Annotated in this window: 46 protein-coding genes (1 of these 46 running past the window's edge); 6 read left to right on the top strand and 40 right to left on the bottom strand. The window is 46.3% G+C overall.

What is annotated here, in order from left to right; translation table 11 throughout:
* From NYR53_RS13835 to NYR53_RS13795, 9 genes are all read right to left on the bottom strand, one after another.
* Nucleotides 1-2,719: the 5' portion of an AAA family ATPase gene (locus NYR53_RS13835; protein WP_261305709.1), read on the bottom strand. The gene continues 767 nt to the left of window position 1, outside the view; 2,719 of the gene's 3,486 nt are visible here — the first part of the coding sequence; the start codon lies at nt 2,717-2,719; its stop codon lies off the left edge, out of view.
* Between the two features lie 455 nt (nt 2,720-3,174).
* The gene (locus NYR53_RS13830) at nt 3,175-4,353 is read right to left on the bottom strand and encodes an exonuclease SbcCD subunit D (protein WP_261305708.1); all 1,179 of its coding nucleotides are present in this window, start codon (nt 4,351-4,353) and stop codon (nt 3,175-3,177) included.
* A gap of 70 nt (nt 4,354-4,423) precedes the next feature.
* Nucleotides 4,424-8,377, bottom strand: coding sequence for a helicase-exonuclease AddAB subunit AddA (gene addA / locus NYR53_RS13825; protein ID WP_261305707.1), 3,954 nt, complete (start codon nt 8,375-8,377; stop codon nt 4,424-4,426).
* A gap of 22 nt (nt 8,378-8,399) precedes the next feature.
* Nucleotides 8,400-11,930, bottom strand: a complete 3,531-nt coding sequence (gene addB, locus NYR53_RS13820) for a helicase-exonuclease AddAB subunit AddB (RefSeq protein ID WP_261305706.1) — start codon at nt 11,928-11,930, stop codon at nt 8,400-8,402.
* 152 nt (nt 11,931-12,082) lie between these two features.
* Complete coding sequence (locus NYR53_RS13815) at nt 12,083-12,565, bottom strand: SRPBCC family protein (RefSeq protein WP_261305705.1); 483 nt, start codon at nt 12,563-12,565, stop codon at nt 12,083-12,085.
* 257 nt (nt 12,566-12,822) lie between these two features.
* Complete coding sequence (locus NYR53_RS13810; RefSeq protein WP_261305704.1) at nt 12,823-13,932, bottom strand: citrate synthase/methylcitrate synthase; 1,110 nt, start codon at nt 13,930-13,932, stop codon at nt 12,823-12,825.
* Between the two features lie 162 nt (nt 13,933-14,094).
* Nucleotides 14,095-14,862 (bottom strand): glucose 1-dehydrogenase, encoded by a 768-nt coding sequence (locus NYR53_RS13805; RefSeq protein WP_261305703.1) that lies wholly within the window; start codon nt 14,860-14,862, stop codon nt 14,095-14,097.
* Nucleotides 14,863-15,105: 243 nt separating this feature from the next.
* Nucleotides 15,106-15,990 carry a TolB family protein gene (locus tag NYR53_RS13800; protein WP_261305702.1) on the bottom strand — a complete coding sequence of 295 codons (885 nt, stop codon included), beginning with the start codon at nt 15,988-15,990 and terminating at the stop codon, nt 15,106-15,108.
* A gap of 336 nt (nt 15,991-16,326) precedes the next feature.
* Nucleotides 16,327-17,697, bottom strand: coding sequence for a class I SAM-dependent rRNA methyltransferase (locus NYR53_RS13795; protein ID WP_261306362.1), 1,371 nt, complete (start codon nt 17,695-17,697; stop codon nt 16,327-16,329).
* 125 nt (nt 17,698-17,822) lie between these two features.
* On the opposite strand from NYR53_RS13795, the gene NYR53_RS13790 reads away from it, so the two are divergent.
* Nucleotides 17,823-18,854 carry a Na/Pi cotransporter family protein gene (locus NYR53_RS13790; protein WP_261305701.1) on the top strand — a complete coding sequence of 344 codons (1,032 nt, stop codon included), beginning with the start codon at nt 17,823-17,825 and terminating at the stop codon, nt 18,852-18,854.
* On the opposite strand, the gene deoC is transcribed toward NYR53_RS13790, so the two are convergent.
* The 5 genes from deoC to prmA all read right to left on the bottom strand — a co-directional run bounded on the left by deoC (nt 18,817) and on the right by prmA (nt 23,509).
* On the bottom strand, nt 18,817-19,500 hold the full coding sequence (deoC, locus tag NYR53_RS13785; protein WP_261305700.1) for a deoxyribose-phosphate aldolase: 684 nt from the start codon (nt 19,498-19,500) through the stop codon (nt 18,817-18,819). The two genes, NYR53_RS13790 and deoC, sit on opposite strands and share 38 nt — an antisense overlap.
* Before the next feature lie 132 nt (nt 19,501-19,632).
* Nucleotides 19,633-20,973 carry a tRNA (N(6)-L-threonylcarbamoyladenosine(37)-C(2))-methylthiotransferase MtaB gene (gene mtaB / locus NYR53_RS13780; protein WP_261305699.1) on the bottom strand — a complete coding sequence of 447 codons (1,341 nt, stop codon included), beginning with the start codon at nt 20,971-20,973 and terminating at the stop codon, nt 19,633-19,635.
* A gap of 5 nt (nt 20,974-20,978) precedes the next feature.
* Nucleotides 20,979-21,746 carry a 16S rRNA (uracil(1498)-N(3))-methyltransferase gene (locus tag NYR53_RS13775; protein ID WP_261305698.1) on the bottom strand — a complete coding sequence of 256 codons (768 nt, stop codon included), beginning with the start codon at nt 21,744-21,746 and terminating at the stop codon, nt 20,979-20,981.
* Between the two features lie 108 nt (nt 21,747-21,854).
* The gene (locus NYR53_RS13770; RefSeq protein WP_261305697.1) at nt 21,855-22,526 is read right to left on the bottom strand and encodes a site-2 protease family protein; all 672 of its coding nucleotides are present in this window, start codon (nt 22,524-22,526) and stop codon (nt 21,855-21,857) included.
* 8 nt (nt 22,527-22,534) lie between these two features.
* Nucleotides 22,535-23,509, bottom strand: coding sequence for a 50S ribosomal protein L11 methyltransferase (gene prmA / locus NYR53_RS13765; RefSeq protein WP_261305696.1), 975 nt, complete (start codon nt 23,507-23,509; stop codon nt 22,535-22,537).
* Between the two features lie 236 nt (nt 23,510-23,745).
* Between prmA and NYR53_RS13760 the strand changes: the two genes are divergently transcribed.
* Nucleotides 23,746-24,552: a glycerophosphodiester phosphodiesterase gene (locus NYR53_RS13760; RefSeq protein WP_261305695.1), complete on the top strand. Its 807-nt coding sequence runs from the start codon at nt 23,746-23,748 to the stop codon at nt 24,550-24,552.
* 69 nt (nt 24,553-24,621) lie between these two features.
* On the opposite strand, the gene NYR53_RS13755 is transcribed toward NYR53_RS13760, so the two are convergent.
* From NYR53_RS13755 to gpr, 20 genes are all read right to left on the bottom strand, one after another.
* Nucleotides 24,622-24,993 (bottom strand): hypothetical protein, encoded by a 372-nt coding sequence (locus tag NYR53_RS13755; RefSeq protein WP_261305694.1) that lies wholly within the window; start codon nt 24,991-24,993, stop codon nt 24,622-24,624.
* Complete coding sequence (locus NYR53_RS13750) at nt 24,993-25,142, bottom strand: YfhD family protein (protein WP_261305693.1); 150 nt, start codon at nt 25,140-25,142, stop codon at nt 24,993-24,995. Before NYR53_RS13750 ends, NYR53_RS13755 begins: the two co-directional genes overlap by 1 nt.
* An 84-nt stretch (nt 25,143-25,226) precedes the next feature.
* Nucleotides 25,227-26,000, bottom strand: coding sequence for a hypothetical protein (locus NYR53_RS13745; RefSeq protein WP_261305692.1), 774 nt, complete (start codon nt 25,998-26,000; stop codon nt 25,227-25,229).
* A 10-nt stretch (nt 26,001-26,010) separates the two neighbouring features.
* Complete coding sequence (locus NYR53_RS13740; protein ID WP_261305691.1) at nt 26,011-27,225, bottom strand: ABC transporter permease; 1,215 nt, start codon at nt 27,223-27,225, stop codon at nt 26,011-26,013.
* Nucleotides 27,222-27,899 (bottom strand): ABC transporter ATP-binding protein, encoded by a 678-nt coding sequence (locus NYR53_RS13735; RefSeq protein WP_261305690.1) that lies wholly within the window; start codon nt 27,897-27,899, stop codon nt 27,222-27,224. The genes NYR53_RS13740 and NYR53_RS13735 overlap by 4 nt, the downstream gene beginning before the upstream one ends.
* Before the next feature lie 85 nt (nt 27,900-27,984).
* On the bottom strand, nt 27,985-29,721 hold the full coding sequence (locus NYR53_RS13730) for an alkaline phosphatase (protein ID WP_261305689.1): 1,737 nt from the start codon (nt 29,719-29,721) through the stop codon (nt 27,985-27,987).
* 219 nt (nt 29,722-29,940) lie between these two features.
* A complete protein-coding gene (dnaJ, locus tag NYR53_RS13725) occupies nt 29,941-31,056 on the bottom strand; it encodes a molecular chaperone DnaJ (protein WP_261305688.1) in 1,116 nt (371 codons plus the stop codon).
* A 150-nt stretch (nt 31,057-31,206) separates the two neighbouring features.
* Complete coding sequence (gene dnaK, locus NYR53_RS13720; RefSeq protein ID WP_261305687.1) at nt 31,207-33,045, bottom strand: molecular chaperone DnaK; 1,839 nt, start codon at nt 33,043-33,045, stop codon at nt 31,207-31,209.
* A 67-nt stretch (nt 33,046-33,112) separates the two neighbouring features.
* The gene (gene grpE / locus NYR53_RS13715) at nt 33,113-33,697 is read right to left on the bottom strand and encodes a nucleotide exchange factor GrpE (RefSeq protein WP_261305686.1); all 585 of its coding nucleotides are present in this window, start codon (nt 33,695-33,697) and stop codon (nt 33,113-33,115) included.
* A gap of 60 nt (nt 33,698-33,757) precedes the next feature.
* Entirely contained in the window at nt 33,758-35,299 is a 1,542-nt protein-coding gene (locus tag NYR53_RS13710) for a TCP-1/cpn60 chaperonin family protein (protein ID WP_261305685.1), read from the bottom strand.
* Nucleotides 35,296-36,324, bottom strand: a complete 1,029-nt coding sequence (gene hrcA, locus NYR53_RS13705; protein WP_029193542.1) for a heat-inducible transcriptional repressor HrcA — start codon at nt 36,322-36,324, stop codon at nt 35,296-35,298. Before hrcA ends, NYR53_RS13710 begins: the two co-directional genes overlap by 4 nt.
* A gap of 111 nt (nt 36,325-36,435) precedes the next feature.
* Complete coding sequence (locus NYR53_RS13700; RefSeq protein ID WP_261306361.1) at nt 36,436-36,915, bottom strand: N-acetyltransferase; 480 nt, start codon at nt 36,913-36,915, stop codon at nt 36,436-36,438.
* 163 nt (nt 36,916-37,078) lie between these two features.
* On the bottom strand, nt 37,079-38,230 hold the full coding sequence (hemW, locus tag NYR53_RS13695) for a radical SAM family heme chaperone HemW (protein WP_261305684.1): 1,152 nt from the start codon (nt 38,228-38,230) through the stop codon (nt 37,079-37,081).
* A gap of 189 nt (nt 38,231-38,419) precedes the next feature.
* Nucleotides 38,420-40,234, bottom strand: a complete 1,815-nt coding sequence (gene lepA / locus NYR53_RS13690) for a translation elongation factor 4 (RefSeq protein ID WP_261305683.1) — start codon at nt 40,232-40,234, stop codon at nt 38,420-38,422.
* A gap of 74 nt (nt 40,235-40,308) precedes the next feature.
* Nucleotides 40,309-40,704, bottom strand: a complete 396-nt coding sequence (locus NYR53_RS13685) for a DUF3679 domain-containing protein (protein ID WP_261305682.1) — start codon at nt 40,702-40,704, stop codon at nt 40,309-40,311.
* Nucleotides 40,705-40,824: 120 nt separating this feature from the next.
* The gene (spoIIP, locus tag NYR53_RS13680; protein WP_261305681.1) at nt 40,825-42,054 is read right to left on the bottom strand and encodes a stage II sporulation protein P; all 1,230 of its coding nucleotides are present in this window, start codon (nt 42,052-42,054) and stop codon (nt 40,825-40,827) included.
* 329 nt (nt 42,055-42,383) lie between these two features.
* Nucleotides 42,384-42,539, bottom strand: coding sequence for a hypothetical protein (locus NYR53_RS13675; RefSeq protein ID WP_261305680.1), 156 nt, complete (start codon nt 42,537-42,539; stop codon nt 42,384-42,386).
* On the bottom strand, nt 42,523-43,500 hold the full coding sequence (locus NYR53_RS13670) for a TIR domain-containing protein (protein ID WP_261305679.1): 978 nt from the start codon (nt 43,498-43,500) through the stop codon (nt 42,523-42,525). The genes NYR53_RS13675 and NYR53_RS13670 overlap by 17 nt, the downstream gene beginning before the upstream one ends.
* Nucleotides 43,497-43,970: a nucleotide-binding protein gene (locus NYR53_RS13665; RefSeq protein ID WP_052228179.1), complete on the bottom strand. Its 474-nt coding sequence runs from the start codon at nt 43,968-43,970 to the stop codon at nt 43,497-43,499. Before NYR53_RS13665 ends, NYR53_RS13670 begins: the two co-directional genes overlap by 4 nt.
* Before the next feature lie 135 nt (nt 43,971-44,105).
* Complete coding sequence (gene gpr, locus NYR53_RS13660) at nt 44,106-45,104, bottom strand: GPR endopeptidase (protein WP_261305678.1); 999 nt, start codon at nt 45,102-45,104, stop codon at nt 44,106-44,108.
* Nucleotides 45,105-45,393: 289 nt separating this feature from the next.
* Here gpr and rpsT point away from each other — a divergent pair, with 289 nt between their 5' ends.
* Nucleotides 45,394-45,645, top strand: a complete 252-nt coding sequence (gene rpsT, locus NYR53_RS13655; RefSeq protein WP_261305677.1) for a 30S ribosomal protein S20 — start codon at nt 45,394-45,396, stop codon at nt 45,643-45,645.
* Between the two features lie 89 nt (nt 45,646-45,734).
* Here rpsT and holA read toward each other — a convergent pair whose 3' ends face one another.
* The 3 genes from holA to NYR53_RS13640 form a co-directional block, all read right to left on the bottom strand.
* Nucleotides 45,735-46,754 (bottom strand): DNA polymerase III subunit delta, encoded by a 1,020-nt coding sequence (holA, locus tag NYR53_RS13650; RefSeq protein ID WP_261305676.1) that lies wholly within the window; start codon nt 46,752-46,754, stop codon nt 45,735-45,737.
* A gap of 214 nt (nt 46,755-46,968) precedes the next feature.
* The gene (locus tag NYR53_RS13645) at nt 46,969-48,186 is read right to left on the bottom strand and encodes a zf-HC2 domain-containing protein (protein ID WP_261305675.1); all 1,218 of its coding nucleotides are present in this window, start codon (nt 48,184-48,186) and stop codon (nt 46,969-46,971) included.
* Nucleotides 48,183-48,731 (bottom strand): RNA polymerase sigma factor, encoded by a 549-nt coding sequence (locus NYR53_RS13640; RefSeq protein WP_261305674.1) that lies wholly within the window; start codon nt 48,729-48,731, stop codon nt 48,183-48,185. Before NYR53_RS13640 ends, NYR53_RS13645 begins: the two co-directional genes overlap by 4 nt.
* Before the next feature lie 348 nt (nt 48,732-49,079).
* Between NYR53_RS13640 and NYR53_RS13635 the strand changes: the two genes are divergently transcribed.
* From NYR53_RS13635 to NYR53_RS13625, 3 genes are read left to right on the top strand one after another with little or no spacing between them, the layout of a single operon-like run.
* Nucleotides 49,080-50,648 carry a spore germination protein gene (locus NYR53_RS13635; protein WP_261305673.1) on the top strand — a complete coding sequence of 523 codons (1,569 nt, stop codon included), beginning with the start codon at nt 49,080-49,082 and terminating at the stop codon, nt 50,646-50,648.
* The gene (locus tag NYR53_RS13630; RefSeq protein ID WP_261305672.1) at nt 50,645-51,754 is read left to right on the top strand and encodes a GerAB/ArcD/ProY family transporter; all 1,110 of its coding nucleotides are present in this window, start codon (nt 50,645-50,647) and stop codon (nt 51,752-51,754) included. The genes NYR53_RS13635 and NYR53_RS13630 overlap by 4 nt, the downstream gene beginning before the upstream one ends.
* Nucleotides 51,744-52,922, top strand: coding sequence for a Ger(x)C family spore germination protein (locus tag NYR53_RS13625; RefSeq protein ID WP_261305671.1), 1,179 nt, complete (start codon nt 51,744-51,746; stop codon nt 52,920-52,922). Before NYR53_RS13630 ends, NYR53_RS13625 begins: the two co-directional genes overlap by 11 nt.
* A 211-nt stretch (nt 52,923-53,133) precedes the next feature.
* On the opposite strand, the gene NYR53_RS13620 is transcribed toward NYR53_RS13625, so the two are convergent.
* The 3 genes from NYR53_RS13620 to NYR53_RS13610 form a co-directional block, all read right to left on the bottom strand.
* Entirely contained in the window at nt 53,134-55,692 is a 2,559-nt protein-coding gene (locus NYR53_RS13620; protein WP_261305670.1) for a DNA internalization-related competence protein ComEC/Rec2, read from the bottom strand.
* Between the two features lie 524 nt (nt 55,693-56,216).
* Nucleotides 56,217-56,729: a deoxycytidylate deaminase gene (locus NYR53_RS13615; RefSeq protein ID WP_056838607.1), complete on the bottom strand. Its 513-nt coding sequence runs from the start codon at nt 56,727-56,729 to the stop codon at nt 56,217-56,219.
* Nucleotides 56,730-56,836: 107 nt separating this feature from the next.
* Nucleotides 56,837-57,529: a ComEA family DNA-binding protein gene (locus NYR53_RS13610; RefSeq protein ID WP_261305669.1), complete on the bottom strand. Its 693-nt coding sequence runs from the start codon at nt 57,527-57,529 to the stop codon at nt 56,837-56,839.
* Between the last annotated feature and the right edge of the window lie 142 nt (nt 57,530-57,671).

Here is a 57,671-nt window from a genome sequence, read left to right as displayed (position 1 = left end):
CCCACTGGCGGCGCTGCTCAGGCGCTAGCGCCGCGGCTTCTGCGGCTTCGCGCGACGCGAAGCCGTTATCCGTGAGCGCGCCGTGCAGCGCGCGCTCGGTCTGCGCCAGCTGCCGCGCGGCGGCGGCAGCGGCTTCGGCGGCGGCGCTGTATCGCTGCGCCGCCAGGAGCTGCTCGCGCTGCGCAGCAGCGTGCGCGAGCTTGGTCACCTGCGCGAGCTGCCGCAGCTGCTCTAGCGCGGAGGTCGCCTCCGCGATGAGCTGCGGCACAGCCGCGCCGGGCGCGCGCAAAGCGAGCTGCCGCGACTTGTCGGCGGCGAGCTGCGCCAAGCCCTGCAGACGTTCATGCAGCTGCAGGGCAGTACGATCCTGCTCCTGTGCGGCGCGCTGGAGCTCGTCGATCTTCCCGTTTAGCTCGTCAAGAAACGGAATACTCTTCTCAATTCGGCCGCGGAGCTCCTCGGCTAATCGCTCATTGGCAAGCAGCTGTTCAAGCTGCTTGTCCACATCTATCCAGGAAAGTTCCGCATAGCGCTCCTGCCAACCTTTTAGCTGCTCACCTAGCGTTGATGTTATTGAAATTAGCCTGCTATCCGCTTCCGATAACAAGCTCGCAGCTGCTTGCATTTGAGCACCTGCTTGTACGAATTGCTGCGCATGCTGTGCATGCTCTTTCTGCAGACTTTGGAAAGAATGTTCAAGTTCTTCTGACTGGGAAATACAGGAAGTTTGTCTCGCCTCCATAACTTTCCATTCCTCTAGCAAAGCCTTAAAACTTATATCTTCATTAAGCTCCCCAAGATTGGCAGTAGCTCCTTCTTCTTTCCCAGCAGCTGCCTCGTCCCATGCCATAGTAGAGAGTTCACTGGTTAATTCAGCGTGTTCTTGACCAGATGCAGCTAGAACTGCTGCCAAATCAACTGCCTGCCGATGGACAGAAGCCAATCTTCGCAACAGCTGCTGCCCCGTGAATTGATGCTCTTTTGCAAGCTGAAGCAGCTCTTCCACTTGTCGAAGCTGTTCTTCATATGCCTGATCATAGGCTGTTTCAGCAGGTTCTTCGCTATGCAGCTTTAACGGATGCTCTGTCGCACCGCATACTGGACAGTGATCCCCATCCGCAAGCTCACTAGCAAGAATCGCCGCCAAAGCATGACGCTCTTGCATTTTCCAACTTAACTTCTGTCTCTCTTTGTAAGCTTGTAAAGCAGGAACGAACTTGGTAAATGCTGCAATTTGTAAGTTAACATCTACACCAGTTTCCTGCAGCTCCTTCAGCCACCCTGACAATTTAACCTGATAAGCTTGTTGCTTGGCTGCCAATTGCAATTGACTTTGTTCCACTACCGAGTAAGCGACAGCCTTATCTTCTCTCGCTTTCTTAGCATCAAACTCTTGAGTTTGGAGTAGTTCAATTGCCTTTTTCTCTTGAACCGCGGATTGTAATAGTTGTCGAGATACCGAATTGGTTTCCACCAACTTCAGTTGATCTTTAAGCTCGGTTTGTTTAAGGATTGCTTTTTGTTTTGTTTCTATGTTTTTACTCAATTCAGCCTGCAAATGCGTAAAAGCTACCTTAACTTCTGCTTCTTGCATCTGAGCCGCTTGGATTTGGCTTTGAACTTGTTCAAGCTCCTGCTGAATGACAAGTGCTTGCTGCAGCTGGTCCAACCGCAATAAAAGCGGCCCTTCCTGTGAAGCCAGCTCTTGCTGTGCATGTTCAAATTTGTGAACAGCTTGCTGATAGTTTGTTTCCGCTGTTAGTTGGGAAGCTGCTGCAATTTCAAGCTGTGTTTCCCCTGTTAACACATCCTTGACTGCCAAAGCATGCTGCTCCAGATAGGGCCTCACCTTTTCAGCCTGTTCAGCTTTTTGAAGAAGCTGCTCCTTTTCGAGGATGAACGCCTCTTGTTCCTGCTGCTTCTGCGTTTCTAGTTCCAGTGCTCTTTTCTCAATCTGCCACTGAAATACCTGCTTATGTTCGTCATAAGACTTCTCCTGCTGTTCCAAATGAAGACGACTTCGAACCGCTTCTTGTTCTGCTTCCAGAAGTCTGGCATTGGCTTCTTCTAGCGCTCTCTCTGAAGCATCCCCAAGCCCCTGCTGCTCTGCAGCAAGCTGCTTAACAGTGCTGTCCGTTTCTTTCACTTTGGAACTAACCTTCGCGCTCAAATGGTCCCCATACTGTTCAAGATGGAATAGCCTCTGCAGCATTTGTCTGCGATCCTTGCCGGTCAACGTCAGAAATTCTGCGAATTTCCCTTGCGGGAGCACGACAGCTCTCGTAAAGTCCTGCATAGACAGACCCAAAATATGCTGTACCTGCTGATTCACTTCACCCGCTTTATCTGCAAGTACGATGGTCTCGGTCCCTTTAATATGTAGAAGCCGACTAATTGTCCCGTTTATGGACAACTCCGCTCCGCGCTTGAATTGCCGTTCGACACGATAACGCTCAGTGCCGGCCGCATTTGTCAGCTCAAACGTAAAAGAAACGAACAGCGTCTGCTCCGCATGATTCATAATCGCTTGCGTGCCTCCGCTTGCTCTTTCCACTTTGCCATATAACGATAGCGTGATCGCATCAAGAATCGATGATTTCCCACTGCCCGTCGGGCCAAATATGCCAAACACGCCCGCATCCACTAATTGGCTGAAATCGATCGTCTGCATTTCCCGATAACTCTGAAGCCCGGACATTTGCAACTGAATTGGACGCATGCCAAATCCTCCTTTCATAAAAACACTAGAATAACTTGCTATATGTTCCTTTTGTTTATTTCTTCGTTATCCGAAAACTAACTTAGATTTCTCTTAGTTATCCACAAACACTTCTCGGGTATAAAACACTGATTTCCATCTAACCAATCGGCAGCAGCTTGTTCATCTGAAAACATTCTATTTGTCCTAGGCTTCTTCATTCACTCCGCGCTAAAAATACTGCAAAAGCTGCAGCTAATTTTCACGCAGAAGCCAGTTTCGAGGAACTTAAATGCAAAAACTACATCAAATTCTTCTAAATGGGAGGTATTTGCGAGTATTTAACAGTATTTGCTGCACTTTTGCATCAAAATGCACATTTATGACCATATCACATGAAATACATGCACAAAATGCATCTACTCTCCCAGCTCATTAAAAAAAGAGCTTGTGAGTAAGCTATAACTCCCCCAAACCTACTCCCCAGCGGCATCCGCCAAATCCTTCTCCTGCAGCAGCTCCAAAAACAGCCGAACCAATTCAGGCTCAGGCTGTGCACCGCCAGTTTGACGCGAATAAAAGCGTGTAAAGTGCTCTTCCATTGTTAGATCTGCTTTCGATACAACAGCTCGGACTGCCTCCATCTCCGGGTAAATGGGCCGAATATGGATGAAGCCTTCGTATGCTTTACGCAGCGATTGAATCTGTTCAATGGACATAGCTTCTGTCATCGTGACTTCCAAATCGATCCAGGCATTGGCATCGCGTTGTTCATCCAGCCATTGGTGCACCTGACCAATTCCTTCTTTGGCTCTCCAACTAACAAGTGGGCGGCCCGAAGTCAGAAAGATCTCCTTCGGCTCGGCCGCTTGTCCCGGAGCTAGATCGAGCACTGTGACCGACTTCGCTTGACCAGCTTCCGAGAAGCTGTAAGCGATTGGAGAACCACAATAACGGATAGGAGACGCTGCTTTCACATTTTGCGGTCTATGCAAATGACCAAGCGCAACATATTGCGCTCCTGCCGTCAGAGCATTGGTATCTACCGTGTAGGCGCCCCCTACTTGAATAGGGCGTTCCGATTCCGTTTCATGACCGCCAAGAACGTATAAATGGCTCATGATCAGATTTACCGTCCCGGCTTCAAAAGAAGCCGCTTGTTTTCGAATAAGCGCACCCACACGTTCGGAATATTTACTACGCAGTATTTCCTCCTCAGCAACATCCGAGAGCAGCTCCTTGAGTCGCGATTCCGACGGGTACGGCAGCGCAATCAGACGTGCCAACTCACCTGTTCTTGCAATACCAATCGACTGGATGTCAGGGACCGGTAAACCAATAATCGTGATCCCTTGTTTAGCCGCAAGCGGACCAGATGCTGCAAGCCGATCCGGATGATCATGGTTGCCGGAGATAATGGCCACTTGGCGCTTCCCGCCGTCAGCCAACCTGGCTATACCTTCATAGAAAAGCTGCTCCGCAGCAGCGGGAGGATTTACGCTGTCATAGATATCTCCTGCGATGAGAACCAAATCGATGGCTTGATCTTGCACAATCTGCACAAGCTCATCCATGAATGCGGTCTGTTCCTCTAACCGGCTGCGTCCTTCGAGTGTTCGACCAAAGTGCCAGTCAGCCGTGTGTAAAATTCGCATAACTCATCTCCTTCCTAAACATGCCATATACCCCATATCTATCTATCTATCTATCTATCCGTATACCCTTTTACATCTCCAACAATTTCGCCCCATCAAAGAAATACAAGAACTTCCCATTTACAGGACGCTTCCAAATATGTTCCACAGCCCGGGTATACAGGGATATTTGCTTCTCATAACGCACCATTAGTTCTGTATCGCTACTTCCCTTTACCGCATCCGTTTTATAGTCAACCAACACGAGTCCCAGCTCGTCTTCGAATAAACAGTCGATAACCCCTTGAATTAACACCGTCTCACCTATCGTGGATCGGTCTGTTCCCATGTAGACCTCGTCCGCAGGCAGTCCGTAGCTAAATGGCACCTCACGCTGCACGTTCGCAGCTTGTACCATCCGTTTACCAACTTCTGTTTCGAAAAACTTCAATACAACCGGAATATCTACAACATCACACTGCTCCTGCGTTAGCGTTTGTTTGTTCAGCATTTCCGCAAGAGTTGCCTTTATACTCGATTCCGTCGGCGATTCCTGCAAAGAAAGATTTTGCATGACAGCATGGACAACGGTCCCCTTCTCAGCGGCAGTTAGCTTTTTCTCTTCCATGAATCTAGGCCTGCGCCATACCGCAATCTTAGGCTTCACCGTAGATTCATCCAAAACAGCAGTCTCAGCCCCAGATGGAAATTCCATATCTCCCGCAAGGCGATTCATTTCAGACAAACGCTTCATTTCCGACACAGTGGTCTTAGCAAAATGCTTAGGCGCATCCGGATATTCATATGTCCAAGAAAGCCGATCCTCCAACCAATTCTTCCATTTGCCCGCTGTCGGTACAGAATGACTTTGATGAACGGCTGACATTCGGTCTGCGTCGGGTAACACACTTTCAACTTCCAACGTTTCTTCCATTTGCAAGCTCTCAGGTTGGATAATCGTCAACTTCCACTGTGAAGGATCTTGCAGCAGACGAACGCCGGAGGATACCTCACTAATACCGAGCCGCTCTCTCCAAAGAGCCGCATCTGGATGACGAAGCAGGGCTGGTCCAACCCAATCGAGATAGTTCTTCGCTTTAGCTAATTCAAAGTCCGGCAAATACCAATCTGTCCTAGACAGATGACGCCCCCACCCTCGCAGCAGCTTCTCGAGCGATTTCACTGTACCTAGTAAATAAAGCTTTTCTCTCGCCCTTGTGAGCGCAACATACAAGACGCGCATTTCCTCTGCAAGCAGTTCTAGTTTCATTCTTCTTTTGATAGCTAAGGAAGGCAGTGTCGGATAGCTTACACGCAAAGCCGTATCCACAAACCGAGGACCGAAACCAAGCTCTTTATGCAGCAGAAAAGCATCATTCAAATCCCGCTGATTGAACATTTTGGCCATTCCTGCCACGAATACAACAGGGAACTCAAGCCCCTTACTTTTATGAATCGACATGATGCGAACCACATCTTCTTGTTCACCAAGCGCTCGCGCTGTGCCTAGATCTCCGCCACTTTCTTTCATTCTTTCGATAAAACGCAGGAATCGGAATAATCCGCGCAAGGATGTGCTTTCATACTGTCTTGCACGATCGTATAACGCTCTTAAATTAGCTTGTCTTTGCAAGCCACCTGGCAACCCGCCAGCGAAATCGTAATAGCCCGTTTGTCTATAAATGCTCCAAATCAAATCGGCAAGAGAGCCTTGTCTAGCGTCATTTCGCCACTTTTCAAGAAGCCTAAGGAAATGGTTCAGTTTTTGCAAAAGATCTTCGTTATCATCAGACTCAGCACTTTTGACTACCTGTAAGACAGACTCGTAAAAAGGCACTGATTTATCCGCGACCCGAATTTGCGCTAAATCCTCGGCCGTTAGCTGCACTACCGGAGATCGCAATACTGCCGCAAGCGGCACATCCTGATACGGATTGTCGATAACTTTCAACAAGGAAAGCATCACTTCTACTTCTGTTGCAGAAAAATATCCCGTGCTTAGTTCCGCGTAGGCCGGTATGCCCTGTTTTTTGAATTCTTCAATGATGACAGGAGACCACGCCTGCGTCGCCCGCAGCAAAATCACGATATCGCGATAGGTCGCAGGACGATCACCACCGGTTCTTTTATCAAAAACCTGAAAAGCTTCCTCTCCCCCAGCACCCAGCAATCCTCGAATTTGGCGGGCAATCGTGCGCGCTTCCAGCTGCGCTGTTTCCAGTTCTTGCGCTTCAATTAGGGGATCAGAAGCCCCTTCGGCCCCCTCGCCAAAAGCTTCTGAGTCTTGATCATCGCTATCCTCAGTAAACGATTCACTTTTGTCTGGCAGTTCCGTCCCACGATCGACAATCAGCATTTCCACAGAACAATCGGAAGCAGATGGCGGATAGCCCGCTCCGTATACAAGCTCAGCGCGCTCATCATAGGTGATTTCACCAACAGTTTCATTCATCATTTGTTTAAAAATAAAATTGACCGCATCAACAACCTGAATCCGACTGCGGAAATTACGCGCCAAATCGATTCTTCCACCATCGGAAGACGTTTCTGTTGACTCATCTTTATTGGAACGGTACGCCTTATACTTCTCCAAAAAGAGTCCTGGCTCAGCCAAACGGAACCGATATATACTTTGTTTCACGTCGCCTACCATAAACCGATTGCCAGGCTTCGTATTTGAGATCAGTTCTACAATAGCTTCCTGCACACGGTTCGTATCCTGATATTCATCCAAAAGTACTTCCACGAATTGTCTGCGATAGGCCTGAGCGGCTTCGGATGGAATCAGTTCCCCCGGGATTGAGCCTTCTGCACTAAGAATTTGTAAGCAATAGTGCTCCAAATCGGCAAAATCGATCAAACCTTTAGCTTGCTTGGCCTCTTGATACCGCTGTCCGAAATCAACAACCAAATCCACTAACGTGTGAAGCAAAGGAGCCATTTCGGCAATTTCTTGATGAAATTGTTCAGGCGTACGCCCGAACAGCTCTTCTTTCATTTTGTTTATTTGCTCTTTAGCTTTATTGCGCAGCTCCTTGACTTCCTCTTGCAGCTCTTTATCATAGTCATCGCCTTTGCAAGCTTTGAGCTTACCGAACTCGACCGTCTGAAAACCAAGATACAAAACGGACCACGGATAGGTGGTCGTTTCACGCAAATTGTTTACGAGCAGCAAATCTTCTCGCAAATTGTCCAAATACGGAGCCGGCCCGCCAGGCGATTCAGCGATTTGCTGTGCTTGCCGCAGCAGATCAGCGGCTCCTTCCAGCTCCAAAGACAGGTCGCGGATCAGACTCTGCTCCCAGATCGAATAGTCCGCTGGCGCAGTCGCAGCGGCAACGTAAGGCAGCGCCTCCTGCATAACGGAGGCAGCCTCATCCGGCACGTCCTGCGGTACCTGCGGCGCCGGCGGCCCAAACATCGAAGCCGTCGCCCTGAGCCAGTACTCGGGCCACGGATGACTGCGCGACACATCATACAGCTTTTGAATAAGCTGCATGATCGCGTCGTCGTTACGCTCGCCGCTGAACGAATCGACCAGCCGCCAGAAGGCGCTGCTCTCTCCGCTCTCGGCGTAGTACTGCTCAAGCATTTCGCCTAATAAGTCTTGGCGAAGCAGATCTGCCTCCGTTTCATTTGCGATGCGGAAGCCCGGGTCTAACCGAATAAGGCTGAAGTAGCGTTGAACGACTTCCAGACAGAAGGAATGCAGCGTAGTAATGGATGCGCGTCCCATTAATGCGAGCTGCTTGCGCAAATGCTGCGAATGCGGCTGCTTCATCAATTCTTTTTCCAGCGCTTCGCGTATGCGATGCTTCATCTCGGATGCCGCTGCCTTGGTAAACGTCGCGACCAGCAAGCGGTCAACATCAATCGGCTCCCACTCATTGGATATCCGGCGTATAATCCGCTCGACGAGTACGGCGGTTTTGCCTGAACCAGCAGCAGCGGCAACCAGCATATTTTGACCCTTGAGTGTAATCGCATCCCATTGATCATCCGTCCAAGTACTGCCGGGAGGCTTGGGCTGTTGTTGTTTATTCACGTATGTACGCTCCTTTCTGCCTTTAAGCTTGGCTCACGTTTTGCTCCAGATCGGACCAGAGCTGATCTTTACCCCGTTGCTTGAGCTGGTGAACCTCATTGCCTTCAAATAAAGGATCAAATTGACAAATCGATTTATACGAACAATGCATACAGGCAGTTTTTTTACCCAAACGGTATGGAGCAATATCCACATGTCCATCTGTGATACCCGTTCCGATCTGCTTGACCTGTTTCCGCACATATTTCCGAAGCGTATCCCACTGTTCATCCGTAGCAACCGAAGAAGTTGAATAGAAGCCTCCATCCTTCTTCAAGGCAACAGGGATAAGCTGTGAGTGACCGGCACTCTTCACCAGCTCATCGTCCATCATACCGGCTACTTCCGCATGAGCGGTGATTAAGCCCTTCATTTTAAACCGTTTACGCAGCTCCTTCTCCACTTCAGTGGGATCGAGCGCATTTTTTTGCTGGAGCATCGGATTATGCACATGGAAATAAAGCACGCCTGCGGGCTTCGCCGCAATACCCAGCCACTGTTCCGCATGGGTAATAATGACGTCCAAATACGTCAGCATTTGCAGCGAAAGACCGTAATACACCTCAGATAACTGCAAAGAGGTTTGACTCGATTTATAGTCAATAACGCGCAAAAGAACGCCCTGCTCGCCATCAGCTCTATCTACACGGTCAATTCGGCCGATAATTTCCATGGTACAGCCATTATCCAACTCAAAGGTTAGCGGCGGCAATTCCTTACCAGGTCCAAAATCAATCTCCAGACCTAATGGCTGAAACTGCCCATGCTTGGCATGCTCACCGAGCACAACAGCGGCTCTGCCTACGACCTGCTTCAACTTTCTAGCTATGTAAGCATAACGGCTGGAACTTAACAGAATTTCTCCCTGGAGCTTTGGCGCGAGCTCGTCCACGACCTGAGCGGAACGCTCCATACATTGCTCGGCCGTAAGCGAGCCCCAGTCGAGCTGATCCTGCTGGAGCTTTTGCACAAACTGATTTAACGCTGCGTGGAACAATTGCCCAATATCCGGAGCATCTAGTCGGTAAACCCGTCTTTCCTGCAGTCTTAAGCCATGGGACACGAAATGCGAGAAAGGACAAGCCACATACTTCTCCATTCTCGATACACTCGCACGTAAATTTTGCCCATATAGAAGCTTGCTTGTCTTCAATCTGAGGCCATTCTCTTTATTCGTATATTGCAGCGCTTGAACTAACGATTGCAGCTTCATCTGCCACATCGGCTGCTCGGCATACCAATTGTACGTTTCCCACCAAAGGTCAGCCATTCGTCCACCAAGCATCCAATGCTTCATACGAACAGCCAAATAGGAGATGGCTTGAATGGGATGTGAAATATAAGCCGCCTGCTCGCCTTCCGGTGATTCTGCTGCTGGTTCAGCAAGTAAAAGAGGAGCATCTGTCCCCGGAAAAAGCTGACGCATCTGCTTGATTAGCTCCGAAGGAAGAAGGGATTTCCCTTCCTCATCGGCAAGTGGGTAGCTTATCCAAAGCCTTTTGCCTGGCACGGTTAGCGACGTATACACAATAAACTGCTCGTCCAGCAGCTTGCGGCGACTGCCATCCGCCATTGGCAAACCTGACTCCGTGAGCACACTTCTTTCCGCTTCCGTAAGGACGCCTTTTTCATCCATTTGAGCAGGGATAACCCCATCGTTGACGCCCAAGATGTAAGCATATCGAATCCCGCTGGAACGTGTCCGATCCATACTTCCAATCAATAACTGATCCATCGATGGCGGCACTAAACCTAGCTTCATACTCTCCATGCCCGTCTCAATAAGTCCGTTAAAAAGCTCCAGACTTAAGGAGTCTTCCCCCATCGTCTCTACTAATTGATCCAACATATCCATGACACTATCCCACATTTGTCCATGCTCTCGCGCTTTTTCTGGCTTCCCATCTAAGATTGCTTGCTGACTCCATGATTCTAATTTTTCAGGAGCTTGTACAGTGATCAGAAGCTCATATAACGCTTCAACTTGCTCTTTCACCGAGCTTGCTTGCTGCAAACGTTTCGAAAAAGCCAGTAGTGGTCTTACAACCCACGCTTTGCTCGTATTTAAGGACTGCAGCTCAGCCGTTTGCTCCTGTTCACCATCGTCCGCTTGCTCCAAATTAGCTCGGAATTTAAAGGTCCATGGTTTTCCGTCCGTCCATCTGTATCCTTGAATACCGAAGGCAAGCACATAATTTTCTAATTTATCCAGCTCCGTCCGCTGGAAAGCTGCTTCCATTGGCAGCAGCAGATCCGTTTTGACACACCGAAATACGGCGTCGTAATGCCAATTGTGCTGCACAACTTCCAAGGCTGAGCGAATGAATTCAACGAGTGGATGATGAAGGACTGATCGCTTTTGGTCAAAGAAGTGAGGAATGTCATAATCGGTCAAAACTGCTTTTAACAAATCCTGATAACCTTCCATGTTCCGTACCATGACAGCAATTTCCCGCCATCGAACGCCATGTTCACGAACCAACAGCAGCATATCCCGCACGGCACCCTCAACCTCAGCACGGCGATGGACAGCCTCCCTAATAACAAGCTGGTCACTTAATTTCTCATTTGGCGCAGGCGTATATCGCCCAGCACCGCCACCTATACGTCGATCGAAATTTCGCTCTAAATAGCCTAGAGCCGGACTATCTTCATAGCGCGGCGATGTTTCAGGAGCCATAAGATGAACTTCAGCTGCCGGTAAGCCAAGCTTCCAAATGAGTTCTTGCATCCGTACCATCGTCGTCGCTGTCGGGTGAAACAAATCCAGCTCGTCAGGCGTATCGCCGGCCTGCAGCTCACGATCCAAACAGAGTGTAACCGTCACCTGTTTGCATGCAGCGAAAAGTGCGCCAAGCACCGCAAATTCTTGCGGCGTAAAGCCATGGAAACCGTCGATCCAGATCGATGCCGACCGCAAATAAGCGGAATTCGGTATTTGCTCCGCCAGTAGCGTTAAATAATCCTCGCCGTCCAAATACTGACGGGAAAGCTCAGATTCAAATTGGCGATAGACTAACTGAATGTCATGCATTTTATCACGCAGCAATCCGCTCTCTCCGAGCGTAACCACACGTCTGTTCTCGTGTTCTTCGAGCTGCTTAGCGGTAACACAATACCGTTTCATTTCTGTGAAAAGCTGATTCAGCCTGTCGACGAACCCCATTTGCTCCGCCGAATGACCGAATAGGTGAAGCTCATCTTTATATTTATGTAAAATGCTGGTTAACAGCAATTTCTTGCCTGTATCATCAATGGGCAGCCTCGCTGTGCCGCCTTCTTCTTGCATGACACGCCATGCCAAACGGTGAAAACTTAACACCTGAGCGCGGATCATTCCACGAATGCTGGGATCAGAGACAAGTGCATGCTCCGCCTGAAACGTTGCTTGCTCAGGAACGAGTAAAATAAGCGGATGACCTTCCGGTTCTGCCGCCAAATGCTGCTTCATCTCTGTGAGGCAGCGTTCGCTTTTGCCACTTCCGGCTCTGCCGATTACGAATCGAATGGACATATACAGGCTCCTTTGTTCTCATATCTCTCCTATTCTATCATACTTTTGGTAGAAAAGAGGTGTGGGAGATGATGGGCTTTCGCCAGAACAAATAAGCTGTTCCCCCGTCATTAGGACCGTGAGATCAGCTTATATATACCCTATGCTTTGTTCTAAACTAAACTGCTGACTGCTACTTTGTACTGTTCATACCACTTTTCCCATTCACCTTTTGGAAAGTCCATGAAGTGACCATCTAATAAAGCATACATCATATCGAGGCAAATGTGCCATCCTGATAAATCTTTTGGCGTATGATCGGTTATTTCGCTAATTAACTCATTTAATAGAAGTAAACAGCCTTCCGGCTTTGGGTATAATTCGAAGCGAACTCGATCTTTACCCCACTCGAATTCTAAGACGGAGTATGGTTCGAAATCTGTAATTTTCATATCGATGTAAGTCCCAGATTCGTCCTTCATATCAAATTTGATATTTCCTCCGATGCGAAGATCCTCAACTTGGAGATTAGACATCCATCTGACAAGCTTATCATTATCGGTTAAAGCAGCCCAGACTTTTTCAACGGAGTGTTTCAATGGACGATCAAAGCGAGCGAGATAGCCACCCTCAACTTTTTGTATAGAAGCCAACATTTTCTATTCCTCCTCATTAAAACTGTTCAAGCGCTCAAGCCTGTTCGATATATAACTATAGGGTTATATTACTGTGGAGTTCTATTGGTTTCAAGTTTCGACGTGGTAAATGCATCCCTTAAAGGAACGTCAATCACTTATTTGATCTCTTTCGATTTAAATGACTGGATGTGGGACGTTCCGATAAATAGTGAAGCCCACGCTATAGCGCACAAAAAAAGCGAGGCTCAGTTGCCTCACTTAGTTAGGTTTTATGGCTATTTTAAGGCAGCAGGCATCTCACCTATATAGACGGATTGCGGCCGAAAAATACGATTACAGCTTGCTTGCTCCAGTAAATGAGCTGTCCATCCGACCATTCGGCTAGCTGTAAAGCTAGGTGTAAATAAAGATTTAGGTAAGGCGATAGCCCGCATTACGGCTGCCGCATAAAACTCCACATTCACATACAATTTCCGGCCTGGTTTATAAACAGCCAACAGATCGACTGCCAACTTTTCAACGTGAATAGCAAGTTCGAACCATGGATCCTCTGAGGCTAATTCCGTTATGATTTGCCTTAGCGCTTCCGCCCGAGGATCACTCGTTTTATAAATGCGATGTCCAAAACCCATCAACCGATTACCCGCTTCCAGCTGTTCAATCAACCATGCTTCCGCACGATCTTTGGTTCCTATTTCATCCAGCATATGAAGGACTTCAGAAGGTGCTCCTCCATGAAGCGGCCCTTTCATCGCGCCAATCGATGCGCAGAGAGCTGAAGCAACATCAGATTGTGTAGACAGCACTACACGTCCTGCAAACGTAGAAGCATTCATCCCATGTTCCATGGCTAGTATGAAATAAGCCGTTAACACCTTCACATGAACTGTCTGTGGGACTATACCAGTCAGCATATACAAATAATTGGCTACATGACCCAGCTCTGGATTAGGTTCAATAGGCTGAAGTCCCAATGAATGTCGATACTTAAAAGCAATAATGGTTGGCAGCAAAGCTGTATATGCCAAAACTGATTCATACTGAGGAGGCCAAGCAGTTTCGTTCACGGACTCTGTTCCTAGAAATGAGATCGCTGTACGCAGCACACTCATCATATCGCATTCCAGAGGCAGCAAATTTAAGGCTACTTTCAATGTTTCAGGCAAATGCCGATGAGCCGACCATTGGGCTCTGAAATTAACAAGTATCTCTTCAGTAGGCAGCTCACCATGCCAGAGTAAATAAGCCACTTCTTCGAAACTTTTATCCAAGGCTAGCTTCTTAGCTTCATGGCCGCGATATACAAGATATCCTTTATCCCCATCCACTAAGGATAATTCTGTTTCTGCTGCAATAATGCCTTCTAAACCTGTTACGGATGCCATACTGTCATCTGCCTTTCGATGAGAAGTGAAATCGTACTTCCCTCATTTTAGTCGGTAATGACAGTTTCATCCAATTGGAGTTTCCTTTCAGCACGATAAATAAAATTCAATAAAATATTTATATCAATCATAAAAATTTATCGATATGGTCTCATTACTTGGCTATTCCTCTTCGTAGATCATTTTAACAGTCATCCCGCCATCAACAGTCAGATTCTGACCCGTGATGAATCCAGCCTTTTCGCTGGATAAATATAGACAAGCGTCCGCGATATCCTCGGGTTTCCCGACCCGGCCTACTGGATGTTGCTTTCGATCTGTTTCCGAATGGACAACGATTTCCTTCCGAGAAGAGAGCTGCCATTCTCTTACCTCGATCCATCCTGGAGATATCGAATTTACGCGTATTCCATAGCCCCCTAAACTGACAGCCATTGCGTGCGTTAATGCAGCAATACCACCTTTGGAGGCGGAATACGCTTCTGTATTGGGTTCTGACATGAAAGCTCTTGTAGACGCCATGTTAATGATAGAACCACCTTTCCCACTCTGCTTCATAATTCGAGCCGCTGCCTGCGAACAGAGAAATGCCCCGCTCAAATTAACGGAAATCACTCGTTGAAACTGCTCAATCGTGAGCTCTAAAACATCTGCATTGTGCATAATTCCTGCATTATTAACAAGCACATCGAGACCACCCAAATCAGTGGAGGTGCGTTCAATCCAATGTCGTACTTCCTCTTCCTTAGACACGTCCAACTTCATAAACATCGCATCTTCCGTATATGGGCGAAGGAGCTCAACCGTTTCCAGGCCAGCATCCTCATTTACATCGGCGATAGAGATACCAAATCCTTCTTGGGCAAAAGCCATGGCAATGGCACGTCCAATACCTTGGCCACCTCCTGTAATTGCTGCAATTTTCCTCATACGACACCTTACCTCCAGTGTGTTAATAAGTCTTTTTCCCTTACTTTACCTTGCCCATAAAATAAGATAGCATTTAACATTTGGAAGAAATAGTTCCATTAGCAGGAACCCCTTCTGTTTTCACTTTTGCAAAACCTCTTAGTACTCACAGTAGTCCCACACATATGAGCATTACGATGCCGCCAACCCAAATCGAGCGGGAAATGCCCGCTACGGAAGTAGTGGTTCTCCCCTTAGGTCATGTTATTTTTCCTTTAGCTGATAACTGACAAATGCCAGATGCCTGCTATCGGGCGACCAAGAATTAACGTTGATTGTACCCTGACCTCCGAACAACTTAACCAGTGTGCGAAATTCTCCACCAGCACTAGACATCAATCGAATTTCTACATGCTTATTTGGTGGATGGTCCCCTGGAGCGACATCATCTTTATAGTAAGATAGAAAGGCTATAGACTCTCCATTGGGAGAGATATGCGGAAACCAGCTGTTACTTTCATCATATGTCATTTGTGTCTGTTCACTGCCGTCGGCATTCATTCGCCATACCTGCATAAGGCCTGTACGGACTGAGTTAAACCAAATGTGCATGCCATCCGGCGAGTATTCAGGGCCGTCGTCAAGACCGGGAGAATCGGTCAGCTGCGTTTCAACACCGCCAGTTACAGGAATGGTGTAAATATCGTACTGGCCGTTCCTCTCGGCGCAATAAGCTAATGTGCTGCCGTCTGGCGACCAGCCATGCAGATAGCTAGGTGCCAGTGGTGTGATGAGGACAGGATTGCCGCCCTTTAAGGGCAAAACATAAATGCGCGAATGACCATCCTCCTGCGTATGGTGACTTACCGCGATGTGAGTATTGTCAGGTGACAACACATGGTCATTGTTACATTGCATGGCATACCCCGTGTCGATAACCGTACTTTCTAGTGTGGCAATGTCGAAGGAATAAAGGCGACCTAAGCTGTTATAAATGAGCCGCTTACCATCAGCCGTCCAGTTAGGAGCTTCGATCAGATTGTTAAATTGAGCCAAAGCCTTTCGTTCGCCAGTCTGAATATCCACGGTTTCGAGGGTACTGATCACATTTCGACCTAAGATCTTGTGAGCCTGCTTTAAAGTATTCATTGGTTGTTTGCTCCTTTGCCATTTCATTAATTGAAGTGGGATCTTGCTCTGAGGAGATCATAAATTACATTCGGTATGTAAGTATTCAAGTGTTTCCTATGTTTAACCTTCTTTCCATCCTTTACAAATTCAATTGCTGATAATAAATATTAACTCTTAAACTTTGTAATTATGTTCAAAATCCGATTGCTTTGCCTGCTCTCAGCAGCTGAGAGGTCCTTTTCAGACGTCTCGCGACACTTTCGCTGCATTCGAGCCTCCGAGACAGCCTGCGGACAAAACAAAAAAAGCAAGGCTCATTAGCCTTGCTTTTCAAAGTCAGATCTGTCCGTTTTTCTACTTACTCCGTACCTCAAAGATTGCAAACTTCAAGTAATGTCCCTCATCAACACCGAGGATGCGTGGATGATCCATACCCGCTTCACGGAACTCTATTAATCGCAGAATTTTACCTGCATCAGTCGCAGCCGCATGAATGGTCTCAAGGAACAACTCAGGGTGCATGTGATAGGAACAACTCGCTGTTACCAAGTAGCCGCCTTCGTTCACAAGCTTCATGCCGTGTAAGTTAATATCCTTGTAGCCGCGGCAGGCACCTTCGACGGCACTCTTCGTTTTTGCGAAAGCAGGAGGATCAAGGATGACCACATCCCAAGTCCGTCCACCTTCTGCAACCGGCTTCGACGTATCCACTTTAGCTTTACCGCTGCCCGCATTGGCACGAATCTTCCGCTCATCCAAGCCTTTGACTTGTGTACGCAAGTATTCAAAAGCATCTGCGACCACAAACTCTACGCGTTCTTCAAAACCGTTCAATGCAACGTTCGTCCGCGCGCTTTCAATCGCATGCTCCGAAATATCGAGGCAGGTTACTTTTTTCGCACCGAACTTACAGGCATTTAACGTGAAGCTCCCCGTATGCGAGAAACATTCCAGTACAGAAGCACCGTCCCAATATGGAAAGGACACGACTTTGCCGTTCGCATTCACTGGAAGTGTCTGGCTCACGCCATCCTCCTCAACCACTTTCAGTTCAATTCCGCTGCGATGTCCCCATCCAGTCATTAGCGGAGCGATGGCTGCGCGATTCTCTCTTTGGTCAAAGAAATAACCGGTTTTCTGACCTTCTTCAATGTCAACGCGAATGCGCAGGCCATTTTCCAAAATGTCAACATGTTTGGGACACTCGCCATACAGTAAGCCCTTGGTCTGTTTCAACCCTTCCAGCTCACGAATCGAAACATCACTGCGTTCAAAAATACCAGTTGGCTTCACAACCTGAACTAATGCAGCAACAATTTGTTCTCTGCAGCGATCCATCCCCATCGTGAGAATCTGGACAACCAGTGTATCCTCAAATTTATCTACAATGAGTCCCGGCAAAAAGTCGGCTTCGCCATAAACCAAGCGATAAGATTGCGCATCTTTCACAAAGCGCTTGCGATGCTGTAAACAGCGTGTAAACCGCTCAACGAAAAACTCCGTTGTCATCGCTTCAAGCGGCTTATAGGATACGATTCGGACCGTAATTTGGGAAGCCTCATTATAATACCCCGTTGCAAGGTATTGACCAAGATGCGTTTGAACAGGAACTAGTTGTCCTGGTTCGATCACACCATCTACACGCTCGATTTCACTTTTGTATACCCATGGGTGTCCTTGCTCCAAACGAGGTTTGCGTTTCTTATGTAAAAATACTGCTGCCATTATGCTTTTAGCCGTCCTTTGTGTGAAACCGTTCACTCTCATCAGCTTGCTTGTCATGCTTGTCTGTACGGTCACATATATTGGTTGAAAAATGATTAGCAAGCTCGCGAAGGAGATCATCTGAAATGATAACTACCATCGTACTGCCTGTGTTGACAGGTTTAGCTCTATTTCTGTTCGGTATGAAGCTGATGGAAACCGCGCTTCAACGGTGGGCAGGCCCCCGCCTCCAGCTATGGCTGGAGCGGTTTACCCGCACGCCGGTACGCGGCCTCGCCACCGGCACTGTACTTACAGCGGCGCTCCAAAGCAGCACCGCCATTACCGTAATCGCCATCGGCCTTGTAGGCGCTGGCGTACTGAGCTTCCCGAGAACGCTCGGCGTCATTCTCGGCACGAACATCGGCACGTGCCTCACCACCGAGCTGATCGGGCTCAGCCTCGGTGGCATCGGCGTGCCGATGCTGCTTGCGAGCACCGCCGTCTGGCTGGCGAGCTGGCTTGCCGGGCCGCTGCCGCAGGGCAGGGCCCCCGTTGTTGCCGCCGCGCGACCACTCGCGGCGACAACCATCTCGCCCGCCAACATCGGCGGGCACAGCTGGCTGCGCAGCGTCCGCTACGGCTCGCTTGCGGTCAGCGGTTTCTCTCTCGTGCTGCTCGGCATCGAGATCATGCAAACCATCGGGCCAGCCTTGCAGTCCCGAGGTCTGTTCGCCTGGTTCGTGCTCCAGGCGCAGCACAGTCTGCTGTGGGGTGTCATCGCCGGTGCCGCGGTCACCGCGCTTGTACACAGCAGCGCAGCTGTCATTGCGATGGCGATGGGCCTCGCAGCTGTCGGGGGCATTCCCGTCGAGCTTGGCGTAGCGATAACCATCGGTGCCAATGTGGGCACCTGTGTGACCGCACTCATCGCCGGGATGAGCAGTTCCCGCGCCGGGCGATACGTCGCCTGGTCACATATACTCCTTAATATCGGAGGCGCAGTCCTATTCTACCCCTTCATCCATCAGCTCGTGAGCCTTTCAGCGCTTCTTGCTAGTGATGCATCCCAACAAATTGCCCGATCACAAACGATATTCAATATCGTGTGTTCCATTCTCGCTTTACCGCTTTGTTATCTTAATATGTGGAAGCGTCTTGAGTTCCGTTCACAATAGCAACGCCTGAGCTTGTGCCTAATCTTGTTGCCCCTGCCTCAATCATAGCAATCGCCGTTTGCAAGTCTCTAACACCACCTGATGCTTTCACACCAATCGTATCAGATACGTTTTGGCGCATTAGACGAACATCTTCCACCGTAGCCCCGCCCGGACCAAAGCCCGTAGATGTTTTAACGAAATGAGCGCCTGCTTCTTCGGAAAGTCGGCAAGCTGCTGCTTTTTGCTCATCATTCAGGAAGCCCGTTTCCATAATTACTTTAACAATCGCTTTGCCTTTTACAGCGTCCACAACTTGTTTAATGTCAGAACGAACAGCGTCATGCTGCCCTTCAAGCAATAAGCCAATCGGCAGGACTGTGTCAATTTCGGCAGCCCCATTCTCTACAGCCTTAGCCGCTTCAAATGCTTTCACTTCGCTCAAGCTGGCGCCAAGCGGGAAGCCAACAACAGCAGCAACCTTTACACCTGTTCCTTCTAGTGCTTTACTTGCTGTTCCAACAAACTGGGAGTTTACACAAACACTAAAAAACTGGTGCTTCGCAGCTTCCTCACACAATTTGTGAATTGCGGCTGTGCTCGCATCTGGTTTTAATAACGTGTGGTCAATGTATTTTGCAATTTCCTTAGCGCTCAAAGTACTCATTTGATGCACCTCATCTTTTTATTTTTGGAACCATTCCCTATTTAAACCCTTTAATGAGAAAACCTCTAGCGTAGTCATTCAAGATGAGCGACTACGTTTAGAGGTAGGTTTTATAGCCTTAAGAGAGACTCTTTACAAATTTACAACGCTAGCCGCTTCTAAAACACGAACCAACTGTCCTTTACTTTCATTAACGCCGGCTTCCGTTACCTTAACGCGGCAAACTTGACCGATCATGTCCTCGGAGCCTTGGAACACAAGCTGTACATAGTTATCGGAATAACCCATGAACAATCCGCTATCAGGAGCGCCTTTGTAGGCACGTTCTGGAATGACTTCAAGAACTTCGCCAACAAATTTTTGTGCATACGCAAGCTGCATTTTCTCGGAAAGATCGATCAGCTCGTGTACGCGGGCATTTTTGATTTCCTCATCCACTTGATCTTCCATTCGCGCAGCAGGAGTTCCTGTCCGTTTGGAGTACGGGAATACGTGCATCTCAGAAAACTTCATTTGCTCCATAAATTTGTAACCCTCGCGGAACATTTCCTCAGTTTCACCTGGGAAACCAACAATGACGTCCGTCGTAATCGCGACATCCGGCATGATTTCATGAAGACGTTCGATCTTGCGAGCGAATTCTGCTGTTGTATATTTTCTGCGCATCCGTGCAAGAACTTGATCATCACCAGCTTGCAGCGGGATATGCAGATGACGGCACATTTTGTCCGAGGACTTCAGAACTTCAATAACTTCATCTGTAATTTGGCTGGCTTCAATCGAGGAGATACGAATCCGTTTCAAGCCTTCGACTTTGTCCAGATCCCAAAGCAGCTTCGCTAAACTGTAGTCCTCAATATCTTCGCCATATCCACCAGTGTGAATACCCGTCAATACGATTTCTTGATAACCCGCAGCTACAAGCTGCTCAGCTTGGGCAACAACGCTTTGTGGTTCACGACTGCGCATCAAACCGCGCGACCAAGGAATAATGCAGAAGGTGCAGAAGTTATTGCAGCCTTCTTGGATTTTAAGAAAAGCTCTTGTCCGATCGGCAAAATCAGGCACATCCAGTTCCTCGAACTGACGTGTTTTCATAATGTTGCGCACGGCATTGATCGGCTGACGATCTTGCTCAAATTGTTTCACAAGCGGAATGATCTTCTCCCGATCCTGTGTCCCAATCACCATATCCACGCCTGGAATCGCCATGATTTCAGCAGGTGAAGTCTGTGCGTAACAACCAGTTACGGCAACAATGGCTTCAGGATTACGACGAATTGCACGGCGAATCATTTGGCGGCTCTTCTTATCCCCTGTATTTGTAACGGTACATGTATTAATGACATACACATCTGCCGTATTCTCGAAATCAACCTGCTCGTAACCCTCATTTTTGAATAGCTGCCAAATGGCCTCTGTATCATAGAAATTGACTTTACAACCTAATGTATGAAACGCTACTGTTGCCATAACGCTTATCCTCCCATCTCTCCGGTTTCATAGAAAAGACACGTAAGACCTACCATTGCGGCAGTCTCCGTGCGTAAAATACGTGCACCCAGCGACACGGAAGCGAAGCCAGCCTCTTCAGCCTGCTTAATTTCCTGTTCTGTAAAACCACCTTCAGGGCCAACCGCAATCAGCACGTGTTTCCCTGGTCCCAATTTACCGGCACCTTGCGCTCGCTGAATAGCAGGCTTTAATTGCTGACCATCTTCCTTCTCATAACAAATCCAAGCGACATCCGCTTCCTTCGCCTGCTGCAGCAGCTGCTTCCAAGAATACACGGATTCTACTTGCGGCACACGATTTCGGTGAGCTTGCTCTGCCGCTTCCTTGGCAATCTTCTGCCAACGTTCGGTACGCTTTGCTTCTTTCTTTGCATCATACTGCACAATTGTACGTTCTGATAAAAAAGGAAGAAACCGGGCTGCCCCGATCTCGGTCCCTTTTTGAATAATAAGTTCCATCTTATCGCCTTTAGGCAAGCTCTGTGCAATCCACACCTGAACAGCCGCTTCAGCATCCATAGGCAGCTCTTCCACGATTTCCGCGGTCGCATGCCCTTTATCCAGCTCCGAAATACGAGCGAGCACTTCACGGTCTACGCCATTACTGCAAATAATCTGGTCTCCAATATCTGCTCGCATGACTCGAATCAGATGATGTGCGTCGTCTCCCTCAATGGTGACTGTCATTGTAGCTTCGTGAAACTGTTCAGGCGGGAGAAAATAACGCTGCATAGTCTAAGCCTCTCTATCTTCGTTCATTTCGATATTGAAGTGAAACTTCCACTCACCATCATACCTTTTTTAGTCGTGGAAATCTACATTGGGTTGAATTTGGAATCGTTACATCCCTAAGATCCAGCTAATAGGCGTTGAGAATAAACGGATGATATCATTCCCCAAACTTAAGTACGGATCTAAAGTCACTTGTCGTAAAGGTCTTACAAATACAACTAACAAGAAAATAACCGATGCCCATTGTTCAAACTTTTGCAGCGATTCCGTGTATTTCAAATCCACTAGATCTTGAATAATTCGATAACCGTCTAAAGGCGGAATCGGAATTAAGTTGAACAGGAACAAGGTAAGATTCGTATTGATCATTAATTTCAAAAAGATAAGTATTGCACTAGCGCTTCCCTTGGACATTCCTTCTAACCAACCATATTTCTGGAATAAAGCAAATACAAATAAACTGATAAAGGCAAGAATCAAGTTACTTAACGGCCCCGCCGCGGTCACGATAATTCCCATCAATCGGGGATTTTTGAAATTCCCACGATTCACAGGCACAGGCTTCGCCCAACCAAATCCAGCGATTAACAACATAATCGTACCGAACAGATCCAAATGAACCATCGGATTTAAGGAAACCCTGCCGAACTGATAAGCCGTAGAATCTCCTAATTTATAGGCGCTATACGCATGAGCAAATTCATGAATCGTAAAAGAAAGAACGAGGACTAGAATAACAAACGGCAATGTACTCCAGTCATAAAACAATAATCCTCCCATGTGGACACCTACAGCTTTCTAGCTACGATTACAACCCAATTCGAATCATAGTTTTTCTCTACGATCGTAAATTTGGCTGCAATTAGTGCTTTTTCTACATCTGCTTCCTTGTTTGTAATAATCCCCGAGGTAATATAGTACCCACCTTGCTGCAAGACTTCATACACATCGTCAACGAAAAGAACAATGACTTCTGCCAAAATATTCGCAACAACCAACTGCACAGGGATAGTGACACCAAGCTGAGCAGCGTCTTCCGTTTCACTTTCTTTCAGTACACCGAGTAAATCACTAAGTTTAACGGTAATCTTATCTTCGAGTTGGTTCTGCCTTGTGTTATCAAGCGCACTCGTCACAGCTACCGGATCCAAATCGACAGCCAGCACATGCTTGGCACCTAGCTTCGCAGCCGCAATCGAGAGAATACCGGAACCCGTTCCCACATCAATAACATCGTCACCAGGCCTCAGTACCTTTTCTAGTGTTTTCAAACAAAGAGACGTTGTCGCATGTGTACCTGTACCGAAAGCCATCCCTGGATCAAGCTCCAAGATCAATTCATCAGGCGAAGCCGTATACTCTTCCCATGTTGGTTTAATCGTCAAACGGTCAGACACACGAATAGGTTTAAAATATTGCTTCCAAGCATGCGCCCAATCCTCATCGTCTACTTCTACTAATTCAAATGTTGGATTTCCAGTGTCAATATCGAACTCTTTAAGCTGCTCAACAGATTCCTTCAGGTTAGCCATGATGGGCTCCATATCAGTGCCATGATAGAAGTAGCCTTTAATGACGGCTCTTCCTTCTGGGATATCGTTAAAAGGTGTTTCGTACAATTGACCAAACGAGGTATCTCTCTCTTTGTTTAAGGTCCCTGATTCTTCAATGGAAACGCCCCCGGCGCCCAGTTCATGAACAAAGTTCGTAATCATTTCTATTGCTTCTTCTGTCGTATGTACAGTTAATTCCTGCCAAAGCATCGGTATTGCTCCTCCTGTCGGTTATCACTTACAAATAAACCAAGCCGTAATCGGCTATTTAGGCTATTTTCACATTGATTATTGTACTACACTTCGCTTCTTGGGTAAAATGGCGCCCACCATGTAAGCGCTCTAAAAAGTTTTATTTCCTAACAACTTCCTAATACCTTCATGATAAATTGAAAAAGTAGACAGCATCAAGTCAGCCATAATTCATACATAGAACGGAGTTTCCTATGCTCAAAACACTTTATTTCTTGCTTGTTTTCCTATCTATTGAGTTGGTAGCCCCATTCACAACAACGCCTCTGCTTGCAGATAACTATAGCCAAGTTACGGCACATCGCGGCAGTTCCGCTATCACGCCAGAGAATACGCTGCGTTCCTTTCGTCAAGCCATCATCGATCGAGCAGGCATTGCTGAACTAGATGTCCAAGAGACAGCCGACGGAGTCGTCATGGTTATGCACGATGACAATGCCTTCCGTACAACAGGAATTAACAAAAATATGTGGGAAGTCACATCATCAGAGCTAATGGAGGCAAGCGCAGGCAGCTGGTTTAGCCCGGAATTTCAAAATGAGCGAGTGCCAACGCTGGAGGAAGTACTCAGATTAGCCAAAGATCATATAAAGCTGAATATAGAAATGAAAAATAACGGCCACGGTAAGCTGCTCGCAGAAAAAACTGTCGATCTTATTCAATCACACGGTTTTGAGAAGGAATGCACGGTGACTTCATTTGATGACAAGCTGCTTCATACTGTAAAAAAGCTCAATCCACTGATCAAAACCGGCCTTATCGTGGGGCAAAAAACGGAAAACATTGAAAGCATCATGAAGAATTCTGATTTCGATGTTATTTCTGTGGCATATCCCCTCGTAACTGAATCATTCATGAAGCTTGCCGAGACACATCAGAAGAAAGTTTATGTATGGACGGTCAATCAACCGACGATCATGAAGCAGATGCTTGCTCTCGGCGTATCCAGTATTATTACGGACCATCCAGACCAACTTGTTGAAATCATGAGTGGGCCATAAGCACTTTCCTATATAAAAAAAGCATCTGTACATAAAGGCATTAGCCTTTTGATCAGATGCTTTTTATGCTTACATAGTTCCGCCAGCGCTTTGAATGACACGTACCGCCTGCTCATACACGGCATCGTCGACGACAGCAGCCAGTATAATGTCAATTCCCGTTACACCGCCACCTCCACCGTCGCTTAAACCGCTTGCCGCTGGATCTGCTGCAATCAAAATCCCTTCATCCGGCGTAGACACATGTGCCGCCTGGGTTAACGAAGCCAAGCTTCCAAAATCTCCTGCATAAGGATTCATCACGGATTGCAGCCCGCTGCCTGCATATCTGCCGAATCGATCTACCTGAACATCGATAGCACGCAGTGCTTTCAGCTTGGACGCTGCTCCTTCTGCTTGCTCCGGTGAATGAAAATAGGCGAGAATATTTTTCTCCGCCATTACTGTTCTTCCTGTCTGTAATCCGCCGCTTGCGCTCTCTCAGCTGCTTCGAAATCATCGGCATCCGCAACCTCAGCTGCAAATTCTACATCCTCATTTTTTACAACTGGTAATTCGCTTTGTTGCTTCTGGTTTTGCTTCGGACTCATCTTTGAACCTCCTAAAGCTGTCGTAGTAAAATCCAGTTTTTAGTTTGCCTTAGAGAGTCATTATTATACAATAGACGGAAGAATTTATTCCTTTATTTTCTCAAATGAAGCATCGTAAAGTCGGAACATTGTCTTGTAGCCCGATTCATCAAGTTTGACTCCTACATCCAACTTACCTGTGATGAGCAGCGGACCAGAGGTATATCGCAGCTTCACATTGTCTGGGACAAAGACGATCATGATTTTATTCCAATACGTTTCATCGCCATTATCAAATGGACATTCTGCGCCAGGCTTAGGAATTAATAGAAACCAGTGCTTATCAAAGGAAAGTACCTCACCCATAAAGCCTTTGATTTGTACGGTTTTGCCGCTCATATCCCAAAATTTCTCAGAGGGTTTATCCTGCTTATCATTATCAAAAAACTGCGTCCAGTTGATTTCATTCGATAAACTCGCAGGCTTCTTCTTGGCATTGGCCTGATCTTCTAACTGCTTGGTCTCAACTTTAGGTGTTGCTGCAGTTGCCCCTGCCTCAACGGAAGCAGGTTGCTCCGACACTTTGGGAGAAGGTAGCGAGGTTGGCTTATTATCTTTAGTAGTAGTGGAGGCAGCTGCTTCCTTTTCCGGCTTCGGCGTCAAGGATGGAACTGCTGCTTCAGGTGTTTCTGAAACAGCAGGTTTACTGACGGCCGGAGTTTCCTGGGGACTCGGACTGTTAGATGGGCCGGCAGATGAGGTCGTTATTTGGGACGCATTGCCGAATGACTGACCTGCTGGCTCCGTTTTCTTTTGACCACAGCCTGATAAGACTATTGCAAATATGCTGAGTCCTATGATAAATTGCCTTATTTTCATACTGACCACCTCAAGACTTAAATAATTGTAAAGGGTCCACGCGATAAGCTTGAATTGCGGGTCCTACGGACGCTAAAACACCGATCAACAAAGTTCCCACGACGAGTAGACCTTCCCCCGGCATGAAATGCCATGTTTGAATTTGTAAGCCTGAGTATTCGAATACAGCTTCGCGGCTTAAATATCCTCCGGCATGACCTACCAATATACCGCATATCAGTCCAATGAGGGTCAAGAGAATTCCTTCACCGATCAGAGAAACCCAAATGAATCTCTTTGATTTTCCAATGAGACGTAGTAAACCAACATCTTTTTTACGCTCATTTACAGCGGCAATCAAAGAGAGCAAAATTGAACCTGCGGCAAGCAAAATGCAAATAACAGTTACAACACTCAGCGCTTGTGTTCCTTTATCTACAACATTCACGACATCAGCAACTGCTTTACTTGTATAGATCGCCTGAACATTGCTAATTTGACCGAACTTCGTTTTAATCGACTGCGCACCCAACAGTGACTTTGGTTTGACCAAAATCGTTGTAACTTCCTTGTTATCCCCTTGCTGACTCTCGTGAACAGCCCATGCATAATCAAGTGTTGTGAAGACAGCTCGATCATCTGAAGTCATCAGAGGAGGCAAAATGCCCACAACGGTGTAGGTGAAACTGTGATGGTGATCATGTTCATCCGCTGCATCCCCGTCCTCATCGTCATCAGTACCTTGAACCAGTCCATGTGCGCCTTGAAACTTATCTCCAACATGAAGCCCTAGCGAATTAGCTACATTTGCACCAACTATGGTATCGCCAAGCTTATCGTATAATTTCCCTTGTGCCATTTGCTTATCGGCCCCATAGCGAGTGACGAAATATTCGGGTTCCATTCCGACAATCGGAAAACCGTTATAGTTATCACCAGTCGTCATTGCGTAAGCACGATCAACAAACTCATCTTTGCGCACATCTTCCAGCAGCTTATATGGAACATTGCCTGTCGGAGCGCCGATATGATAATACGTGTTCAGAGCCAGCTGAGAGGCACTTCCCTTTGCGCCAATCGTCACTTCAAAAGGACCATATCCTTTCTCCGCGCCTTGTTCAATCCCATTACTACAAAGAAGTAGGAAGACAACAAGAGCGACCGTCACAGCAACGGAGAAAATCGTGAGAAGAGAAAGCGTTTTGCGGTGAAGAACATTATGCCACAATAAGGTGATTAATTTCATACCGCTTCTCTCCTCGGAAGTTCATTGATATCCTGAATATGAACCCGTGTAGGATACATATCTGCTAAATGCAAATCATGCGTGACGGTCAACAATGTCAGCTTTTCCGCTTCACATATATCCAGCAGCAGGGACATGATATCTCCCGCAGTTTCCCAATCCAGGCTGCCTGTAGGCTCATCAGCCAATATAAGCTGCGGCTTCGCTATGATGGCGCGTATTATCGCAGCCCTTTGCTGCTGACCGCGAGAGAGTTCGGAAGGCAGATGATGCTGACGATCCTTCAGTCCGACTCGTTCAAACCAATAGTCTACCTGATCTTTGGTCTGCTTCTTCGTCCAGTCTTGTGGAACAATAAGTTCCACATTTTGTTTGGCAGTTAAAGATGAAATCAAGTGAAAATCTTGAAAAATGTAGCCTACATGATCGGCTCTATAACGATCTCGTTTGCTTTCCGAATACGTATGGAGCGGCAGACCGCTTACCCAAATTTCACCTTGATCAGGCTGCATCACACCGCTGAGCAAATGCAGCAGCGTGCTTTTCCCACTTCCACTTGGCCCTAGTAGAGCTAATCTATCCCCTTGCTGGACCTGCCACTTAGAAACACTCAAAATGGGCAAGCTTTTTCCGTGAATTGTAAAAGACTTAGATATCCCCTTTATCTCGATCATAACTGTCCTCCAAGTTCCATTGGTCTAAAATAGGAAAAGAGGACAAGGGTAGTGTTATCCCCTGTCCATTCTTTTACCTGATCTGCTAGTTTTTCAAAATTCGCTCGCTAGCGGAATCCCATGTAAAGCTTTTGCCTGTCAACTTATTGAATGCTTCTAAAGGCAGATACAACTTACCATTGTCCACATTGCCTACCAATGCGCTTGCTGCACCATTTTCGGTAATGGCGCCAGTTTCAACTAGAACCGATATTTGCTGACTATCTTTAGCAAGAACAACCGTTTTCGTTTTCTCGTCCCAAGTTACTTTGATGTCTAATGATTCAGCAAGGGATCTTGCTGTAAACAATGTTTTATTATCACGAGTTACTTTGAAAAGCGGGTATAAATATTTATCTTGCAGTTCTTTCGTCGCTGCAGTCAGATCAGCACCAATCACTTTAGCGCCACTTTTGGCAACGTCCGTGTTATCGATATCGCCTTTTACAAGGGAAGCGATCGGACCGTAAGCCCATACGCCTACGTCAACACCAGTATGGCCATGCCCTGTCCAGCCAACAGCCAGACGTTTGGAAACAACTGCGTTGTAACCGCCGCCGCGACCGTAAGATGAACCGTCGCCTTTAAGAATAAGGGCAACTTCGTCATCGGACAAATCCATGAAACCTATGTTATCCGCAACAATTTTACGAACATCTTCAGCCGTTTGTGCTGTTTTCAAAATCGCGTCCAAATACTCATAGGAATGTTTTTCTTTATTAAATAGATCCACATTCAGTTCATAAACGTTGTCTCTAGCAAGGGACAAACCACCTGTTTCATGGTCAGCCGTTACAACAACGGATGTATTGCCGTCTTTTTTTGCGAAATCAACTAATGTTTTGAAAGTAGCGTCAAGCTCGAGCGTCTCTTGAATATTGGCAGGAAGATCATTCGCATGACCAGCATGATCGATACGGCCTTGTTCTACCATCAGCACGAAACCATTTTTATTTTGGGATAAAATATCGAGTGCTTTTTGAGTCAATTGTGGCAAGTTAGGCGTTTTATCATCACGATCAAGCACATAAGGAATTTCATTAAGTGCAAAAAGTCCAAGAGCATTACCAGCAGTTGCAGGAATTGCATCTAATCCAGCTTTATCATAAGCTGTTTTATAGCCTTTCGCTTCAAACTCAGGAATGATGTTTTTGTCGGTACGCTTACCTTTCTCATCCTTCGTAATGAAGTTTGTTTTACCACCACCAAAGAATACATTCACACCGCTAGTCAGGTACTGGGAAGCAATGGCATTTTGATTGCTGCGTTGACGAACGTGGGAAGCCCACACAGCTGGTGTTGCTCCAACAATACTATCTGTTGTTACTAAACCAGTTGCTTTCCCTTGCTTAATAGCTGCTTCAACAACTGAACCAAATGGCTTCGCAACATCACCGTTTGACACGCTGATCGCATTATTGTACGTTTTATTTCCTGTCGAGAAGGCAGTTCCTGCAGCTGCTGAGTCAGTTACCGCTCCGGATTCTGATGTGTAAGGGCCTGCTTGCGAATAAGTCGTTGCTTTCCCCACATAATAACCGCCATCCAGCTCTAAACGATCTTTATTTAAAAACTTTTTGGAGTAATACCTTGCTGCCGTTACTTCTGCCGGACCCATGCCGTCGCCGATAAGGACAATCAAATTCTTGGATTGCGCCGTTGTCGTAGGTGTTGCAGGCGTTGTAGTTGTAGTATCAGCAGCCGATGCCGCCCCCGCTACGCTTACTGCCAATAAAGAAATGCTTAAACCGGAACCCATGATTTGTTTTAGACTTTTTTTCAAGTTGTATTCCCTCCAAAAATAGTATCTCACCTAACCTAGTATAAGAATTAGAGATTAAGAGGAGGTTATAGAAACATCTGCGCTATGTAAAATATTCAATTAATTATTTGCTAAATGTTAACAAAACAACACAAAATAAAAACACTCCACCAGATGCTTTTAACAGATTGTGATCTGCTAAAATCTCCCAGTGGAGTGTTTCCATATTCTTTTAAAATACTAATCGCCTAAGAAAGCTCTTTTCATACGCTCGAAAATGGACTGATTCTGCTCGTGCGTATTCTCGCCGCTTTGTTTACCGAATTGACGGAGCAAATCTTTTTGTTCTTCGCTCAGGTTCGTCGGCGTCATCACGATCACTTTCACGTGCTGATCCCCTTGACCGAATCCGCGAAGGTGAGGAACTCCTTTACCTTTTAAGCGGAAATACGTATCGGTCTGCGTACCTGCAGGAATTTTGAGTTTAACCTTTTCAGTTAACGTTGGAATCTCGATCTCATCACCTAACGCTGCCTGCATGAAGGTTAATGGAACTTCACAGTAAACGTCATTGCCTTCACGTTCGAAGAATTCGTGTGTTTTCACACGAATAACGACGTAAAGGTCGCCCGCAGGGCCTCCGCGAGTTCCGCCTTCACCTTCGCCGGAGACACGCAATTGTGCGCCATCATCAACACCAGCAGGAATCTTGATGTGAATGGTACGCTGTTTTTTCACCTTGCCAGCGCCATGACACGTTCCGCATTTTTCTTTGATGATTTTCCCTTGACCATTACAAACCGTACATACACGACGGTTAACAATACGGCCAAACGCTGTATTCTGTACGACTTCCTGCTGCCCGCTGCCTTGACAACCGCCGCAAGTTTCCGGCTTCGTACCTGGCTTAGCACCTGATCCGTTACACGTATCACAATTTTCAGTTCGAGGAATATGGATATCGGTCTCTTTCCCGAAAATCGCTTCTTTGAACTCAATCGTCATTGTGTATTGCAAATCGTTCCCGCGCTGCGGAGCATTCGGATTACGACGATTTCCACCGCCGCCACCGCCAAAGAACATATCAAAAATATCCCCAAAGCCGCCGCTGAAGTCTTGGCCGCCCATACCTTGGTTAGGATCTACATGACCAAAGCGATCATATTGGGCTTTTTTCTGATCATCGCTCAAAACATCATATGCGTCTTTCGCTTCTTTGAATTTATCTTCCGCATCTGCGGCTTTGTTCACGTCAGGGTGATACTGACGAGCCATTTTACGGTAAGCCTTCTTAATTTCATCTTGCGATGCATCTTTGCCTAGCCCAAGCACCTCATAATAATCACGTTTACTCATTGTTCCACTCCCATGTTCAAGACTACAAACGGAAAGTCAAAGCCACGGAGAACCTCCTGTTGGCTTTGACTCATACGTTTTCATTCAAATAAGTGTTTAAAAAATGGCTTTCAAAGTCAACTTTTTAAACTTCATCTCAATAGGATATGATTATTTTTTAGGTTCGTCAACAACTTCGTAGTCAGCGTCGACAACATTTTCTCTGCCTTTAGGGGCTTCGCCAGCGCCAGCCGCGCCTTCAGCACCTTGTGCAGCAGAAGCTTGCTCATACAATTTCACGGAAAGTTGTTGAATAACTTCAGTCAACTCTTCTGTTGCTTTTTTGATCGCTTCGAGTTCGTTTCCAGCTAGAGCAGCTGTCACTTTCTCTTTCGCAGCATTCGCTTTGTCGATCTCGCCTTGGTCTACTTTGTCACCAAGATCTTTGATCGTTTTGTCAACGGAATATACCAATTGATCCGCTTCGTTGCGAGCTTCTACAAGCTCTTTACGGATACGGTCTTCTTCGGCATGAGCTTCCGCGTCTTTCACCATTTGTTCAACTTCCGCATCGCTTAAGCCGCTGGAAGAAGTGATGGTGATTTTTTGGCTTTTACCTGTACCTTTATCGAGAGCAGACACGTTAACGATACCGTTCGCATCGATGTCAAAGCTAACTTCGATTTGTGGAACGCCGCGTGGAGCCGGAGGAATATCACCAAGCATGAAACGGCCAAGTGTTTTGTTCCCGCTAGCCATCGAACGCTCACCTTGAAGTACGTGAATCTCAACGCTAGTTTGGTTATCTGCGTAAGTGGAGTACACTTGTGATTTCGTTGTAGGGATCGTTGTATTACGGTCGATCATTTTCGTGAATACGCCACCCGCTGTTTCGATACCCAGGGAAAGAGGAGTTACGTCAAGAAGTACGACGTCTTTCACTTCACCTGTCAATACGCCCGCTTGAACAGCAGCGCCAAGAGCAACAACTTCATCTGGGTTAACGCCTTTATGAGGCTCTTTACCCGTCAATTTTTTGATAGCATCAACAACCGCTGGGATACGCGTGGATCCACCGACAAGAACAACTTTGTCGATTTGGCTAGTAGACAAACCGGAATCTTGCAGTGCTTGACGAGTTGGTCCAAGTGTTCTTTCAACAAGATGAGCGGAAAGCTCTTCGAACTTCGCACGAGTTAGGTTCAACTCCAAATGCTGAGGAACGCCGTCAGCTACAGTAATGAACGGCAGGGAAACCGTTGTTGTCAGAACGCCGGAAAGCTCTTTTTTCGCTTTTTCAGCTGCATCTTTCAAACGTTGTACCGCTGCTTTATCTTTGGAAAGGTCGATGCCTTGCTCTTTTTTGAATTCAGCTACGAGGTAATCGATGATGACTTGGTCGAAGTCGTCGCCGCCAAGCTTGTTGTCTCCACTTGTCGCTTTAACTTCAAAGAAACCATCGCCTAATTCAAGGATAGATACGTCAAATGTACCGCCACCAAGGTCATAAACGAGAATTGTTTGATCTTCTGTTTTTTCCAAACCGTAAGCTAGAGCTGCTGCAGTTGGTTCATTGACGATACGAAGAACTTCAAGACCGGCAATTTTACCAGCATCTTTTGTAGCTTGACGTTGGCTGTCATTGAAATAAGCTGGAACCGTAATAACGGCTTGTGTTACGGTTTGACCAAGGTAAGCTTCAGCATCAGCTTTCAGCTTTTGCAGAATAATCGCTGAGATTTCTTGTGGCGTGTAGTCTTTGCCATCGATGTGTTCTTTGTGGTTAGTACCAATGTGACGTTTGATCGAGCTAATTGTTTTGTCTGGGTTTGTGATGGCTTGACGCTTTGCTGTTTCACCAACAACGCGCTCGCCATCTTTCTTAAAACCAACTACAGAAGGGGTTGTACGGTTACCCTCCGGGTTAGGAATTACGACGGCTTCGCCGCCTTCCATTACGGCAACGCAAGAATTTGTTGTACCTAAGTCAATACCAATTACTTTACTCATGTAAAGCTGCCTCCTTTTGCTCCTATGGAACATTTCGTTTATTTGAAGTTGAGAAAAATAAGATCTCTTACACGCTAACTTTGACCATAGCTGGTCGGATGACTTTATCTTTGAGAATGTAGCCTTTTTGCAGTTCTTCTACCACGATACCTTCTTCGTGTTCCTCGGATTCAACCTGCATAACCGCTTGGTGGAATTCAGGATTGAACGGTTGACCTACAGAATCGATCGGTTTAAGTCCTTCTGCTGTTAGCAGTTGATCGATACCGCGATACGTCATATCCAAGCCTTTCACCAAAGCGTCGAAATCCTTCGTCTCTTTGCTTGAAGACAGCGCGCGATCGAAGTTATCTACAATCGGTAAAAGCTGTTCAATCAATTTAAGCGAAGCGTATTTCGCGAAATCTTCTTTCTCCGCTCTAGCGCGGCGTCGGAAGTTGTCGAAGTCCGCTTGAACGCGTAATAAACGCTGATAGTTTTCTTCTGCTTGCACACGCGCCGTTTCCAACTCGCTTACTTCTTTGGTTTCTTCAGAAACCTCCGCTTGCGAATCTTGGTCTACCGCTTCTTGCTGTTCAGCGGCTTGTTCGCCTTCGGCTGCGTATGTAGTGTTCACGTCTTGCTCGGCTGTTTTGTTATCTCCAGTACTCAATTGTCCTTCACCTCCTAAAAATAATACATCATAATCTCTCTGACGTCAGTTTGCCCATCTTTAGGCTTCTTCAAAAGGCTGCTTCATCTTAATAACCGTATGAATACGCAGCACAGCGGCAGCGACTTCTCCAGCCGCTTGCAGTGCGTGAATTTTCACATCAGCTGGATCCACAATGCCTGCTTCTAAGAAGTCAGTCACTTGTCCGGTATCGCAATCGATACCGAGACTGTCGGTTTCCATTGCAATCTGTGCGGCTTTCAGCTCTTCAACCTTCTCGAGCGGATTGTACCCCGCATTGACGACAATCTGGGCCACCGGCTTGCGAAGTGCCCCTGCGACAGCGGCAACACCGAAGCCTTCCATGCCCTTCATCGTCTCGCGGACACGCTCGAGATCATGGGCGACCGCCATCTCCGCGGCGCCGCCTCCGGGCAAGTACCCGCCGCGGACGGCGGCTTGAACGGCTGACGCTGCGTCCTTCGCGATGCGCGAGCGCTCATGCGCCGCTTCGCGTGTCGCGGCGCCAACGATCACGGTCACGTGCTGCTGCCCGTGACCTTGCGCTACGCGCACGCGCTCCAGCCGCTCGTCGTACGCGGCATAGCCCGCGTGCCCGAGGGCGGCGCCGAGCTCCGGCGCGCTCTTGCGCAGTGCCGTGCGCCGCACCGGCCTAGCGCCGGTATGCTCGCTGAGCAGCTGCATGTCCCTGCGGGACAGCCGCTGCAGCACGAGAATGCCATGGTCGGAGCAGAACTGCTCCGCCTCGGGGTCAACCCCGCGGTCTGATGCGATCAGACCGACGCCAAGCTCCAGCAGCAAGCCTAAGCTGCTGCGGAACTGCTCCCGCAGCTGCATGTAGCGCTGGAAGCCTGCCTCGGTAACCAGCGCTTCTTCGCTGACCGCCTCAGGCTCCAAGGCATCATGCAGCACGAGGATTCGAGCATCTCGCTGCTCATGCTCCAGATGCAGGTTCATCGGCTTCTGATTCAGCAGAATGCCGGTCCATACCTCGCTGCTCGCTTCTTCGTGGGCGAGCACGCTGTCCGCGAAGCGATAGCCGTCTTCGCGAAGCTTCGCCTCGCCGACCGCTTCGGCTGCCTGAACGATGAGCTTTGCGATATCCGCTTGCTCCCTGCCGGCTGTGATAGCAATGCGCTTCAGCGCGCTATCATCTAAGCCGACAATCGCGCGGCTGCGGTTCTGTAAGCTCGTGACCGCCAGCTCGATGCCTTGCAGCATACCGCTGACGACCTTCGCAACCGGTACGCCGCGCGTCACCTGAGCGACGCCTTCTTGCACTAATGCTCCGGCAAGAACCGTTGCCGTCGTTGTCCCGTCGCCGATTTGGCGTTGCTGGCTGCGTGCGACCTGAATCATCAACCTGGCCGCGGGATGGGTGACGTCCATTTTTTCCAAAATAGTTACGCCATCATTGGTAATGATAACTTCACCCTGCCCGCCAACCAACATGGTATCGAGACCCTTGGGTCCAAGCGTCCCCTCGACTGCCGAACAAATCGCTCTTACAGCAGCAGCATTGTTGACCAGCGTAGAGTAACGTTCCTCACCCTCGCTATGAACTGTTTTCATTCCGCTCATTTGCCATACCAACGCCCAAGAACGACTTCGAGATGCTTCGACAAATGCTCCATTAAGCTAATAACCCTGCCGTATTCCATTCGGGTTGGCCCCAAAATCCCTATCGTTCCAAGAGGCTTATCACCGATCGAATAGGAGGCCGTAATTAAGCTGCAATTATTGATAGCTTCAATACTATTTTCAGCACCAATTTTGATCTCAATGCCTTCATTTGCCGAAGTAAACAATTTGATAAGGGTTGGTGCTTCTTCCAATAGATCAAAAATGCTCTTGACCTTGTCAACATCCTTGAACTCGGGCTGGGTCAACATATTCGTCATACCGCTTAGGAAGACGCGATCCTTCTCATTGCTTTGAAGCACGCTTTCCACAACCGCAAGAAGCTCTTGATACCCATTCACATATTTGCTTAACTCGCTCGAAATTTCATTATAAAGCCTAGATTTAAACTCAATCAACGGGACATTTTTAAGCTTTGCATTCAGAATATTAACGACCTTCTCGATCTCAGACATCCGTATGCCTTCAGGAATGGAAACTGTTTTATTCTCCACATGACCCGTATTCATAACAATAATGGCTACGGCTGTCGTCTCTGTAAGCGGGATAATCTGTAGGTGTTTCAGCGTTGTACTGAATACCTCAGGACCCAGCACGATCGATGTATAATTCGTAAGACTGGAGAGCATTCCCGCAACATGCTGGATCACACCTTCCATCTCTTGAATGCGTTCAGCAAAAGCACCCTTCATGGAGTCCAAATCGTTATTATGCAAGGTACCGTGTTGCAGCAAATGATCGACATAATAGCGATATCCTTTGTGCGAGGGTATACGGCCTGCGGACGTATGGGGCTGCTCCAAATAACCCATTTCTTCGAGATCAGACATCTCGTTACGGATCGTCGCCGGACTGAACCCGACATTGCCCCGCTTCGAAATACTTCGCGAACCAATTGGCTCTGCTGAACGAACATAATCATCAATGATAGCACTTAAAATCATGCGCTGACGCTCCGTCAACATAAGGTACCCCTCCTCTTCACAAATCACTATTTGCCGCTTTCGTTAGCACTCGTATTTAGTGAGTGCTAAATCCTAATACAAAAATAACAGACCCTAAGGTCTGTTGTCAAGTCAATCCAAACGTTTAAGTACGGCGATTTCGTCGCAGCAATACTGTTTTTTGCAATGCATACAATCTTTCCAAACCTTCTCTGGAAAAATCTCTTTGGGCACGAGGGTAAAGCCGTTTTTTTGAAAAAACGCGACTTCATACGTGAGCGCCATCACTTTAATAATTCCTTGACTCCTTGCCTCTTCAACTAAGAAGTTCACAAGTTTCCCGCCAATTCCTTGTCCCTTGTAGCCCGGGGTCATCCCAAGTGAGCGAATCTCAACAAGATCAGGCCCAAGCCGTGTGAGGGAGCCGCAGCCAATCAGCAAGCCATCCGATTCAGCGACAACGAAAGTGTCAATCTGCTCCTCCAGCATCTCTTTGCTCCGCGGCAGCATAATCCCCTGTTTGGCATAGCCTTGTATAATATCATACAGCTTCTCAATATCGCTTATCGAAGCTTTTCTAACGGACACTGTAGTTGATAGATTCACTGTCATCCCACCAATCGCAACAAAAATGCATAAAACCCACGCTAGCGCCACTACGGCTTTGCCGCTGATTCGCTTGTGGATTACTGTATAAATATACAATAATCCGTATATTTGCACAAGAGTTTTTTGCATCAAATTTGTTTCAAAACAGGTCCTCTATGTTACCCAACTAAGCAAGGAACGAAGCAAAAACCTCGTTGCCAAGCAGGATGCCATGTTTGGACAATCGATACCCATCTGGCGTTTGTTCAAGCAGCTGTTTTCGCAGCCAGCCATTTAAGGTTTCCCCGAATTGTGATTCGATATTGATTCCGAATTGATCGATGAAATCTGCGTTCCGCACACCTTCCAGCAAACGCAAACCAACCATCATGAAGTCTTCCATAGCTTCCTGCCGCGTTACCTCAAATTGTTCCATGATCGGTAAGCCTACTTTGGAAGCATCGATATAAGGTTGAATTCCCTTCACATTCACATGACGCTGGCCATTCATGTATCCATGAGCCCCTGCACCAAGTCCATAGTAGGAACGATTGCGCCAGTACATCGTGTTATGCCTGCTCTCTCGACCCGGTTTAGCAAAGTTGCTGATTTCATATTGCTTATAACCCGCTGCTTCTAGCCTCTTCATGATGAGTTCGTACATATCAACTTCTTCATCTTCACTTGGAAGAGGCAGTTGATTCTTATTGAATAATGTGTGAAACAACGTATTCTCTTCTACTTTTAAGCTATAGATGGAGTAATGCTGCAGATCCAGAGATAAGGCCTCATCTAACGTAGCCTGCATAATATCCACGGTTTGTTTGGGAAGTCCGAACATCAAGTCAATAGAAAGGTTATCGAAACCTAGCTTTTTGGCATTTGCGATGCTTCTATGCACGTCATCTGTATTATGAATGCGCCCAATCGCAGCAAGCAAATCATTATTGAAAGATTGCACACCGAAACTAATCCGATTAACGCCGCCTTCTTTCATAACGGCAAGCTTATCTTCATCCGTCGTTCCTGGGTTTGCTTCCATGGAAAACTCAACTTCTGCGCTATCTGCCGGAAAATACGTACGAACCATGCGCAGAAACCGCTCCATTTGATCAGGAAGCAGCACAGTTGGTGTTCCCCCGCCCACGAAAATCGTTTCCACCTTGCTCGGTGGATTATTTCTAACCGTAAGTTCCATCTCGCGCTCAAGCGCATCCAGATACTCCATGACAGGTTGGCCTTTGAGTACATAAGAGTTGAAATCGCAATAATGGCATTTGTTTGTGCAAAAAGGGATATGAATATACACAGCGGTTGGGGCCGTATAGGTTACTAACATAGGGGTATTTCCTTTCTAACTAGGATAAACAACTCCGCCGGTCTCAGGGGCGGGCGGTTTGTCAAGGTTGACGCAAAGCAAAGTACAAAACTTTTACTTAGTATCAACTAAGAAAAAGCCAAGGGGCAGAGTTACTCTGCCACCCCGGCTTCTCATTCATTTCCATCTATTCTTCGATTTCATTACAAGCTATTCGTCGATTTTGAGAACAGCCATGAACGCTTCTTGTGGCACTTCTACGCTGCCGACTTGCTTCATGCGTTTCTTACCTTCTTTTTGCTTATCAAGGAGCTTACGCTTCCTTGAAATGTCACCGCCGTAACATTTGGCGAGTACGTTTTTACGCATCGCTTTAACCGTCTCACGCGCCACGATCTTTTGCCCAATCGCCGCTTGAATCGGCACTTCGAACATTTGCCGCGGAATCAGTTCCTTCAGCTTATCACAAATGATTTTGCCACGATGATACGCGGTATCACGATGAACGATGAAGGAGAGAGCATCTACTTGCTCTGAATTCAAAAGAATGTCCATTTTCACGAGATTCGATTTCTTATAGCCGGATACTTCATAGTCAAATGAAGCATAGCCCTTGGTTCTTGATTTCAACATATCGAAGAAATCATAAACGATCTCGGATAACGGGATTTCGTACGTTAATGTCACACGATTGGTATCCAGATATTCCATATTCAAATATTCACCGCGTTTGCCTTGGCAAAGCTCCATAATCGTTCCTACATAATCATTCGGAACAATAACTGATGCTTTGACATAAGGCTCTTCAACGAAGTCTATTCGCTGTGGATCTGGATAGTTCGATGGATTATCGATTTCTATCACATCGCCATTCGTTAATGTGATGCGATAGATAACGCTTGGCGCCGTCGTAATTAACGGAATATTGAACTCACGCTCAATCCGCTCCTGAATAATTTCCATGTGCAGCAGACCTAAGAATCCGCATCGGAAGCCAAAACCTAAAGCCGTCGATGTTTCCGGTTCAAAACGCAGGGAAGCATCATTTAGCTCCAGCTTCTGCAAAGCTTCACGCAGATCGTTGTAATCCGTCGTTTCAATCGGATATAGTCCGCAGAACACCATCGGGTTGATCCGACGGTAGCCTGGCAGCGCTTCAGGTGACGGGCGATCCGCTTCAGTCACGGTATCCCCTACACGTGTATCGCCAACATTCTTGATACCCGCAACGATGAAGCCTACATCTCCAACTTCGAGGGAAGGTACAGAGGACATTCTAGGTTTGAATGCTCCTACCTCAATAACCTCAAACACCTTATTGGTTGCCATCATCTTGATTTTGGAGCCCGCTTTAATCGAACCATCAACGACACGCACATATACGATTACACCTTTGTAGCTATCGTAATGAGAATCGAAGATCAATGCTTTGAGCGGGTTGTCCGGATTTCCTTGCGGAGCCGGTACTTTCTCACAAATTTGCTCGATGATCTCTTTAATCCCAATACCGGCTTTCGCTGAAGCATGGACAGCCTCGCTGGCATCTAGTCCGATAACGTCCTCGATTTCCTGCTTTACTTTATCAGGATCAGCACTAGGCAGATCAATTTTATTGATAACAGGTAAAATTTCTAAATTATTTTCCAATGCCAGGTACACGTTAGCAAGCGTTTGCGCTTCGATACCTTGTGCAGCGTCTACAACTAGCAGAGCGCCTTCACAAGCAGCAAGACTTCGGGATACTTCATATGTAAAGTCTACATGTCCCGGTGTATCAATTAAATTAAGAATATAATCGATGCCATTGTCGGCACGATAAGCTAATCTAACCGCCTGAAGTTTAATCGTAATTCCGCGTTCCCGCTCCAGATCCATCTGATCGAGAACTTGCTCCTGCATCTCACGCGTTGATAATGCGCCCGTGTATTCCAATATACGGTCGGCAAGTGTTGACTTACCATGATCGATGTGAGCGATAATTGAAAAGTTGCGAATTCTTTGTTGTCTTTCTCGAATGTCCGTCATGCTAAAGACTAACCCCCACTACATGCAAATAATTTTCATTATAGCAGTTGTGGGAAGTTGCAGCAATGTACCCCTTAACCTTTCCCTAAGATGGCATCAAACAAGGACACGAATAACTTAATTCCGTGATGCGATGCAATCTGCAGAAAGTCCCCTAATTTATTCCCAACATGATTTAATGAATTATCGTGATCAGCAACAGGTTCCGCCTTTTTTTCAGCTTGCGGTTTCACGATAGTATTAGCTTTCGCTGCTGCGTCTGCTTTGGGAGATGGCGTTGGTGACGTCTTAACTTGTGCTACATTTCCAGTTGGCGTTTTGACAGCAGGCTCCTGCGAAGCTTTAGAGGATGGCTGAGGTCCTTGTATACGATCCATACCGCTCGACGCCAAGCTGACTCCGAATAAAATACAGAACAATAACAAGAGTCCAAACAAGCCTACTTTCACATAAAAATGCCTCAGCCTCATTTTGAGATCCTCCTTAGAGTTTTCGTAAGAAAACTGACTTCGAAAGCATATACTTAGAGTTTTCGTAAGAAAACTGACTTCGCAAGCACTTGCTGAGTTTTGCCTTAGCAAAGCTGGCTTTTACGACTGTTTAGGGGTTACAACCGGTGCATCCACTTTCTTCGCGTTCAAAATGACCTCTGAAATTGCATCTGCCAACCAATCTGTTGTTCGATAGCACTCTTCGAGTGAATTGTATGGACCGCCGACCTCAATCAATATATTATTTGGCGAAAAGTTCTGATTATATAATCCGTTGCCTTCACTGGCTTCTTTCGCATGAATGCCTTTGGAAATGCCGGGATGCTTGGCTTCTAACGCCTGATGAATCTTGCTCGCGAATTCCTCGTTCTTTTTCCAATTCGGATTTTTACCTCCGATGATGAAATACACCTGGGCATAATCTTTGCCGTCGAAGGTTGCGGTCGTTTTACTACGCGCAGCGGAATCCCGATGAATATCGAAATAGTATTGCAAATCCGGATGGGAAGCAGCAGCTTCCTGTAGCGTTTTCAAGGAATATTTGTAGGAGTACGGGTATTCGAAATTTTTGACAGTACTCGGGTAGACCGTTTTGGAATGTACAGCACCAATGCCGTCCTTCTCCAAATTTTGAGCTAATCTTTGACCTACGGAAATGATATTCACCTTATCACTATAAGCCTTGTCAGGATCCGTAACACCTTTTAACTCCGGCAAAAAAGACTCATTGCTATGCGTTTGATAAATGAAAGCTATATTATCCCCGGCCGTTCTAGGCGGTTGTCCTGTTGGATTTGTAATCGGGGCGGCACCACCCACAGGTGAAGGTTCTGGTGATGGAGATGGCTGAGGATTTTTCGCCTCTGCCTCTAGATCCTGGGAGCTTGGATTGTAATCAATAGGATCACTGGGATTCGTATCGCTCCCTTTTACCAAGACCGTCGTTTTATTTACATCCATACCTGGAACTTCACTAGCTACGAGACTTTTGGGATCGCTGGGATTAATGTCCGTCATGAACTGAAAAGCGAAATGAAACACATTATGCTGAGAAAATGTAAATTTCTTCTGATCTTTATGTAGATGAGGCACTTCCATGCCCAGCATATCGATAAAAAATTGATTCGTGACGGATGCAGCCAAACTCTTCATGGATGAAACTGGCGAAGTTGTAATGACTCTATTCTGCAGGAATCCACCTACGCCAATAAGAACAAATAAAGCTAAGGTGCCGAAACTGAGTATAAAAAATGTTTTCCCGACGGAACTTGCGCTCTGAAACGTTTTCCGAACATGGCTGAGATTCAAAGTAGCTGATGTCCATTTCATAGTTTGATTCCTCCTAATCTATCTTACTTTAATCTATGAAACGAGCTCCTTCGATAGAACCCAAATCACTAGAATTTTTCTGATAGAGGGAAAAAGAAACGCAAATAAACCTGAGCCACAGCTCAGGTTCTAGCCTCATTAAAAAGGAGGCGTCGATAAAACATTCGCTCCATTCGAGCATCCGACGCCGCTATCAAGTCACTTCCACGCGCTCCCCGCACTTTAGCGATATATAATCCGCGGCGGCCCAATAAATAAAGGATAAGCTTCTCTTACCAAAGCAAATAAAAAAGAACCCTCACAGGGTTCTTAGGTTTAATCTCAAACGGCTACGCGAGGGATTCGAAATCGAATGACCCTTTGGCCACAATCGTTACTCCGCTTGTTTTATTCAGAACAGTGGGTCCGTTATATAATTTGAGCAGCGTCTTGTCACTCTGTTTATGTTTATTGTCTGTGGTTGGTCGGTTACGAACTTTCTTCATGTGCTTCAGCATAAATAATCCTTCCTTTCACAATGGATTTGAGTGAAGACACGAGCTTCGCATTTCTTTCCGATAACTCCATCATGACTTGATGAGATTTAAGCGCAGGAATATCCGTCCTAGTTTTGAAATGGATGGATGAAACAATGGTCGGATGCAGCTTAATGCAGTAAATGTATTCAAACTCGCCATCTTCTTTATCCTTGGCTTGCCCCAGGTAGATGTTCGTATCCTTGCCCCGGTAACATTCGGCTAGATAGCTAGTTGGGTCATTGACGTTGAAACTGTGGTTGTTGCTAACCTGACCGGCACGGCCAAACTGCTGCAAGGTGACACCATCCTCGAGAAGCTCAAAGAGCGTTGCCGCTGTCACTTCTTGAAGCTCAATTATACCACAATTGGTATCAAATGTCTTATGGAATTTATCCAATACACGGTCATAATCCACACTAGAAACACTAAGCGAATCTAAGGCGTCGAACAAAAAACTGCGTATCGCATCATTTTTTTTCATATCGGATAACTTGTAACGATTCTTAAGAACACCAATACTATGCTTTATCGGATAGAGGTGAGGACCAGCTAACTCCGCGATACCTGTAACGGCCAGATGATCATCGATTCTCAGTGGATTGTAACCCTCCAGATACTCAGGCAGTTCACAATCCTTAGACATCACGATGAACGTGCGGCTGTGGCCCAATTCTCCGATACAAAGCCCTATCAATACAAGTATATTCCCGTAAACCAATGGATCATGACAATCCGCATGCGTGATAATAAGCAGGGCAAAGTCCGTCTCTTCGATGTGCTTTTTTAGCATTTTCAATTTATGGTTGGACGCCGTAAGCACTCCCTGATTAATAACCGTAACCTCAGATGAAGAGGACAACTGCGCTTGATAGAATTCAGCCCATAGCGAACTTGCGAGGGAGCAGCCAATGAATATCTTTGGTTTCATTTCTCTCTTAGCCCTAACTCTTTGAGCATTTGCTTCACGACGAAAGTTGCCGGTCCTAGGCCAGCCATTAGCCCAGAGGAATGATTTGCATCATAGGTAAGTGGGGTTAAGCCGATTAAATCGGAGGCAATATGTAATTTTTCTTTTTCCGGAATTAGAAAATATGTTCGTTCTAGACCTATTTGTCCAATAAATAGACCTAGTTCCAAAATAACATTGTCACGTACGGTGCTAACCAATGAATCTCTCAAAAGCGTCAAATCATTAGGTTGAAAGACAAAGATAGCAAAATCACTAGACTTCGCCTGCTTAATAAGCGGAGCCAAGGTTGTATGTGAAGGAGGGAAAAGCAATTGACTCCAAACCGTTACATCAAATGAAAAATGGAGATTAGACTGCAAAGCCTCTGCTACTTCAACGCTTTCAGCAGATGACCCTATGAATAGCTTCGCTTTATGTGCGCTGCTCAACAGAACCACGTCCTCATTTAAGTTGATCGTCCCTTATTTCGACGCCCCCCTCCTTATTCCTTCCAAATTACGTAAAAAAGCACAAAAAGAAAGAACTGCATCCACCCATCTAGCGGACTCAGTTCTTAAAATCAATCAATGCGTATAGGCCGCCACATTATCAACACCTACAGCATCGTGCAAGGCAGCATTTAAGCCACTTGCAATAATATTGGCGATGTCTTCAATAAACTGGTCGATTTCCTTCGGCGTGACAAGTAGATCGTGTCCTACGGGGTTTAGCACCTCTTTAACTAGCTGCAACCGCTCATCCTCGTGGATATTGTCAAGAAGCCCTAGAATCTGCCCTGTGTTGCTCGTTTGCTGGCTAAAATGCTTATGCATCAAGTCAAAGGCATTATTCACGATGGTCGATGCGTATACTACGGTCGGTACGCCAATAGCTACAACAGGTATGCCAAGGTTTTCTTTGGTCAACCCTTTGCGTTTATTTCCGATGCCTGAACCGGGATGAATGCCCGTATCTGCGATTTGAATGGTTGTATTGACCCGATCTAAGGATCTGGAAGCCAACGCATCAATGGCAATAATGAAATCAGGTTTGGACTGATCGACAATCCCCTGAACGATGTCACTGCTCTCAATTCCCGTTGTTCCCAGCACTCCTGGCGCTACCGCGCTAACCGCCCGATACCCCGGACTAACATCCTCCGGAACTAGTTCAAAGTAATGACGTGTGACCATCACATTATCCACAACTAAAGGACCGAGCGCATCGGGTGTCACATTGGAGTTGCCTAGACCGATAATAAGCGCTTTTGCATTCTTGGGGATGCCGATTTCACGCAAAAACTGTTCAAACTCTTGAGCCAATTTCGTGGCGACGCGGTCCTGTAATTGACTGTCTTTCTCTCGAAGTGCCGGCACTTCTATCGTTATATAATGTCCGAGAAGCTTACCAAGTGCTTTGGAGCCCTCTTCGTTCAGAACGTTGATCTTGGTAACTCGTATCCCGTTTTCACGCGTTGACTCCTGTTCAATGCCAGGTATCGGTTGCCCCTGATTGGCTGCATGAGCCATATCCCTTGCATCTAACGCAAGATCCGTATGTGTTGTAAAAGAGCCTAAGTCCATTGAAGTTCCCCTTTCTCAAAATATAAGAATTTATATGTTTCACATTATAAGCTTTGCATATTTCTGGGTAAACGCGCCTGTCCTTGGAGAGACAGCTTAGCCGTTATCCTTGGGTGCATTGCATCCCTTATTGTGCTACGATTTACAACCGCTTATACAAAAACAGAGACCACTGAAAACCTATTGACAGGTCTTGCATTTTCAATTATTGCATGGTAGAATACTTAAAGTTGTCAGCAAACATACAAATGTAACGTTGAACGTGTTTTGTAAGTAGGAGGTGAATTTCATGCCAAACATTAAATCCGCTATTAAACGAGTAAAAGTTAGCGAAAAGCGCCGTCTTCGTAACGCTTCCCAAAAGTCCGCTCTGCGTACTGCTGTGAAAGCTTTCGAAACAGCTGTAACCCCTGAAGCTCTAATTAACGCTTCTAAGAAATTAGACAAAGCAGCTTCTAAAGGTTTAATCCATAAAAATGCCGCTAACCGCAAGAAGTCCCGTCTGGCTAAAAAGCTGAACGCTCTTACGGCTCAAGCGTAATAAAACGGACATAAAGCAAAAGTCCAGTTCTCTGTCACAGAGAGCTGGACTTTTTACTGTTCGAAAGGCCGCCCTCCTAGGCAGCAATCCTAAGAAGCTAGCCTAAGAAGGAACAGCTCTAAACCTAACACTTTATCGATTTTCCCCGTTTTCATTTGGAAATCGAGATCCGCAAGCTGCGACATGATCCGGCTTAGCTTCTCAATATCATATTTGCGCGCTTGCCCTTCAGCTACCTTCACGGCAAAGGGATGCAACCCGATCTGTGAAGCCATTTGCTGCTGGGAATAGCCCTGTTTACTTAGCTCCTTCACCTGCAGCATGATGCGGAACTGTCTGGCGATGAGCGCCGCGATCTTGATCGGCTCCTCACGCTGCTTCAGCAGCTCCTCGAGAATAACGAAGGCACGTTCCAGCCTGACATTTACAATGTCCTCTATCAGAATGAAGACGTTCTGTTCTGTACTGCGGGCCACCAATTGATCGATGACATCAACCGATGCTTCCGTACCGACTCCTACATATAAAGAAATCTTCTCAATCTCTGCAGATAAGGATTGCAAATTACCGCCGGTGTATAAGATCAATTGGTCGGCGGCTTCCCCCGTGAACGAAAAACCCAGCTGCTGGGCTTGTTTAGCTACCCATTGCTGCAATTCTTCTGGGCTAAGTGATAAGAAGGGAACCGCTGCTTCGAGGTCCTTGAGCGCTTTCACAATCTTCTTACGCTCGTCCAATTTATCTGCATCTACCGTAAACACCACAACCGTATGTTCCGCTGGAGATTTCAAATAATCCGTCAAACGATCCAAGTGATGTTCAATCTTCGAACTTTCCTTCGCCCCTGTGAAAAACAGCGCATTCTTCGCGATGACCAGCTTCTTAGGAACCATAAAGGGAAGGGTCTCCGCATCCTCCAGCACCGCTGAGAGACTAATCTCGCTTAAATCAAATTTACTTACGGCAAACTCTTTGTGCTCGGGCTCAATGAGCAAATCCGTTAGAACCTGAATAAATTCCCTCATCTTATATTTCTCAGGACCGTAGCACAAATAAACCGGTGCAGGGCGCCCTGCTTGTATATCTTTCAATGCTCTCTTTGCATCCATAGCTAGCGTTCACTCCTTACTTACATTCTACCAACAACAAAGGGATTACGTCAAAGCCCGAAGACCTTGAAGTAATCCCTTTGTTTGTCTATTTAAACACCGGTTAAAGGCTCTAGAAACCTTATACCGTGTGGACAAACCACCAAAGCATTGCCGCTTTCTTATCTTACAACATACGCTAGAACCGTTACTTTGGTGCATTCGCCTCACAAATTTACTTAGCTGCTTCCTCTTTCGCATTTAAATCGATGAGAAAAGTTTGAAGCGAGCCTTCGCTTTGAACTTGGTAAAATAACTTGTCATCCTTAGACCATTCCACTAGCGTGATAAGATCACCAGTCTTCCAAACTTGCTTGGACGCAAAAACAACTTCGTTAGTAGTGCTGTTTCGGATCACGACATGCTGCTCTTCAACAACAGCCTCGAGAATGCCTGTAGTTGATTTCAGCGTATTCGCACTGATCGGTGCTGTCAAAGAATATATGCCTCCGACATCACTCGATGTTCCACCCTTCTTAGTAGCTGGCGTAGGTGTTGGATCGGTAGATTTCAATACCTTCTGCTCTTCCGGCACCTTATTTGAAGTTGCAGTGTCGGCTGGCGGATTCGTCGATGAGGCAGGGGCCGATTCCTGCTTTCTATTAACTCCTGCGGAAGCAGGGGCTTTCAGCCGTTCAGGCTCAGAGGTAGAAGGTGCTTGGCGCACACCATCTGTACTTTTTGCGGGACCAGAAGAACTCAGTGTTTGTGGCTCTTCCAACTTCGCATTTGTTGTAGCTTGCGGCCCCACTAGCCCATTTCCCGTTATTGATTCCGGCCGTACATTCTCTTGCCCATCTGCCTTAGCAGCTGGGGCATTTGGTGCCACCTGCTTCACGTCTGCACGATCTGCCGCCTCCTTCTTGCCAGCATCTTGGGCAGCGTTTGAATCGGAGGTCGCCGTGCTTTTCATTTGTCCGGCACTTTGATTTTCAGATGCTGCCTTTGGCTGCAGCCAACCATCTGCTTGATCCAGCACAGGATGCTTCATATTGAATACGAAGAATCCAAGAATGAGACCTGCGGCAACGACTCCACCTGCGAATTTCCAGGAGAACTGTAATCCTAAACGGCGTGTCCAAGGGAGTTTGGGAGGCTGCACAGAAGCTGTCTGGCTAGCATGGGTGCCGAAAGCAGCCACCTTGTCGGTAATGGACGCCGCGGCATGTCTATCTATATCAGCTAGCTGCGGCATGATAGCATCGACCAAACTGTATGGAGGAATGACCTTCGGTAACTGGGTCAGTTCATCGGACAATCTTTGTAAACGTTCAAACATCTGTGCACAGTCCAAACAATGCATCAGGTGAGCATGAAGCACATCTTCCTCTTTTGCATCTAAATCCCCATCCAGCTGTCTTTGCATAAATTCCATCACCTCTTGACAATTCATCCCCGAACACCTCCTTTCTGATATTCTTGGAGCAGCGACTGCAATTGCTGTCTAGCTCGAAATAAGTAAGACTTTACCGTGTTTAACGGTAAGTTGAGAGATTCTGCAATTTCATGATACGAAAAGTCCTGCAAATAACGGAGAACAACAACTGATCGATGGTGTTCGGGAAGTTTTTCGATTGCTTCTCTGATATCTTTGGCTAAATAGCCAGTTAACATTTCCTGTTCAACATTATGCTCTGCTGTAAAGGTCATATCATGCTCATCAATCGAAACCGTTGGTTTCGCTTTGCGAAATTTATCGATGCAGATGTTCGTTACAATCCGCTGTACCCACGTCTTGAAGAGCGCTTTTTCTTCATAGGAATTAATTTTTGTATAAATCCGAAGGAGTGCCTCTTGTGAAGCATCGAGGGCATCCTGTTCATTATTCAAAATATAATAAGCGGTTCGATAAACGTGAGACTCAATTTCTCGCAATAGGGTAATGAGAGCATCACGATCACCGGCTTGTGCAGATCTTACCAGTTCGGGTGCTACCACTGGGATCCCTCCCTCTTGCAATCTTACAGACGCAACAGCGTCTCATAAGGTTGCAACTCTTTTAGAATAAAAAAACGATGGCAATCTTGCAACTACCAGAATAACAAAATTCCTGAAATAAATACACTTGTTATTAGACGTATGCCAGACTGATAAGTTTCATCTCCGACTCACAAACCGCTCTCCCCTCTCTCTTATCAATCAAATTACTCTCCATTGTAAGCTTTTTTAAAAGAAGGGAAAGTACTATGTTTGGGTAGTACCGCCTAAGAAATTGCCATAACCGATTAATTCTAACCGAAGTGGTAAATATTACTGATGAGCTATTCGAAAGTGGAGGGCTGCATCATGTTCAAACAATTATTTGGCAGAAGACGTCTACTTGGAACCCTTCAGGTACATAACCAACAAAACCCTTCCAGTTCAGACTCCAGCAAATCATTATTACCTTCATTACAAGAAAACTTGGCTACCATTCAGACGGTCCTACATCATCCAAGCGATCTAATCATTAGGCATTTTACGATCGGCGGAGACCAATATCCGTGTGCATTAGTCAGCATTGATGGATTGGTGGACATAGCTACGATCAATGAGCAAATACTAAACCCGATGCTCCATGCCTTTGATCAACCTGTTTCCTCGGCTTCGGAATTATTAAACATATTGCAGCAGCAAATTCTAACAGCTCATAACCTGGAAACCGTTGAGCTGCTGGATGACGCTTTATTGGCCATTTTATCTGGCGATACGCTTCTTTTACTGAATAATCTTTCACAAAGTCTCATCATTTCCAGCTGCGGTTGGAAAACCCGTTCAATTGAAGAGCCACAAACAGAATCGATCATCCGAGGACCAAGAGCAGGGTTTACTGAAGATATACGCACGAACACCGCTTTGCTTAGAAGAAGAATCAAAGAAATCAATCTTGTATTTGACACCTATCAAATCGGGCGTAGAGGTAGACGTGAGGTAGTCGTCACTTATATCGCTGACATTGTCCATCCGGACCTTGTGAAAGAAGTTACTCGCAGAATAAAGAGCATAGACATCGATGATATCGAGGGGTCCGCTTATTTGGAGCAATGGATAGCAGATAGCTTCCTTAGTCCATTTCCACTCATTATGAATACAGAACGACCTGATCGCGTATCTGGAGCACTTCTCCAAGGTCGAGTTGCTATTCTAGTAGATGGAGACCCCTTCGTCCTCATTTTGCCAATTACATTCGCTTCGAGCTTGCAATCACCTGAAGATTACTACCAGCATTGGCTCATCTCGTCTTTGACTCGTATACTCCGATTAATCTCAGCTTTCATTGCTACCTTTTTACCTGCTCTTTATATTGCTTTGCTTGAATTCCATCATGGTATGATTCCGTCTAAGTTGGCCTTCTCCATCGCCGGAGCTCGGGAAGGTGTGCCCTTCCCCGCGGTTGTCGAAGCTTTCATCATGGAATTCACACTCGAGCTTCTCAGGGAAGCAGGACTTCGACTGCCCAAACCAATCGGCCAAACCATTGGAATCGTTGGTGGTTTGGTTATTGGAGAATCTGCTGTTGCTGCTGGCATGGTAAATCCCGTTATGGTTATAGTTGTGGCCGTCACAGCCATCGCTTCTTTCTCACTGCCTTCTTATTCGTTTGCTATTTCACTTCGCGTCATGCGATTCAGCATTATGTTGGCCGCTGCTTTTTTAGGCTTATATGGCATCATCTTAGCCTATATCATGATCAATATTCACATGGTAAACCTGAAGAGTTTCGGCGTTCCATACTCCACCCCTTTTGCGCCAATTTTATTACGGGACTGGAAAGATCTCATTTTAAGATCACCCCTGCTGTTCGTGACAAAGCGGCCAAAAATGATGCAAACTAAAAATGATCAGAGGATGAAAGGAAGGAGAAACAGAGGATGAAATCTTTTGAATATGGTGATAGTGAGATCGGTTTTACGGATATGGTCATCACAATTTCATCCATGATTATTGGCGTTGGTATACTCTTTCTGCCGAGAGAGCTAGCGAAAACGGTTCAATCTTCTGACGGGTGGGTATCCATGCTGCTGGCAGGCCTTCTTGCGATAGGATCAGCCTGGATGTTAGCCAAAATTGCGATTCATTTTAGCAAGCAAGGTTATTTTGCTTATGCGTCAGCAGCCGTCACGAAGCCTATCGCTCTCCTTGCAATCATCCCTCTTTCCATTTACTTTATCTTCTACTGTGCTTATGAAGTTAGGGCTATTGCTAATATTTCCAAGCAGTATCTATTTGAGCGCACGCCTGTGGAAGCGATATCCCTAGCCTTTTTACTGGTCGTCGTCTATGCCGTTTCTGGCAGCCGGGTCGGTATTATTCGTCTTAATATATTATTTTTACCTATTGTTATCATCATCTCTTTAGTCGTACTCATCTTTAGCATGGGCATATTTAATGTGAGCGATTTAAAACCGTTTATGATTTCGGATTGGAAAAGTTTGGCGAAGGGAGCTCAAACCAGTGCTTTCTCGCTCCTTGGTTTCGAAGTCATCTTAATTTACATCTCCCTAATGAACCGCCCCAAGGATGCCCCCAAAGCGGTTGTCATCGGAGTAGCCATTCCAATTGTCCTATATACAGCAATCTACCTTACTTGCGTTGGTGTATTTTCACATTTTGCTCTTCAACAAATTACCTATCCCGCCGTAGAGCTTGCTAAGGAAATGCAAATTCCTGGCGCATTCTTTGAGCGGTTTGAATCTATATTTTTTACAATTTGGATTATGACTGTCTTCACCACGACCATTATGGCCTATGACTGTTCCATCTATCTGCTTATGTCCATTTTTACTAAATCGAAGAAAAAAACATGGGTATTCCTACTAAGTCCAATCATTTATTTACTTTGCATGTACCCACGAAACTTAGCTGATTTTGATAAAATGAGCAGTATTCTCAGTTATATTGGGGTAATTGTCGGCATCATTTTTCCTATCCTCATACATGTTGCTGCTAAACTTCGAGGAGTGAATAGTGATGCTTCTTAAAAAAAGTATCTGCTGGCCCAGTCTACTCTGCATCATCTTCTTTTTAACAGGCTGCTGGGATCGTATAGAAATTGACCAACGCGGGTTTGTAGTCGGCGTTGCTATCGATTACACCAATAATTCGAAACACAAATTCAAGGGAACCTATCAAATTGTCGTACCTAGTGGATTGAAACAAAGCAGTCAGGGACAAAGTGGATCTGGCAGTTCCGGTAAAGCCTACTTTAATTTATCATCAACCGAAAACTCCATGCCTGCCCTTAGCGCGAGATTGGCAGCCAGGACAAGTCGTTCTCCTTATTTCGAACATTTAAAAATCATAATCGTTTCCAGTGAAGTAGCCAAAGATGATAAAGTTTTCGCCGATGTATTGGACTATTTCTTACGAAATAGTGAGATGCGAAGAGGCGTTCAAATATTAATTGCCGATGGAAAAGCCTCGGATATCTTAGATATCCCTACGTTTAATGAACCAACACCTATTGATTATATTACATCTATTGCCAGAAACGATCGAAAATCCAACTTCATGTTACCCGAATCGCGAATTGGTGATGTCCATGAATATTTGGTCAAGCATGAAAGCTTCCCTATTCAAAATGTGAAATTGGAAGAAAAAGGGGTTTCAATGACAGGATCCGCTATATTCGATGGTCAAACCAAAGAAATGGTCGGATTCTTAACAGGCGCTGAAACACAAGGGTTGAACTTTGTCACTGATCATATTAAAGGCGGTATCATCGAAGCTACGTTTAAGGATCATACCTTTGACTTCCGAGTGGAAAGAACGAAAAGTAAAATTACCATGCAGCAGCTCAGTCCAACTAAGTTCAAGTTCAATATTAAACTCGCAGCTGAAGGCGTTCTTGAAAAATCGATTGCCGGTTACGATCCCTCTGATTCAGAAGCAATTAAATATTTGGAGAAAAGCCTTGAAGATGTGGTCCAAGGAAATACCCTTAAAGTCATTAAAAAACTCCAACAAACTTATAAAAAGGATGCTCTTGGACTAGGTGCTTACCTATATGAAAATCACTATAAAGTATGGAAACCAATTGCAGCTGATTGGGAGCAAGGATTATCCATATTCACACAATCAGAGATTAACGTGCAGGCAGAGGTTATTATTAGGCGAATCGGAAATATCTACAAAACGACAAAGGAGTAATGCAAGTATGTGGCTTTCTCTCATTGGAAGGTTTCCTTCAGGTATGATACTGATCTGTACCATTCTTTCCTTCGTCATTCCCTTCGGGGTTCATTGGATATATAAAGAGGTGCATATGTATGGTGACCCACCATGGAAACAGGAGCCTATCGGGGAAGAACACAAAGATCCACAGTCGAACAACTCTGGATAGAGATCATTCAGATGTCGTTTAATCCATTATTTTAATACGGGAGTAAATACCGTCTTTGCGGACTTCAAGCTGCACTTCCCCCATTCGATCTGTACGTAACACTTGCACCTCATTTTCTTCCAAACGCCTTAACACATCAGGTGCTGGGTGACCATAACCATTCATACTGCCTACGGATATGACGGCCCATGAAGGCTTCCAATAGGCCAACCACCCCGGTGTTGTGGATGTTTTGCTGCCATGATGAGCAATTTTCAGTACATCGACCTTGTGATTTATATGTTGGTCTAGGTCAATTAACGAAGGGTGTTCTTTTAAATAGTCGACCACAACGGCCTCAGATTCTTTCTCCATATCCCCCGTAAATAACCAACGCGTCCCTTGCATCTCGAGCAAGAAAACGACAGACTGTGCATTCTGTTCTTTGACAATTTCGAGAGGCCGATTATCTCTTTCCAAAGGGAACAGAACCTGCAATCTGGTAAGCGGATCAATCTGAATCCAATTACTTACATTCGCAGGCAAAAGCGGCACTTTTTGCTTTAGCAAAGTGTCAAATAATTTCTCTATGCTTGCACCTGGCTTAAGCGTTCCATTAAAGAGAAACTGCTTGACGGGCATTTGCGCAATAACAGCCTGCAGACCGCCACTGTGGTCCGCATCTTCATGTGTGAGAACAACAAGATCAAGTTGATGAACACCACGCTTTTTGAGCAGAGGAACGAGTAGTTTTTGGCCTACTTCATAAGGATCCTTGCGAATTTTCCAAGTTTCCCCCGGTTTCCTAAATGTAAGAGTCCCTCCGCCATCAACCAGAATATGTTTACCATAAGGCGTCCGAATCAGAATAGCATCACCTTGACCTACGTCTATAAATTGAACGAGGCCAGATCGGTTGAAGCGCTCAGGCGAATACCCCATCCACAGCAATAGCAGGAAACCTCCTGTCGCACATACGAACCATTTCGATAAGTTCACATTCTTTTTGTCTTTGACACTTACCAAAATAATCGGAGGCTCTCCTCCAGCATCTTGCGACAAACGCTGACATAATACATAAAGCAAAATGAGAAAAGCATAATAAAAGGCAATCCAGGGTAAGCTTGGCGACGGCCATAGCATCTTAAACTGGTTTAAATGCTGAAGCTTGTCTGTCATCCAGAAAATCACTTCGTTTAACCAAGAAATAAGCAAACCGATGCTTTTTCCAGCAGGAACATAGACTATTCCCAGAACTAAAGCAAGAAGTCCGGCTGGAAATACAATCAAGCTAATGACTGGAACCAAGACGGCATTAGCTAGCCAAGATAATAAAGAAAACTGATTAAAATAATAAATAGATACAGGAAAAGATACCATTTGGGAAACAAGCGTGATGGAGGCCGTATTTCTTATAATTGAGGAAGGAATCCAAGGAATGAATAAATCATTGACTCTTTGTACCCCAACAATGAGACCCAGTGTAACCAGAAAAGAAAGCTGAAAGCTGACATCCAGCAGAAAGTACGGATCCCACAAAAGCATGATCCATGCGACAATCGCCATAATATGCAATACATCCTTAAACAGACCTCGCCGAGCTGCATAGAGGGCAATAATAGACATGAGTCCGGCCCGAACAATGGATGGCGAAGCACCTGTCAGTAGGATATAGAACGGCAATAGCCATATACAAATTAGCAAATAGGTCTCCTTCGCCAGCTTTAATCGGCGCATGATCCAAATGCAAACACCAAGAAATACAGCGATATTCAAACCGGATATGGCCAGAATATGGGTCAAACCTAGCTCCGAAAATTGCTGGAAGCGGTCGGGATCCAGATCGTCCGTCTGACCGATCAGCATGCTCTTCATGAACCCCGCCTGCGGCGCGGGGAAGATAAGGTCCATGCGCCTGCTGAGGGCTCCGCGCAGCTCGTCGTTCCAGCGCAGCAGCTGGACGACGCTTATGCGCGCAGCCGCAGGCTCGACCTGCGCCTGATCCACTCCTTTGGCTGAAAGCAGCCAATGGGTGTGGTGAAGGCGCAGGTATCGGCGGTAATCGAAGCCGCCGAAGTTGCGGGCCGGGGACGGGCTGCGCAGCGTCCCGTGCAGCGTCAGGGCGTCGCCTCGGCGCCAGCCCGATGCCACCGCCTGCTGCTCCTGCTGGAGCAGGCGCAGCGAGACCTGCACGCTTTCCCCGCCGAGCGGGAAAGCTTCCGTGTCTGGGAAGCGGATGGACTCCGCTTCCATCGTGAAGCTGGCCCTGTCGCCGTCTACGGTGACAGGGCTGGAAAATCTGCCGAGCAGCGTGACCTCGCTGCCGTCAAGGGTCATCTGCTGCGCCAGCGGCAGCAGCGCAGAGACGTTGCGCTGGTCGGTCCATTGGAAGTAGCCATAGGCTACTCCGACCAGCAGCAAGGCGCACAGCGGCTGTCTGCCAGGCAGCCGCAGCGCGTAGATGACGATAAGCGCGGCTAACAGCAGCGCGCTCGTCATCAAAGATAACCACCGCAGCTCCGTATAGAGCGCCAGCGCGTAGCCAGTTATCCACAGACAACAACCTATAACAACTGGTCGTTTCAATAGCATTTGCATATGTAATTTCCCCCCTCCTCTTGAATGTTATAAAGCCAAATTGTAATCATCCATCCCATCTCTTTCACCTTTGAGGAGTCTCATATTGGAATCCATCGTCATATATGCTCTTTTGAGGTCGCCGGATGAATGAATCCATATTCTCCATTGAAAGATGTTGTAGAAAGTAAAACAATTATTGTCTAGATCCCGCATATTCCCCTTAGTTATTGTATAATGTACAACAATTTAGCCCCATAAAAGGCCATTTCGCAACAAATGAGCTCGAAATGTTGTACAAACTGCAACTTCAAGTTGCAAAATAGCCTTTTGGCGTATAAATTGTTGTAGAAACTACAACATTGATAACCACCTTAGCCCATCTACCTTCACGAAGCTGGTATCTGACTCAAAAATCGATTTTTGGAGTCCTTTGATTTCCATGCTTTTTCCCAGCTGCATAAACAAACAAAAAACCTCTCCCCAGAGCAGCCCCATTGGCTGCTTCTAGAAAGAGGTTCTTCCTCTTAATTCAGTAGACATATTTAATTCACGACGTCAGATACCGTACCAGGCGGAGGTTCATATCCTTCCATTCTACGGAATACGATGCCTCTGTCCTCCATCAAATGGCTTACTTTCTCATGGTCCTTGGGGTATCCACGATGGAAAACGATTTCTGTCACACCACTGTTGGCCAACATATTCGCACATGTCCAGCATGGCTGATCTGTCACATAGACAGTTGATCCTTCGCGATCTTCCCGATCCGTAAACAGCAGCAGATTTTGCTCTGCATGAATCGTACGAATACATCGCTGTTTACGAATAACTTCCTCGGTATCATCCACCACTTTTAGCTCGATTTCTTCTACAAGCATGCAACCTGCCTCTGTACAATCGGGTACACCCATGGGCGCACCATTATAAGCTGTTCCAAGTAGCTTCTTACCTTGAACCAACACTGCCCCAACGTGCCGACGGTTACACCTTGATCGCGTTGAGGCCATGTAAGCAATATCTAAGAAATAAGTATCCCAATCTTTACGGTTGCTCATAACGGATTGTTATTCCTCCTTCAGAATACCCCTCTTTAATCTTGGATCCCTTTTTTCATTTCTAGTATTCTCTCATATTTCCTAGCAAATTAAAAGAAAGGAAAGGATTAAGACGAAGTTACATAAAGAAATACCTTTAACTTCTCGAGCATTTTCTCCCCGATGCCCTTCACTTCCATCAGCTCTTCAATCCGGCTGAATCTCCCCTTTTTCAACCGATAATCCAGTATGGCCTTTGCCTTGCTCTCTCCAATGCCCGGTAATTCATCTAGCTGCTTGAGCGTAGCTGTATTAAGATCCAATTGTCCCGTAGACCGTGCTGCCGGCAAATTAGTTTCAGCTTTTTCATTAGATACCACAGAAGGCGTAAAAATTGATGAAAACGCTGGTATTGTTTCCTTCGGTACTGTGTCTCCTGTTGCCTTCAATTCTGTGTCCATTGTTTCATTCGGTTCTGTGTGTATTGTTGCCTTCAATTCTGTATCTATCGTTTCCTTCCTCTCTGAGTCTATCGTTGCTTTGGGTTCAGGGTCTATCATTGCCTTCGGTCCTGTGCCTTTCGCACCCTTCGGTTCTGTCCCTATAGTAGATTTCAAGTCTGATTTTCTAGGTTTTACCTCAGGTGCCGGCTCCTCACTATTTTGAGCAATCATAGCCTGCATTTGAGTGTTCATAGGCATAAAATCTGTCCGTATCAAAGACCTGCCCCCACGAAGGAATGGCCAAACGACAAAAGCAAATAAACTGATCACTGCCGCCATGAGCAGTATCCTTCCTCTTTTGGAACTTAAAAAATCCACGAATTCCCTCCTTAGAGTTTTGCTTTAGCAAAACTAACTTCGTAAGCATGAACTTTAGCGTTTTGCTTTAGCAAAACTAACTTCGTAAGCATAAACTTTAGAGTTTTCCTTCATCAAAACTTACACTTAAGCTTTTCCAAAC

The organism is Paenibacillus andongensis (assembly GCF_025369935.1).
Taxonomy (GTDB): domain Bacteria; phylum Bacillota; class Bacilli; order Paenibacillales; family NBRC-103111; genus Paenibacillus_E; species Paenibacillus_E andongensis.
Note: the sequence above shows the minus strand (reverse complement) of the source record. Positions and strands in the feature narration are given on the sequence as shown.

What these genes read in the sequence shown, in the direction of transcription:
- NYR53_RS13615 (WP_056838607.1), bottom strand. Translation starts at nt 56,729, where the DNA reads ATGAGCAACCGTAAAGATTGGGATACTTATTTCTTAGATATTGCTTAC.
- hemW (WP_261305684.1), bottom strand. Translation starts at nt 38,230, where the DNA reads ATGTTAGTAACCTATACGGCCCCAACCGCTGTGTATATTCATATCCCT.
- NYR53_RS13810 (WP_261305704.1), bottom strand. Translation starts at nt 13,932, where the DNA reads ATGGCATCCGTAACAGGTTTAGAAGGCATTATTGCAGCAGAAACAGAA.
- spoIIP (WP_261305681.1), bottom strand. Translation starts at nt 42,054, where the DNA reads ATGAAATGGACATCAGCTACTTTGAATCTCAGCCATGTTCGGAAAACG.
- NYR53_RS13670 (WP_261305679.1), bottom strand. Translation starts at nt 43,500, where the DNA reads ATGAAACCAAAGATATTCATTGGCTGCTCCCTCGCAAGTTCGCTATGG.
- NYR53_RS13710 (WP_261305685.1), bottom strand. Translation starts at nt 35,299, where the DNA reads ATGAGCGGAATGAAAACAGTTCATAGCGAGGGTGAGGAACGTTACTCT.
- NYR53_RS13635 (WP_261305673.1), top strand. Translation starts at nt 49,080, where the DNA reads ATGTTCAAACAATTATTTGGCAGAAGACGTCTACTTGGAACCCTTCAG.
- NYR53_RS13775 (WP_261305698.1), bottom strand. Translation starts at nt 21,746, where the DNA reads ATGCAGCGTTATTTTCTCCCGCCTGAACAGTTTCACGAAGCTACAATG.
- NYR53_RS13735 (WP_261305690.1), bottom strand. Translation starts at nt 27,899, where the DNA reads ATGATCGAGATAAAGGGGATATCTAAGTCTTTTACAATTCACGGAAAA.
- NYR53_RS13630 (WP_261305672.1), top strand. Translation starts at nt 50,645, where the DNA reads ATGAAATCTTTTGAATATGGTGATAGTGAGATCGGTTTTACGGATATG.
- NYR53_RS13805 (WP_261305703.1), bottom strand. Translation starts at nt 14,862, where the DNA reads ATGAGGAAAATTGCAGCAATTACAGGAGGTGGCCAAGGTATTGGACGT.
- NYR53_RS13625 (WP_261305671.1), top strand. Translation starts at nt 51,744, where the DNA reads ATGCTTCTTAAAAAAAGTATCTGCTGGCCCAGTCTACTCTGCATCATC.
- dnaJ (WP_261305688.1), bottom strand. Translation starts at nt 31,056, where the DNA reads ATGAGTAAACGTGATTATTATGAGGTGCTTGGGCTAGGCAAAGATGCA.
- dnaK (WP_261305687.1), bottom strand. Translation starts at nt 33,045, where the DNA reads ATGAGTAAAGTAATTGGTATTGACTTAGGTACAACAAATTCTTGCGTT.
- gpr (WP_261305678.1), bottom strand. Translation starts at nt 45,104, where the DNA reads ATGGACTTAGGCTCTTTTACAACACATACGGATCTTGCGTTAGATGCA.
- NYR53_RS13750 (WP_261305693.1), bottom strand. Translation starts at nt 25,142, where the DNA reads ATGAGTCCGAAGCAAAACCAGAAGCAACAAAGCGAATTACCAGTTGTA.
- NYR53_RS13645 (WP_261305675.1), bottom strand. Translation starts at nt 48,186, where the DNA reads ATGAATTGTCAAGAGGTGATGGAATTTATGCAAAGACAGCTGGATGGG.
- NYR53_RS13740 (WP_261305691.1), bottom strand. Translation starts at nt 27,225, where the DNA reads ATGAAATTAATCACCTTATTGTGGCATAATGTTCTTCACCGCAAAACG.
- NYR53_RS13760 (WP_261305695.1), top strand. Translation starts at nt 23,746, where the DNA reads ATGCTCAAAACACTTTATTTCTTGCTTGTTTTCCTATCTATTGAGTTG.
- NYR53_RS13830 (WP_261305708.1), bottom strand. Translation starts at nt 4,353, where the DNA reads ATGCGAATTTTACACACGGCTGACTGGCACTTTGGTCGAACACTCGAA.
- NYR53_RS13795 (WP_261306362.1), bottom strand. Translation starts at nt 17,697, where the DNA reads ATGGCAGCAGTATTTTTACATAAGAAACGCAAACCTCGTTTGGAGCAA.
- deoC (WP_261305700.1), bottom strand. Translation starts at nt 19,500, where the DNA reads ATGAGTACTTTGAGCGCTAAGGAAATTGCAAAATACATTGACCACACG.
- NYR53_RS13675 (WP_261305680.1), bottom strand. Translation starts at nt 42,539, where the DNA reads ATGAAGAAAGTTCGTAACCGACCAACCACAGACAATAAACATAAACAG.
- prmA (WP_261305696.1), bottom strand. Translation starts at nt 23,509, where the DNA reads ATGCTTTGGCAGGAATTAACTGTACATACGACAGAAGAAGCAATAGAA.
- NYR53_RS13815 (WP_261305705.1), bottom strand. Translation starts at nt 12,565, where the DNA reads ATGTTGGCTTCTATACAAAAAGTTGAGGGTGGCTATCTCGCTCGCTTT.
- NYR53_RS13770 (WP_261305697.1), bottom strand. Translation starts at nt 22,526, where the DNA reads ATGGGAGGATTATTGTTTTATGACTGGAGTACATTGCCGTTTGTTATT.
- NYR53_RS13790 (WP_261305701.1), top strand. Translation starts at nt 17,823, where the DNA reads ATGATAACTACCATCGTACTGCCTGTGTTGACAGGTTTAGCTCTATTT.
- NYR53_RS13700 (WP_261306361.1), bottom strand. Translation starts at nt 36,915, where the DNA reads ATGACAGTGAATCTATCAACTACAGTGTCCGTTAGAAAAGCTTCGATA.
- lepA (WP_261305683.1), bottom strand. Translation starts at nt 40,234, where the DNA reads ATGACGGACATTCGAGAAAGACAACAAAGAATTCGCAACTTTTCAATT.
- addB (WP_261305706.1), bottom strand. Translation starts at nt 11,930, where the DNA reads ATGTCCATTCGATTCGTAATCGGCAGAGCCGGAAGTGGCAAAAGCGAA.
- holA (WP_261305676.1), bottom strand. Translation starts at nt 46,754, where the DNA reads ATGGATGCAAAGAGAGCATTGAAAGATATACAAGCAGGGCGCCCTGCA.
- NYR53_RS13685 (WP_261305682.1), bottom strand. Translation starts at nt 40,704, where the DNA reads ATGAGGCTGAGGCATTTTTATGTGAAAGTAGGCTTGTTTGGACTCTTG.
- NYR53_RS13755 (WP_261305694.1), bottom strand. Translation starts at nt 24,993, where the DNA reads ATGGCGGAGAAAAATATTCTCGCCTATTTTCATTCACCGGAGCAAGCA.
- rpsT (WP_261305677.1), top strand. Translation starts at nt 45,394, where the DNA reads ATGCCAAACATTAAATCCGCTATTAAACGAGTAAAAGTTAGCGAAAAG.
- NYR53_RS13800 (WP_261305702.1), bottom strand. Translation starts at nt 15,990, where the DNA reads ATGAATACTTTAAAGCAGGCTCACAAGATCTTAGGTCGAAATGTGATC.
- hrcA (WP_029193542.1), bottom strand. Translation starts at nt 36,324, where the DNA reads ATGTTGACGGAGCGTCAGCGCATGATTTTAAGTGCTATCATTGATGAT.
- mtaB (WP_261305699.1), bottom strand. Translation starts at nt 20,973, where the DNA reads ATGGCAACAGTAGCGTTTCATACATTAGGTTGTAAAGTCAATTTCTAT.
- NYR53_RS13745 (WP_261305692.1), bottom strand. Translation starts at nt 26,000, where the DNA reads ATGAAAATAAGGCAATTTATCATAGGACTCAGCATATTTGCAATAGTC.
- NYR53_RS13620 (WP_261305670.1), bottom strand. Translation starts at nt 55,692, where the DNA reads ATGCAAATGCTATTGAAACGACCAGTTGTTATAGGTTGTTGTCTGTGG.